Genomic DNA, 57,671 nt, shown 5'->3' on the forward strand with positions numbered 1-57,671 from the left:
CTGAACCGCGACTGCCGCTTGTAGTTGCGATAGCCGAAGTCGTGTCGGTGGCAGGCCGGCAGGAACTTGAAGCCGAAGGGGTTGTCCGGCGAGTACGAGCAGCCGTCGGACGACCAGTCGAGCTGGTCGGCGTAGGGCTGTTGCGCGCGGATTGTGGTGAACTGGCTGAGGGTCTTCGAGAACAGGTAGTCGTCGGTCACCGCGGCGATGTCCACGGCGTGTGCCGGGGCACCCGTGAAGATCAGGGCCAAGGACGCGGCGGCACCCACGAATGCCGAGCGCAGGGTCTTCGACATGGCGAGCTCCTCGGAGTGTGAGCAGGGTCTCGCCAGTTGTAGCGGGTGATCGACTGGCCTAGGTAGACACGATCTGATGAACGTCAGGTGATCAGGTGGCCGCATGCGATCGCTGTGGCCACGCGAAGTTCGCGCGGTAGCCCGAGAGAGTGGAGCATTTCGTTGTCCGCTACTCCACCGAGCAGATAGCCACCCAGCTTCTGCTCCGCCAAACGGAGGCAAATGCTCTGCGCGGCGGCGCCGACCTCGATCAAGCCGAACCTGCCCGCGCGCTCGCCGTACTTCTCGAACGACTCGTTGTCTTTTAACACCAGCACGATCGCCAGTGGCGGCACTTCCGGTGTGCCGAGGATCGAGGCCAGGTCCGCTGGCGCCGGGCCGATGTCCTGCAACGCGTGCCGGGCGATGTCGTACCGAACGGCCCGGCCGTGGTGGAAGGCGTAGCAGCGCAACGGATGAAGCCCACCCGCGGACGGACAGCTGTTGTCGCCCAGCGCGCCGAGCACGTACCCGAGCTGCTTGTCCGTCAACGGTTTCGAAGCGAACTCGCGGGTGCTCCGGCGAGCCTGGAACAGCTTCTGCAGCCGGTCGGAGGGACGAGGTAGCGGCACCGGAGCGGACGGCAGCTCCAGCGGGTCGATCAACGGTGGCGCGGGACGGAAGTCGCGCAGCCGCTCGCCCAGCCGGAGCTGGTGCAGGGGCGAGAACCGGCTGGCGGCCCAGAAGTCGTCGAACAACGCGGTCACCCCAGCGGATGTGGTGCGGGATTGGGGAACACGCCCGGCGAGGCGTGCGGGTAGCGCCACGACAGCTCACGCGCGCGGCCGCCCAGGTGCGGCCAGCGGTGGTCGGAGTGCAGCGGCGCGAGGTCGGGGGACAGGACGCGGACGCAGTGCAGCCCCACGGCCGACAGCTCCGGCGTCGTCAGCTCCCGATACGCGAGCCGGATGCCGTGCGAGTCCAGCGCGTGCACCAGTTCCGTCAGCTCGGCGGCAGTGCCACGACCCGCCGCGTCGGCAGGCGGGTCCGTGGTGATGCCGGAGAACCACGGCAGCGCGTCCCACTCGGCGGCAGGCCGGGTGGCGTAGTAGGCCGCGTGCCTGTCGAAGTCGATGACGTCGACGATCGGCGAGGAGCCGTTGCGCGCCAGCCACACCTCGATGAACACCGTGCCCTGCACCCACTCCTCGTAGGCCTTCCGCAACGCGTCCGCCACGGTCGCCCGGCACGCCAGACCGAGCGTCGGCCGCGGACGACCGGAGATCGGCAGCGAACCGGCGACCGCGATCACCGGATGCGGGCTGTAGGCAGGCGTGAGGTCGAATGCCTGCGCGCCGTGCGGCAGGTCGGCGTCGAACCGTTGCGGTGCAATGGAATGCAACCAGGTCGTGGTGAACGCGTCGCGCTCGACCAGTTCCTGCGTGGCCCTCAGCAACGCGCTCGTGGAAGACGGCCCGGCCGCCAGCCCCGAGGACGTCGCCGGCAGCCCGTGAGACGCGTCGAGACCCACGAGCCCGGCAGGTACCCGGATCGGTTCGTTCCGGGGCAGGGTCCACGCCCGCGTGTACCGGGTGTCGACGTATCCCTTGCGGTAGCGGTAGTCGCCGCGGACGCGTTGCTCGACGGTGTGCAGGCTGAAGTGCTCCAGCGGCCAGCACTCGCCGTCGGTCACGATCTCGAGAGGCGCCCGCGCGGCAGCATGCCGTTCCAGCGCCTCGGCCACGGCCGCAACCCGTGAAGTCCCACCGGAAGTGCCACCGGTGACGAACGGCTCCGGCACCGCGGCCCAGCCCTCGATGTCCACATCGGACAGACTGTGCGGCACGGGATGTAGCTGCGACACCACACCCTGCCGCCACCCGACCGCGCGCTCGATCAGCGCCTCCGCGACGGTCTTCACCGCTTGGCCCGATAACGCCGGAGGAGCCAGTACCCGAAACCCAGCGCCGCGCCGGTGTAGGCCAGCGCCGCCAGTCCCGTGCCCCCGACCATGCCGAACGGCGCGTACATCGGCAGCACGACGAACGGCTCGAGGCACCACAACACGGCCCACCCGAGCAGTCGCCTCGTGCTGGCCCACGGCGTCGGTGACTTCGCCAGGAACCCGGCCGCGACGGCCCAGCCCAGCGCCGCCGCGGCGCCACCGACCCACCAGCCCCAGTGCAGGTCGAAGATCGCGCCCGACGTGACGAGCGGCAGCAGCACGACCAGCAGCGGGAACACCGCGGCCGGGAGCACGAGTGCGCTGCGCGGCTTCTCGAGCCCTTTGGTGTCCTCGTAGAGGGCTGCCGGGATGTGGACCGCCGCGCCGACCGAAGCGATCGCGCAACAGCAACAACAACAGCAACAGGTGGGCGTCGCGGCGTTCGCTGCGGCCGCACCGGGTGAGAACTGGTCAGGTAACCGGACTGCGGTGGTCAAGGTGGTCCCCCCAAGGCAACGCCACGCGCCCGACAGGGAGCGCGGGGCAGATCTCGCAGCCGGCGGCGGGCAGCACGCTCTCGCGGGTCGTCGTGAACTCGTCGAGGTTGACGGTCACGACCGCGTCGAGCAGCGCCAGCGAACCGCTGCGGATGTTCTGGATGGCTTGCAACGCAAGAGAAATCGGGAAATCCGAGGAGACGGCTCCCGGCTGCGGGGGAGGCGGCGGATCCCCCCACCGCCGCCCCGCCCGCACCGCGAGGCACGCCAGGCACGCGCCGGCGCCGGGCACCACGAAGGGCCCGATCGCGGCGGTGTGGTGGTACGCGAGGTCCAGCAACAGGTGCGGGACGGTGGTTTCGCGCGCCACCTCGACCAGGTCGACCAACGTGCCGGTGGTCCGCACAACGAGCACCAGGTCCGGATCGTCGCCCCGCGGCAACCGCTCCACCAGCCCGGCGGGCGCCTCACCGACGAACCGCGTGCCAACCCCCGAAGGCCGCGATGCCGGTGCGGGCAACCCCGCCGGGCGGAGAGCGCCCAGGGTCCTCAGCTGGGCCACGTGCCGGCGCACCGGTTCCCCCAACCGGCTTTCGTCGACCGTTCGAGCCACTCCCCTCAAAACTGGCTCGAACAGTCCCGCCAGCGCCACGGCCACCGCCCTGGGCAGGTCTGGAATCAGGTACGCGAGATCAGCTCCCGCGTACACGACAAGGCCTTCGTCACGAACTTGGGCGTGCCAGGCGGGATCAGCGACCAGACTCATCCTCGTCCCCCCTCGCCAGGAAGCACTCGATCTCCTGCTCGCTCGGCAGGTCGCCGGCCGGGTCGACGAGGTTCTCGGCGATCGGCGGCAACGGCTGCTCTGCCCACGCGGGCTGGAAGTCGGCGCTGGGCAGCAACCCGTGCCGCGACGCGAACTCCTCCGCCGCGTCCCGGATCGACTCGCGCAGCGTCCCCACCACCGCGGTCTCCGCCGTGTAGGTCAGCTCGACGAGCAGCGCCCGCACGTTCTCCAACTGGTTGTCGTCACCGGCCTTGCGCGCGAGCTCCGGCCAGAACTCGCGCTCGAACAACCGCACGAAGTCCGAAGCGATCGCGTCGGTCGCCGTGCGCAGGCGGGTGAAGCTGTCCATGACGTCATCGCTGGGCACCCTGAGGCCGGCGAGCCTGCCGCCCGCTTCGAGTGCCCAGCGACGCGCGTGCGGCCAGCCGTACTTCCACCGCACCAAGCCCAACCGCATAGCCCGGAGGAGGAGTCGCGGTTGGACGTCTCCCATCGGAATCAGGTGCTTGATGTCGCGCACCTTGATCCGAACCCAGTCGTCGGGCCCCTCGGTCTCGCCCATGCCGAGCACCGCGGCGACCGACTCGCCCTTCTCCCGTGCCGTGATCAGCTCGGCGATCGCGGGCAGCGAGAACCCCCGCTGCTGCAACCGCTGCACCAACGTCAACCGCTCGACGTGCGAGGCGTCGTAGAACGCCACGCGCCCCTGCCGTCTCGGCGCGTGCAGCACACCCTTCGTCTGGTACATGCGAATGGTGCTGCTGGGCAGGCCGATCCGGGCGGCGAGCTCGTCGATGGTCAGTGATTCGGGCACGGGTGTGATCCTGGCGTGCCCAGGTTCGTTGAGTCAAGACTCTTCGAGTAATTACTCGAAGAGTTACAGCTCCAGGAGCATCCGGCTGTTGCCGAGCGTGTTCGGCTTCACGTAGCTGAGGTCGAGGAACTCGGCGACGCCCTCGTCGACCGATCGCATGATCTCCTCGTAGACCTCGGGGCTCACCGGCGTGCCCTCGATCTCCACGAACCCGTGCTTGCCGAAGAACCGCGTCTCGAACGTGAGCACGAAGATGCGCTTGAGCTGCAGCTCCTTGGCGACGGCGACGAGCTGGGCCACGATCCGGTGACCGACGCCACGGCCGAGCGCCATGGGGGAGACGGCCACGCTTCGGATCTCGGCCAGGTCCTCCCACATCACGTGCAGGGCCCCGCAGCCGAGCAGCTCACCGTTCTCCTCGGCCACCCAGAACTCCTGGACCGCCTCGTACAACGTGACCAGGGGTTTGGCGAGCAGGACCTTGCCCGCGTACCCGTCGATCAGCGCCCTGATGGCGCGCACGTCACTGGTGCGGGCCCGCCGCACGACTACCCCACTGGTCACGAGGAACAAGTATGGGCCGGGGTCTCGTGAAGGCCGCAGCCAGAGGTCACGGTGGCGCTTCAGGAGTTTCGTCCGGTGCGCGATCGGTGGGCGGCGACTCGGGCAGCGAGAGCTCAGGAGCGTTCAGCAGCAGGCGGAGCATCTCGACACAGTGGTTGCGCTGCTCCTTGGACCGACTGCCGAGAGCGTGGTCGACGACCTTTTTCTCCAGTGCCGCACGGCGTCGGGCCGGAGCCGTACGCACCCAATCGCGAAGCACCAGCGTCAGTTCGACCCACACGCGCCGAGTGAGCAGCGCGGTCACAGCGACGAACACCGGTATCCCGTAACCGGACTTCAACCCCTCAACCAGCAGTTGTCCAAGATCCTGCACGTCTGCTCCCGCCTCAACGGCGCGGGAGCAGCGGTCATCGCCCTGCGGCGAGTGCGAACCTCCTCCCACGAACTGCCGAATCTGAAACCGATCTGTCGGCGAGATGTCCAGAGCAGCCGATCGTGACGCGTTATTCGCCAAGTGCACCCGTTCGCGTCGTCATCGCTATCTCAACGGCGCGATTCCAGCCTGAACACCTGGGCCGGTTACGCTGAGCACCGTGTCTTCTCCCACCACTCCGCGACGCGTGTCGCTGCTGACCCTGGGCTGTGCTCGCAACGAGGTCGACTCCGAGGAACTCGCCGGGCGCCTCGGCGAGGGCGGCTGGGAGCTGGTGGACGAGGGCGCCGACGCGGACGTCGTCGTCGTCAACACCTGCGGGTTCGTCGAGCAGGCCAAGAAGGACTCGGTCGACACGCTGCTCGCGGCGAGCGACACCGGTGCGAAGGTCGTCGCGGTCGGGTGCATGGCCGAGCGGTACGGCAAGGAGCTCGCGGACAGCCTGCCCGAGGCGGCCGCGGTCCTGGGCTTCGACCAGTACAACGACCTGGCCGAGCGCCTCAACGACGTGTTGCACGGCAAGCAGATCGAGTCGCACGTGCCGGTGGACCGCCGCACGCTGCTGCCGATCACGCCGGTCAAGCGCCAGGAGGCCAAGGACGGCGTCCAGGTACCGGGCCACGGCTGGGGTCCCACCAAGGTCCAGCGCAAGCGCCTCGACGACGCCCCGGTGGCCCCGCTGAAGATCGCGAGCGGGTGCGACCGCCGGTGCAGCTTCTGCGCCATCCCGAGCTTCCGCGGCGCGTTCGTGTCGCGGCACCCGGACGAGATCGTCTCCGAGGCCATGTGGCTCGCCGAGAACGGCGTCAAGGAGCTGTTCCTCGTCAGCGAGAACAGCACCAGCTACGGCAAGGACCTGCCGCGCGAGCAGGGCGCCCTGGAGCAGCTGCTGCCGCGGCTCGCGTCCATCCCGAACATCGAGCGCGTGCGCGTGAGCTACCTGCAGCCCGCCGAGACCAAGCCGAGCCTCGTCGCCGCCATCGCGAAGACCGACAAGGTCGCGAACTACTTCGACATGTCGTTCCAGCACTCCAGCGAGAACGTGCTGCGCCGCATGCGCCGGTTCGGTGACACGGACAGCTTCCTCAAGCTCGTGTGGCAGATCCGCGAGCACGCGCCCGAGGCCGGCATCCGCAGCAACTTCATCGTGGGCTTCCCCGGCGAGACCGAGGAGGACCTGAAGGAGCTGGAGCGGTTCCTGACCGAGGCGCGGCTCGACGCGGTCGGCATCTTCGGCTACTCCGACGAGGACGGCACCGAGGCCGAGAACCTCGACGGCAAGCTCGACACGGACACCATCGCGGAACGCGTGCAGCGGATCGGCAACCTCGTCGAGGAGCTGACCAGCCAGCGCGCCGAGGACCGGGTGGGCACCGAGGTCGTCGTGCTGATCGAGCACGAGGAGGACGAGGAGAGCGACTGCGTCGGCCGGGCCGAGCACCAGGCGCCCGAGGTCGACGGCGAGTGCATCGTGCTCGAAGGCGAGGACCTCAAGCGCGGTGACTTCGTGCGCTGCCGCGTCGTGGACTCCGAGGGCGTTGACCTCGTGGTCGAGGTGGTCGAGGTGCTGGGGACATGACAGAGGCCAGGAAGGTCCCGCTGCTCAACGTCGCCAACATCCTCACGATGGCGCGGATGGCACTGGTTCCGGTCTTCCTGCTCTCGTTGTTCGCGGCGGGCGGCTTCGACACCACGTGGCGGCTCATCGCGTTCGGGATCTTCGCCGTCGCGAGCTTCACCGACCACATCGACGGCACGCTCGCCCGCAAGCACGGGCTGATCACCGACTTCGGCAAGATCGCCGACCCGATCGCGGACAAGGCGCTCACCGGGTCCGCGCTGGTCGGGCTGAGCATCCTCGACGTGCTGCCGTGGTGGATCACGATCGTCATCGCCGTGCGCGAGGTGGGCGTGACGCTGCTGCGGTTCTGGGTGATCCGCTACGGCGTCATCCCGGCGAGCCGCGGCGGCAAGGCCAAGACGCTGGCGCAGGTCATCGCCATCGGGCTGTTCCTGCTCCCGCAGAACGACGTGATCGCGATCATCGCCTGGGTGATCATGGCGGCCGCGCTCGTCCTGACGATCGCCACGGGAATCGATTACGTCATCCGCGCGTTCAAGTTGAAAGCCCGCGCGGGTAGGGCGGTGGCGTGACGAACGTCGTCGAACTGCTGAAGGCTCGTGGGCAGACCGTCGCCACCGCCGAGTCGCTGACCGCGGGTCTGCTGTGCGCGACGATCGTCGACACACCGGGGGCGAGTGCCGTGGTCCGCGGTGGGTTGATCGTCTACGCCACGGAGCTCAAGCACGAGCTCGCCGGTGTGGATCAGCGGTTGCTCGACGAGCACGGTGCGGTGCACCCCGACGTTGCGATCCAACTGGCCGAGGGAGCCCGGAACCGGTGCAAATCGGACTGGGGGATCGGACTGACGGGCGTGGCCGGCCCGGATCCGCAGGACGGAGTGGCTCCAGGAACGGTCCACATCGGCTTGAGCGGGCCTGGAGTGTCCACAGTGCGGACTATCACGATGAGTGGCGACCGCACAGCGGTCCGTTCGGTTTCCGTGGAGAAAGCGCTGGTCCTGCTGTCGGAATACCTGCTGATGACCGGGGACGGGAACAAATGATGACTCCGCGTTCGTTCGCCCTTGGCGGACGTGTTCGGAAGTCACTGCCCGTTGTCGGTGTCGATCGGTAACGTAGGGACACGGCCGGCCGGAAGGAGGCGCGCGATGACCGTGCTGCTACGCGAGGCGATCGGTGATCGACTTCGCCATGCCCGCACCAACCAACGCCGCACGCTGCGCGAGGTCTCTCGGACCGCCCGCGTGAGCCTGGGGTACCTGTCCGAGGTGGAGCGCGGCCGCAAAGAGGCGTCCAGCGAGCTCCTCGCGGCCATTTGTGACGCGTTAGAACTGCCCTTGTCCGAGTTGCTGCACCACGTCGCCTCCGACATCGGCGCCGTCTCGCAGACGCCGGACACGGTTCCTGACACCGTCCCGGACGGGCGATCGGATCGCGGGAAGCTGGAGGGCGGCCGCGTGCTGCCGACCACGCTCTCGGACGACCTGTCCGACCTGCGCCTGCAGCCGATGCTCAGTCACAGGCTCACGAGCAAGATCGGCAAGACCCCGAAGGCCGTAGTAGCGGCTTGATCCCATGTCATCCACGGCCCCGCACGCCATCCGGCGAGCGGGGCCGCCTGCATTCACCCGTTCGGGTTGGCACGCGGGGCCCTTGCGTTTGCTCCTGCCGAACGAAAGGTCCCCGCGTGGCGTTGTGGGCCCCGCCACGTGACGGTCTGCAACAAGAGCGGGCGCTCGGACGTTCATCAGGCAACGACGGCAGCGGGCTGAACGCCAGGCAACGGGTTGGCCACAGCACGCTGGGTCACCGCGTCCCAGGACGCGGGTGCGGGCAGGATTGGCGCGTCGGCAGGCGTGTACTCCTAAGTCCCGGGGAGGGTCGGGGTAATCCCGGATATCTCCCCAGGTTGGTGGAACCGCCGACGCACAATTGAGACGATGGATCCAACACCGGCACCGAGAAGGCAGGCGTAGGAGATGGCCAGTCCGTTCGTGAAGTTCTGGAAGTACCTCATGGCTTCGTTCTCGTCGAAGATCGACGAGCACGCTGACCCGAAGGTGCAGATCCAGCAGGCCATCGAGGAGGCGCAGCGTCAGCACCAGGCGCTTTCTCAGCAGGCGGCAGCCGTGATCGGCAACCAGCGGCAGCTGGAGATGAAGCTGAACCGGCAGCTCGGCGACGTCGAGAAGCTGCAGGCCTCCGCTCGTCAGGCGCTCGTGCTGGCCGACGAGGCGCGCTCCAAGGGCGATGAGCAGAAGGCGACGCAGTTCGAGAACGCCGCGCAGGGCTTCGCCACCCAGCTCGTCACCGCCGAGCAGGGCATTGAAGACCTCAAGACGTTGCACGACCAGTCGCTGCAGGCCGCCGCACAGGCCAAGCAGGCCGTCGAGCGCAACTCGATGATGCTGCAGCAGAAGCTCGCCGAGCGCACCAAGCTGCTCAGCCAGCTGGAGCAGGCGAAGATGCAGGAGCAGGTCTCCGCGTCGCTGAACCAGATGAGCGAGCTCGCGGCGCCGGGCAACGTGCCGTCGCTGGAAGAGGTTCGCGACAAGATCGAGAAGCGCTACTCGACCGCGCTCGGATCGGCGGAGCTCGCCCAGAACTCGGTTCAGGGCCGGATGCTCGAGGTGCAGGCCTCGACCACGCAGCTCGCGGGTTCGTCGCGGCTGGAGCAGATCCGCGCGTCCATGCACGGTGGTGCGTCCAGCACGCCGCCGCAGGTCACCGCGGGCAACAGCGCCGCCGCGCAGATCCAGGCCGAGATCGCACAGCGCGTCCAGCAGGAGCAGAAGACCACGCAGCAGCAGGTGCCGCCCGCTCAGCACTGATCGCTGACGGCGTCGCAGGAGGAGTCAGCAGGTGATCATGGAGCCCTGGAGAAACCGTCCCAACAACGAGATCGTCCGCAAGGTCGTCAACGAGTTGGGTGCGTCGCTCCAGGGCCACCCGCTGGCCGAACAGGCGCGCTATCGCCTGCAGAAGTGGAACGACCCGCGTGCCAAGCTGGAACGCAAGCGCAAGCGCACCAACGCCGTGCTCACGTTCTGGCTGGCGCTGATCACGATCTTCGGCACGCTGGCCGTGTTCGGATTCACCGGCGTGCTCGGCACGTGGGCCACCGTCACCGGCACGATCGGTGCCGCGCTGCCCGGCCTGCTCGCCGTCCGCAGCGGGTTCAAGCTGCGTGAGCTCAAGGGCGCGAAGCAACGGCTGGAGCTGACGCCACCGCCGGCCGTCCGGCCGCCGCTGCCCGCGCACATCTCCGCCGCACGCGTCCCGATGGAGAAGCTCCACGGGGCCGAGGACGCGATGCACGAGCTGCTGCGTCAGCTCGACTCGCCGATGCTCACGTCGATGCCGACGGAGTCCGTCCAGCACGCCCGCCAGACGGCCCAGGAGGCCTCTGCGGCCATCCGTTCGGTGTCCGCGCAGCTCCAGGCCGTCGAACGCGCCAGGAACACCGCACCGCCGCTGGAGCGCGCACCGTTGGTCGAGGGCGTGCGCGTGCTCAGGGTCCAACTGGCGGACGGCGTGGACCGCTACTGTTCGCTGGTGGCGGCCGCCGGTCAGGCGCTGGCGGCGAGCACCGCGTTCCAGGATCCGCGCGAGGTGCTCGACGACGCCACCGACCACATGGCCGGTCTCGCGTCTGCGATGCGAGACGTGTCAGGCTATTCAGCGTACTGACTGTGACGTTCTGTGATCGCATGCGCCTATTCGGCGAGTCTCTCTGGAGATCTTTAGGCGAATCGTGTGATTATCAGACCGTTATCTAGCCGTAGCCACTACATGGCGTGGCAGGATTCCGGGGCCGGTCTGCGGGAAGTCCGGCTGGGTTGCCGGGAGGCAGTGCGTTGGCGTTGTGGACCGTGCACGGGGACGGTCGGATCACCGACAGTGAAACCGTCGCGCCAGAAGAACGGGTGAGCTGGCCGCTCACCATCGGGTTCGGAGTGCAGCATCTGGTCGCCATGTTCGGCGCGACGGTGCTCGTGCCCACCGCCACCGGTCTTCCTGTCGCCACGACCCTGCTGTTCTCCGGCCTGGGCACCCTGCTGTTCTTGGTGATCACCAAGAACCGCGTCCCGAGCTACCTGGGCTCGTCCTTCGCCTTCGTGGCGCCGCTCGTCGCCGCTCGGGAACAGGGCACCGCCGCCCAGCTCGGCGGAGTGGTCGCCGCGGGCCTGCTGGTGATCGTTGTCGGCATCGCGGTCAAGGCGCTGGGCGTGCGGCTGCTGGAGTCGGTCATGCCGCCGGTCGTCTCCGGCGCCGTCGTGATCATCATCGGCCTGAACCTCTCGCACCAGGCCACCTCGAACTTCGCCGCGCAGCCCGTGCTGGCCGCCATCACGACCGCGGTGATCCTGCTGGCCGGCGTGCTGGGCAGGGGCCTGCTCTACCGGTTCTCGATCCTGGTGGGCTTCGTGGGCGTCTGGGTGGGCGGCGTGGTGTTCGGCGCCGTCCCGGCGGAGAAGTTCGCGGAACTGCGCGACGCGGCCTGGGTGGGCCTGCCGCAGCTGCACCAGCCCGAGCTGCGGCCGTCCGTCGTGCTGCTGATGCTGCCGGTGGTGATCGTGCTGGTCGCCGAGGTCGTGGGCCACGTGAAGGCCGTGGCGGCGCTGACGGGCCGCAACCTGGACGGCAGCGCCGGTGACGCGATCATCGCGAACGGGCTGTCCACGGCGCTCTCCGGGCTCGGCGGGGGTGTGGGGACGACGACGTACTCCGAGAACATCGGCGTGATGGCCGTGACGCGCGTGTACACCACCGCGGCGTTCGCGTTCGCCGGTGTGTTCGCGGCGGCGCTGGCGTTCTCCCCGAAGGCCATCGCGTTGTTCGGCACCATCCCGCCGGGTGTGCTGGGCGGCTGCACGTTGATCCTCTACGGCCTGATCGTGCTCATCGGCGTGCGGATCTGGATGGACCGCGGTGTCGACCTGACGAACCCGGCGAACGCGATGGTCGGCGGCGCGGCGCTGGTGGCCGGCGTCGGCGACCTGACGATCGAGATCGGCGACCTGTCGATGGGCGGCATGGTGTGGGGCTCGCTGCTCGTCGTGATCCTGCATCCGGTGATGCGCTGGCTCAGGGCTGCACGGCGTAACTAGCCTTTACACCTTTGTGTGGTTTTCGTCCCTCCACTTCGGACCGATCCTGCTTCCGGTCCACGGAGGGAGTTCCGACATGGTTGCCGCGTACTACGTGGTGTTGTTCTTGGCCTGCGCCATAATCGCGGGCAGTCTGCTCGCGTCCCGCATCCTGCTGCTGCGCCACCGCCGATGACTTCGCTGGTGTGGCTCATGGTGCCGCTGGCGATGATCGGCGTGGTGCGGGTGTGCGTCGTTCTGGTGGCGGCCGACCTCTACGACCTGTCGTTGCACCGCTCGCGCCCGTTGCCCTACGCGCCAACGGTGTGGGTGGTCATTCCGGCCTACAACGAAGAGCTGTGCGTCGCTCGTGCGGTTCAGTCCGTTTTGGACAGTTCGTACGATGATGTTCGGGTGATCGTCGTCGACGACGGTTCGACTGACCGCACCGTCGAGGTGCTCGCCGGGTTCGGGCCGCGTGTTCGTGTTGTCTCACAACCGAACGCGGGCAAGGCGGCGGCGATCAACACGGGCATGCGGTTGGTCGGCGACGGGCTCGTGATGGTGCTGGACGCCGACTCGACGTTGTCGGTGTCCGCGGTTTCCCGGATGGTCGCGCACTTCGCGGACCCGTTGGTGCTCGCGGCCGCGGCGAACGTGAAGATCTGCGGGCAGCGCGGTGTGCTGGGGTGGGTGCAGCGGCTGGAGTACGCGGTGGTGCACCGGCTGAAGCAGGGCTACACGGTGTTCAACTGCGAGTACGTGATCGGCGGGGTCGGTTCGATGTTCCGCACCTCGATCGTGCGCGCGTGCGGGTACTTCGACACCGACACGATGACCGAGGACATCGACTTCTCGATGAAGATCCTCTCCCTGCGCGGCAACTTCGACTGGCGCATCATCTTCGCCGCCGACGCCATCGCGTACACCCAGGCCGTGCCGTCGTTCCGCGGTCTGCTGCGCCAGCGGTTCCGGTGGAAATTCGGCCGCCTGCAAGCGTTCTACAAGCACCGCTCGCTGTTCTTCGGCACTTCCTGCTCGCGCCTTCTCTCGTGGCTGCACTTGCCATACACGGCTGCAGGGGAGGTTCTCGTGCTGTTCGAGCCCCTCTTCGTGTACGTCGTCGTCAGCGCAACGTTCCAGACGGGGTGGTTCACCGGCATCCTGCTGCTGTGTGCGGTGTACACGGGCGTCGCGTTCTTCACGATTGTGGGCGACCTGACCGAGCCGTGGCCGTCCAAGCTCCGGTTGCTGTCGTTGGCGCCGTTCGCATACCCGCTGCTGATGGTGATCGTGTTCGTCGACTTCGTCGCCGTGCTGCGCTCGTTGCTGACCGTGCTGCGCGGCTACCGTCCGGTCGGCCGCTGGGAGCATGTCGAGCGCACACTCACTTCAGTGCCCGGTTGATCTGGCTGACGAGCCCCGGTCCTTCGTAGATGAACCCGGTGTAGATCTGCACGAGGCTCGCGCCGGCGTCGATCATGCGCTTGGCGTCGTCGGCGGTCGCGATGCCGCCGACGCCGATCACGGGCAGCTCGCTGTTCTTCGTGATGAACCGGACCACGTCGTTCGCGCGCTGGGTGAGTGGTTTGCCGCTGAGGCCGCCGGTCTCGGTCTTGTGGGCGCTGGTGAGGCCCTCACGGCTGAGGGTGGTGTTCGTGGCGATGAGGCCCTTGATGCCGTTGTCCAGGCACACCTGGATGACCTCTTCGATCGCGTCGTCGGCGAGGTCCGGCGCGATCTTGACCAGCATCGGCTTGTCGGTGGCTCGCGTCAGTTCTTGGACGAGCTCGGTGAGGGCGCCCTTGTCCTGGAGACTGCGCAGGCCGGGCGTGTTGGGCGAACTGACGTTGATCGCGTAGTAGTCGCCGTGATCCTTGAGCGCGTTCAGCGAGTTCAGGTAGTCCTGGACGGCTTCGGTCACGGGCGTGATCTTGGACTTGCCGAGGCTGATGCCGAGCGGGGCCTTCAGCGTGGTCTTGTCGAGCTTCTGGGCGAGCGCCTGCGCACCGGCGTTGTTGAAGCCCATCCGGTTGATGATCGCCTCGTCCTCGCGGAGCCGGAAGAGGCGCGGCTTCGGGTTGCCCGGCTGCGCGTGCCACGTGACCGTGCCGACCTCGACGAACCCGAACCCGAGCGCGGCCCACGCGGGCAGCGCTCGGCCGTCCTTGTCGAGCCCGGCAGCGAGCCCGACGGGGTTGGGGAACCGGATGCCGAACACGGTGCGCGGGTTGTTCTGGTTGCGCGCGAACCTCGCCAACGGGCTCAGCTTCGCCATGACGTCGAGCGTGGTCTCGTGGACCCGCTCCGCGTCGCCGCCGTGCATCCCGAACAACGCCCTGCGAACCACCTGCTTGTAGACCACGCGCCCACCCTATAACGGCAGCTCAGGGTGGACGCGCGGTGTGTCGGTGCATGGCCACCGGTTCGAGCTCGAGTACCGCGGCTAGAGCGGCTTCGGCACCTTGATCGTCGCCTGCTCGTCCAGCGGCATCGCCGGCTTCGTCCGGAACGTCACCGGCAGCCCCCTCAGCCCGCGACTGCCCAGCGACACCCGCCACTCCAGCGGCCGCGAGGCGTCCAGCGCCAGCCCCGAGCAGCGGCCCAGCAGCGTCCGGAACGCCACCTCGCCCTCCAGCCGGGCGAGCGGTGCGCCGAGGCAGAAGTGGATGCCGTGCCCAAACGCCAGGTGCTGCCGGTCCGCCCGCTCGATGTTGAGCTGGTCGGCGCGGGGGTAGCGGGCGCTGTCGTGCTCGGCCGAGGCCAGCGACAGCAGCACGACCTCGCCGGCCGGGATCTGTACGCCGCCGATCGTCACCGGCTGGGCGGCGAACCGCAGCAGGTGCGACGTCGGGCCGTCGAAGCGCAGGAACTCCTCGATGGCGCCGGGCAGGAGTGAGGACGAGCGCTGCAGGAGCTCCAGTTGCTCTGGGTGGCGCAGCAGTGCCAGCACGCCGTTGCCGACCAGGTCGACGGCGGTGGTGTAGCCCGCGACCAGCAGCAGGAACGCCAGCGAGGCGAGCTCGCTGTCGGTCAGCGCGGACGAGCCGGTGGCGCGGGCGAGGGCGCCGATCAGGTCGTCGTCGCCGGATGTTCGCTTGTGCGCCACGAGATCGCCCAGGTAGCCGGACGTCTCCTCGCGCGCCGAAGCCGCGTCGCCGTCGGCCAGGCCGGTCACGACGTCCGCCCAGTACCGGAAGTTCTCCTGGTCGACGGCCGGCACGCCGAGCAGCTCCATCAGCACGGTGATGGGCAGCGGTGCCGCGAAGTCCGCGATCAGGTCGCAGCCGCCGTCCGCGAACGAGTCGGCCAGCGATGCCGCCAGCACCTCGATCCGCGGGCGCAACGACGCGATGCGGCGTGGCGTCAGCTGGCTCGACAGCGCGGCTCGCAGGCGGGTGTGGTCGGGGCCGTCGGCGTTCATCATGTGCTCGGACAGGTCGCCGAACCACCACGACGCGAAGTGCGGATGACCGCGCAACGGCTCGGCGAGCGCGGAGCCGTGCGAGGACAGCTGCGGGTTGTCCAACGCGGCGCGCACGTCGGGGTAGCGGGTCACGAGCCACATCGGCACGCCGAGGGTCTCGACCCGGTGCACGGGACCGGCTTCGCGCAGGCCCTTCAGCACCGAGTACGGGTCGTCGGTGTAGCCCGGGCGCAGCGCATCCAGATTTACCGCCATGTCGGAGGACACGGGCGGGAGAGCGTCTCGGTTCAACCGGACTGGCATTTTGGGCAGAAGTACACAAATCTGGTCTCGAACTCGCCCGATCGGACCCTTGTGCCGCAACGCAAACAGGGTTTACCGGTGCGCTCGAAAACCCAGTTCTTGACTCGCCGATCAGATGTCGTGATCTGCTCGGGGCGCCACTGGTTCGCCTGCAACAGCTTCCGCGACAAAGCAACCGCACGTGAGGCGTCCACAGATGACACAGGTGCCGTCGGCAGAACGCCCAACAGGAAACAAACTTCCGCGCGGTAGAGATTGCCGACGCCGGCCATGATCCGTTGATCCAACAATGCCGAACCGACAGGCCGCGAAAGGTCTGAGGTCAACCGCTGAACGGCCTCAGCGGCGTCGAAGTCAGGAGAAAGCAAGTCGGGACCGAGATGCGAAATCAGTTCGTCTTCGCGGGACGTCGGCACGAACTCCAGGTCGTGCAACGCGAACCCGATCGCCTGCCGGTCGTCCACTTCGAGCACCGCGCGGGCCTGGTGCGCGGGACGACGCCAGCGCTCGCCCGGCCGGTAGAGGTGCCACGCGCCGTCCATGCGGAAGTGGCTGCGCAGGCTGTTGCCGTCGGAGAAGTGCGTGAACATGTGCTTGCCGTACGTGCGCACACCCAGCACGTCCAGCCCCGCCAGGTCCAGTGTGGACAGCCGAGGGTGGCGCAGCTCGCCGCGCCGCAGCGTCTTCCCGGCCAGCGCCTCGTGCATCCGATGGCCGGCCAGGAAGACGGTGTCGCCCTCAGGCATCCACCGCTTCCTGGATCTCGTCGTCGTCGAAGTCGTGGTGCACCGCGCGGCGCCGGCTGCGGGAGATCCGCTGGATGCGGGCCAGCAGCAGGTTGAACGCCAGCGCCACCTCGCGCGCGCCCGGCGTGCCCCACTCGTGGATCGGCATGCACGCGCCCTGTGCCTGCTGCACGGCCAGACGGTCCGGCAACGCGACCGGCATGACCAACGGCCCGAAGATGTCGCGCAGCTCCTCGATGCGGAACTGGTGCTCGTGCGACCGCGGCCGCACCCGGTTCACCACCACGCCCAACGGCTGCAGGTCCGGGTTGTTCAGCTCGCGCTCGTTCTGCACCGCCTCGAACGCCCGCTGCACGCCCGCGACGGCGAACATCGTCGGCTCGGTGACCAGCAGCGCCCGGTCCGCGGCCACCAGTGCCGAGCGGGTCAGCTGGCCCAGCGACGGCGGGCAGTCGAGCAGCACCAGGTCGTACGGGAACTCCTCGTACATGTCCCGCAGCGTGCGCAGCGCGTCTTTCAGCCGGTGCAGCTTCGACTCGTTCGGATCCGGGTGGTTGAGCAGTTCCGCGTCCTCGGACCCGGACAGCACGTCGATGCCGTCGCCCCACTTGCTCGGGCGGATCGCCTGCTCGAGGTTCTCCTCGGACGGGTCCTGCAGGACGTCGAAGATGCTCGCCTTGGACTCCTCGGGCTCCAGCGTCGACGTGGCGTTGCACTGCGGATCGAGATCGATCACCAGCGTGCGAACGCCACGACGGAGAGCGGCCGAGGCGAGGCCGAGCACCACCGTCGTCTTGCCGACGCCTCCCTTGAGGCTGAGCACGGACACCGTATGCACAGACCTACTCTAGGGTCTCCTACTCTGTGTGCCATGCGACCGGACGCCGTACACAGGGTGCTCGACGCCGAATTGGCCGCCGCACGCACGCGCCGGGGTGGCGAACCCCCGCGCGTCCTCGACGTGGGCGGTGGCAGCGGTGTCTGGGCCGTGCCCCTCGCCGCGGCGGGTTGCGCGGTCACGGTCGTCGAGCCGTCGCCCAACGCGCTGGCCACGTTGAACACCCGTGCGCGCGAGGCCGGGGTCACGATCAACGCGGTCCAGGGCGACACCGACCACCTCGGTGTTCCCGCTGGTGAGGCTGATCTGGTGCTCGCGCACGGCGTGCTGGAGTTCGTGGACGACGCGGCTTCCTCGCTGTCGTCGCTGGCTGCCGCGGTCGCTCCGGGCGGGGCGGTGTCGGTGCTGGTGGCGAACCGTTTCGCGGCGATCCTGCACCGTGCGATCGCCGGCCGGATCGTGGACGCGCGGCGGTTGCTGGACGACGAGGCGGGTCAGCTTGCGGGGACGCGTGATCCGTTGCAACGCAGGTTCGACGTTCCAGGGCTTGAGAAGCTGGTCCTGGAGGCGGGGCTTTCTGTCGAGCTCCTGCAAGGTCATGGCATCGTTTCGGACCTGGTGCCCGGCGTCGTGCTGGACGCGAATCCGGGTGCCGCCGACGCGCTCGCCGAGCTGGAATTGGCTGCTGCTACCAGATCTCCGCTCAGAGACGTGGCAGCTCGTCTGCACGTCCTCGCCCGCCGAACCGCCTGAAATCGTTTGCAGTCGGGACTTTTATGGTCCCGCTGACTGGTCCCAAACGACTTCGTGGCGAAAGATTGTGGCTCCGCTGCCAAAGTAGGGACCAACGCCATGGAGAGTTCCGACCTGCTGGCCTCGCTCGTCAACGAGGCCGTCGCGGGTGATCGGCGTGCCGTCGAACGGCTGCTGGCCTCCGTCCGGCCGCTCGTGTCGCGGTACTGCCGTGCGCGCGTCGGCCGCAACGAGCGCGCGTACGCGTCGGCTGACGACGTGGCGCAGGAGGTCTGTCTAGCGGTGCTCACGGCGTTGCCCACCTACCGCGACCAGGGACGACCGTTCCTCGCGTTCGTGTACGGGATCGCCGCGCACAAGGTCGCGGACGCGCACCGGGTGTCAGCGCGCAACCGGTCCGAGCCGGTCGCCGAGGTGCCGGACGGGCCGTCGCTGACGGTCGACCCGGAGGAGAACGCGCTGCTCGGGTCGCTCTCGAAGCGGCTGGGCAAGTTGCTGGAGGGGCTGCCGGACAAGCAGCGCGAGATCCTGCTGTTGCGCGTCGTGGTCGGTTTGACGGCGGAGGAGACGGCTGAGGCTGTCGGGTCGACGCCGGGCGCGGTCCGGGTCGCTCAGCACCGGGCGCTGGCGAAGCTGCGGTCGTCCGTGGGGGTCGAGGAGCTGATTTGACCGGGGCGTTCTACGACGGGCTGGCCGGGTCGTACGACCTGATGTTCCCGGACTGGGACGCGTCGATGGCCCGTCAGGCCTCGCAGCTCTCGGAGTTCATTCCACCTGGCGCGCGCGTTCTGGACTGTGCGTGCGGCATCGGCACGCAGGCGATCGGTCTGGCTCGGCGCGGCTACTCCGTCGTCGGCGCGGATCTGAGCCCCGTGGCGGCTTCTCGGGCCGTTGTTGAGGCCTCTGCGCGTGGGGTGTCGTTGCCTGCTTTCGCGGCGGACATGCGTGCGTTGCCGTTCGCAGATGACTCGTTCGACGTCGTGCTCGCCGCGGACAACGCGCTGCCGCACCTGCTGACCGCCGACGACGTCCTCGCGGCGCTGCGAGAGATGCGGCGGGTGTTGCGACCCGGTGGGCGGCTCATTCTCTCGACGCGCGACTACGACGAGATCCTGCGTGAACGGCCGTTGTCGACGCCACCGCTCGTCGGGCCCGGTCGTGTCGTGTGGTTCCAGCTGTGGCACTGGGACGGCGACCAGTACGAGCTGGAGATGTTCCAGCTGCACGAAGCCGACTCGTGGCGTGTTGTGGTGGGCAAGACACGATATTGGGCGATTACCCGTCACGAAATCACTGAATTGGTGGAACGCGCCGGTTTCGGTTACGTGGAGTGGTCGCTCCATGCCTATTACCAACCGCTGATGGTTGCTCCGAACGGGTGACGTTTGAAGTTTCTCCCTACTTTCCGCATAAGGAGTGACGTGTCGCACGTCTCCTCCACGGGATGTCGAAGAGGGGAAGCTTCGGATGGAGAGTTCGGCTTTATCCGCGGAACTGGTCAACCTGGCCGTGCACGGCGACGGCAGGGCCACTGACCAGCTACTTCGCTACCTGCGCCCGCTGGTGGTGAAGTACTGTCGCGCACGCGTGGGGCGTTCCGCGACAACCGCGGACGACGTCGCGCAGGACGTCTGTCTGGCCGTGCTGACGGCTCTCCCGAACTACCGGGAGCAGGGCAGGCCCTTCCTCGCCTTCGTCTACGGCATCGCCGCGCACAAAGTCGCCGACGCGCACCGTGCGCTCGCTCGTAACCGTGCGGAACCGATGGCCGACGTTCCGGACCAGCCTTCGCGTGGCACCGGGCCCGAGGATTTCGCCCTCCAGGTCGAGCTGAACGGAGCGATGGGCGAGCTGCTGCGGGTGCTGCCGGAAAAGCAGCGTGAAATCCTCGTGCTGCGCGTTGTGGTGGGTCTCTCCGCCGAGGAGACCGCGGAGGCCGTGGGCTCGACGCCGGGTGCCGTCCGCGTGGCCCAGCACCGCGCACTAGGACGTCTGCGGAAGGAAATAGCCGCAGCCAGTGTGCCGATCGGGTGAATCTCGGCTGGGCGCGTGGGCTAAATGAATCCAAACGACATACCTAAGGGCATGAGGGGTTCTGACTCAGCGCTCGCCGCCGAACGGCTGCGCGTCGACGGGGTGCTCGTGCAGCACTTCCGCCAGTCGGGACTCACGGGGTCGCGCTGGGACCAGTTCCATCGCCAGCTTCTCGGACACGCGCTCACGATCGTTACAAAGCTCGTGCGGTCGGGCGCGATGTTCTCCCGCTGCGGACGACATGGCCGTTACCTGCATCAACAGGCCATTCCGCTGGACGAGGCCGAGGAACTGGCGAGCGACGCCGTCTACGAGGGTTTCGTGATCTTCTGCGAGCGGGGCCTGCTCGGCAAGGAGTGGTCGGTCGAGCGCGGGCAGCCGTTGAACGAGTACTTCGTCAACGCGTGCGTGCTGGCGTTCCCGAACGTGTACCGGCGTTGGCAGACGCGCATGAACAGCTGGCGCGACGTCGACCTGCTGGACTCGTTCGCCTCTCTTGAGCAGGTCGTGGCCGAGGGAACGCCCGAGGACGTGGTCGTGGAGCAGCAGGCGGCCGACGCGGCGTTCGCGGCGTTGAGCGAGGACAACCGCCGGTTGCTGCTCCTGCACGACGAGGGCTACTCGCACGCCGAGATCGCGGAGCTCACCCGCCTCACCCCGCGGGCCGTCGAGGGCAGGATCCGGCGCGCCCGGCTCACCGCACGCCAGCAAACGGACGAGGAACGGTGATCCGCGTGGACTTCACACCCGGTCTGCATCGCAAGGTCCCCGTGGAGGCCGTTCAGCAGTCCTCCGTCGGCGGGGCGATCGAGGTGTCGCCGCGCGCCCTGGACTCGTTGGTGGAGCGGACCGCTCGTGTGGGCGGAAAGGAGCCGGTCGATCCGCCCGCGCCGTCGTACTACTCGAACAAGCCCGAGGCGGCTGACAGCCATGTGGCGCTGGCCGTGGCGGGGGATCGGTCGGCGATCAACAGGCTGCTGGGGACCATCAGGCCGTTGGTCGTGCGGTACTGCCGTGCGCGCGTCGGGTCGTTCGCCTCAGCCGACGACGTTGCGCAGGACGTGTGTCTCGCGGTGCTGACCGCGCTGCCGTCGTATCGGGATCAGGGCCGGCCGTTCCTGGCCTTCGTGTACGGGATCGCGGCGCACAAGGTCGCCGATTCGTACCGCAGCCACACCAGGAACCGCGCGGAGCCCGTGCCCGAGGTGCCCGAGTCCGTTGACGACGAGGCCGGGCCGGAGCAGCGTGCGATGCAGGGGGAGATGTCCTCGCAGATGGCTGCTCTTCTGCGCGTGTTGCCCGACAAACAGCGCGAGATCGTGGTGCTGCGCGTGGTGGTGGGGCTGTCGGCGGAGGAGACGGCCGAGGCTGTCGGCTCCACGCCCGGCGCCGTGCGGGTGGCTCAGCACCGGGCGTTGACCCGGTTGCGTCGAGAGATCAGTGGCGCCAGCGGGTGATGTTGGCGATTCCCTGCGGGCTGGCGTCCTTGTAGCGCTCCATCTCGCCGCGCCGGACGTCCGCGATCGTGCCCGCGAGCTCCTTGCCGAACGCCTCGGTGAGCACGGCGTCCTTCTCGAACTCGTCGACGGCTTCCTTGAGGGACGTGGGCAGCCGCTGGGTGCCGTCCAGGAGCGCCGGGTCGACGTTGAGGCCCTCGGGAAGCGCGGCCTGAGTGGCGATGCCGTCGAGTCCGGCCGCGATCACGCCCGCCACGACCAGGTACGGGTTCGCGGTGAGGTCGAAGCACTTGATTTCGAGGTTGTCCCGGATGAGCCTGAGAGCCGTCTCGCGGTTCTCCTCGCCCCACGCCACGAACGGTGCTGACCACGTGTGCGGCACGAGCCTGAGGTAGCTCGCGAGAGAGGGGCAGCCGACGGCGCACAACGCGCGGATGTGGCTGAGGACCCCCGCGGTGAACTGCTTCGCCTCGTCGTGGAAGTCCTTGAAGAGGTTCGTGCCGTCGCGCCAGATGCTGAAGTGCAGATGGCCGCCGTTGCCGACACCGCCGTTGACCACCTTGGGGGAGAACGACGGGCGCATGCCGTGGCGCATCGTGATGGCGCGGATGGTCTCTTTGACGAGTACGGCGGTGTCTGCCGCTGCGACGGGGTCTTCCGGGGCTGTGGAGATCTCGAACTGGCCGGGGGCGTACTCGGGGTGGAACTGGAGGACCTCGACGTCCTGCTGGTCCAACGCGGTGAGGATGTCCACGCAGTAGTCGGAGAGCTCCACCTGCCGTGCGTGCCCATAGGCCGAACCGCTCGTGGCGGGGACGTAGTCGTCGGTGTCGGACTTGCCGACACACCACTCGATCTCGAACCCTGCCTGGGCGGTGAAGCCTTGGGCTTCGAGGTTCTGGACGGCTTTGCGCGCCTGGAGACGCTGGTCCAGCGGGTACGGGACGCCGCTCTGGTAGTGGCGGTCGGCGGGTGCCCAGGCCCAGCCGGGCTGGCCCGCGAGCACGGTGAGGCGGTCGAGGTCGGGGTGCAGGCGCAGGTCGCCGACCGGGCCGCCGGCGAACCGGCCCTGGATGATCCAGTCGTCGAACAGGAATACGTCGAACACCGGTGATGCGCCGACGCCGTGTGCTGCCGCGTGCGCCAGCCTGCGCAGAGGCACGGACTTGGTGCGTGTGATGCCGCTGTTGTCGACCCAGGTGAGTGCCACGACGCGCACGTCCCTGGCGTTCAGGCCGTCGAAGAGTTCCGTCGCCCGGTCGAACCGCTGGTCCCGTTCCGCAGAGTCCACGATCCTAAGGTTATGGGCATCTTGCCGTTCGTCGCCGAACTCGGGCTGATAGATCACCACTGCCACGGTGTGTTGCGCGTTGACAGCACGCGCTCGGAGTTCGAGTCGCTGTTGCTGGAGGCTGATGCGGTCTCCGAGCTCGGCGGGTCGTTCTTCGACTCGGCGCTGGGGTTCGCGGTCCGGCGGTGGTGCGCGCCGTTGCTGGACCTGCCCCGGCACGCTTCGCCCGCGGCGTACCTCGAACGGAGGAACTCGCTGCACATCACCGAGGTCTCGCGGACGTTCCTGATGGCGTCCGGGATCCACACGTTCCTGGTGGACGGTGGGTTCCAGCCCGAACGGCTGTTGCCGGGTGCGGAGCTCGCGTCGCTGGCCGGGGCGGTGTCGCTGGACATCGTCCGGCTGGAGCACCTGGCCGAGTCGCTGCGGCCTGCTGTGTCGGCGGCGTCGTTCGTCGACGCTGTTCGTGCCGCGCTTGCTTCTGGTGGGGCTGTTGGGGCGAAATCCGTTGCGGCGTATCGGGTTGGGCTTTCGTTGCCCGGTGATCGGCCTTCGGACTCCTCGGTTCTCGCCGCGGTCGAGGCGTGGTCCGGCGGGCGGCTGGCCGATCCGGTGGTGATCGCCTGGCTGGCGTGGGAGGCGTTGGACGCCGGGCTGCCGTTGCAGTTCCACGTGGGCTACGGCGACTCGGACATCGATCTGCACCGTTGCGATCCGTCGTTGTTGACGCCGTTCTTGCGCGCGACGGCTTCTCTCGGGGTGCCGGTGTTGTTGTTGCACAACTACCCGTTCCACCGGCAGGCCGGGTATCTCGCGCAGGTGTTCCCGCACGTGTTCTGCGACCTCGGGCTCGCGACCCACGGGCTGGGGCATCAGGCGTCGCGGGTGTTGGCGGAGGCGTTGGAGATCGTGCCCTACGGCAAGTTCCTGTTCTCCTCTGACGCGTTCGGTCTGCCCGAGCTGTACTACCTCGGCGCGTTGCTGTTCCGGCAGGCGTTGTCCGACTTCCTGGCCGACGGGCTTCGTCGGGACGCGTTCACCGAGGAGGACGCGCACCGGATCGCGCGACTCATCGCGTCGGAGAACGCGGCGCGCGTGTACAAACTGTAGGATTCCCTCGAACTGACGTTCGAGGGGGTGTTCATGGGTCGCAGTGCGAGCCTGCCACGCGGCCTGCGTGATCGGTTCCGCGCGCGTGATGGCGTCTGGCCCGACGACACGGGCTGCCGGATGCTGCATGTCGACATGGACGCCTTCTACGCGTCGGTGGAGATCCGCGAACGTCCTGAGCTGGCCGCTGTGCCGGTCGTGGTCGGCGGTGTCAGTGGGCGTGGCGTCGTCTGCTCGGCCAACTACCTGGCTCGCGAGTACGGCGTGCGGTCCGCGATGCCCACCGCGCATGCTCGCCGGCTGGCCCCTCACGCCGTGTACCTGCCGCCGCAGTTCGACCTCTACCAGGAGGTGTCGCGCGGGGTCATGGCGATCTTCCGCGACATCACGCCGCTTGTTGAGCCGCTGTCGCTGGACGAGGCGTTCTTGGACGTGGGCGGTGCGCTGCGCCGGTTGGGGCTGACTCCTGGTGGTGTGGGGGAGTTGATCCGTGCGCGCGTGTTCGCTGATTTCGGTGTGACCTGTTCGGTGGGTGTCGCTTCGACGAAGTTCCTCGCCAAGCTCTCGTCCGGCATGTGCAAGCCCGACGGCATGATGGTCGTTCCGGCTTCGGCTTCCTTGGAGTTCCTGCACCCGTTGCCGGTCTCGGCGTTGTGGGGTGTGGGCGCGAAAACCGCTGCGCGCCTTGAGGAAAAGGGTCTGGAGACGGTCGCCGACGTGGCTGCCACTCCGTTGCCCCGGTTGCGCCGCATGATCGGTGTGGCGATGGCGGAGCACCTGTTCGCGCTGGCCGCCGGTGTCGACGAGCGGGACGTCGTGCCGGTGTCGCGCGAGAAGTCGATCGGTGCCGAGGAGACCTTCGAGGTCGACCACCTCGACCGCGCGGTGCTGCGCCTGGAGCTGCTGCGCCTGTCCGAGCGTTCGGCGGGTTCGTTGCGTGCCAAGGGTTTGCGCGGCCGCACCGTGTCGATCAAGGTCCGCTTCTCCGACTTCACCACGATCACCCGCTCGCGCACCCTGTCCGTCGCGACCGACGTGACCCAGGAGATCTACCGCACCGCCGTGGAGCTGCTGGACAGTCAGGTCCCGCCCGGCGCGGTCCGCCTGATCGGCGTCCGAATAGAGGGTCTTGACAACGCCGACTCCGCCCAGCAACTGATCTTCGACGCGCCCGAACGCGGCTGGCGCGAAGCCGAGCAAGCCGCTGACCAGGCCCGTTCCCGCTTCGGCTCGCTGGCCGTCCGCCCAGCCTCACTCCTCGGCAACAGTCCGGAAAGGACAGCCGAGTTCGAACCGAAGCCCGAGTGATCGCGATTTGTCCACAACCCCCGAGTTGTCCACAGCTTCCCGCTGACCCGGATTTCCCGCGAGCCGTCCGGCGCAAGATGAACCCATGCGCCACCCCATCGACCTGGAAGCCCTGGGCACCCTCTTCGACCACCGGGTAGCCCCCGTCACCGCGCTGCTCCACATAGGACTGACTCCCTCGCTGATGGAGCAACGCTGCCGTCCCGGCGGCCCCTGGCAACGCCTGCTACCCGGTGTGTTGCTGTTGAGCCGAGCAGGCCCCAGCCGCACCCAGCTGGTCCACGCGGCCCTCATGTACGCGGGCGAAGGCGCCATGCTCACGGCCTTCGACGCCCTGTGCCTGCACGGCATGAAGTCCGCCATCCCACTGCTGGGCCCGATCCACGTCCTCGCCCCACGCCGCTCCAGAGCCATGGGCTACGGCGCCCTCCGCGTGGAACGCACCGACAGCCTCCCCAAACCAGTCCTCCGCCGCGGCTTCCACATGGCTCCGCTGGAACGCGCGGCGATCGACGCGGTCCGCCGCACCAAGTCGATCCCGGACACCAAGGCCATCCTGGCCGAGGTGAGTCATTTCGTCGGCGTTCAAGCACTCCGGAATGAGTTGGCCATGGTGCCGGCTCGGGGTACCGCGCTGGCCCGCAAACTGTTGGGCGAGTCGCCGGCCCGTCAGCTGGAACGCGCGGTGATGGAGCGCGGTGTTCCGGTGCCTGTGCCGGCCGCTCGTGTGCCTGCGGCGGTCGGGTAACTGTTGTCCGCCAACGGTTCGGTGGTCATGTGCCGGCTGGGAGTGTGTGCGGGCGTGCTGAGGGTGGGCGCTGACGTGCCGTGGGGTGGTCGGCTTGCTTTGGCTGGCCGGGTTCCAGCGGAGGGGTCGCCAATGCGCTCGTGTCAGCTTGCGTGGGTGGGCGCGCAGGTCGCACACGAGCGTTGGCACCGTCGGCGTCAGTCATCACCTCTGCTGCTGGTCGTCAGCCCGCGTTCGGGCTCGCTTCGCGTGCGCCCGCCCCCCAACCGCGCCCGTTCCGGGCGTTCTGGGCGGGTGCGCAGTCCAGTTGGGTATCGCCGACCTGTCACGACTCCCTGCTCGGCGCGCCCTTGGCGGGTGCTCGCGCACCGACCGGCCTGAATCTGCGGTCAGCCAAGCCGTTCGCCAAGCCACGGCCCGACGAAGCTCGTCCCTGCAGGCCGGTACCCGTTGCCGCGCAAGAGGAATCGTGAGCGATGACCGTTTCGGACGGTGAGCCTGAGCCTTCGGTTCAAGAAAGTCTGCAAGGTCGATTTGCGAGGTTGCTCCCGAACAGTCAACTTCACCGATCCAAGGAGCAATGGTGCGCACATCGACGGCGTTGAAGGTGTTCGGCGTGGTGGCAGCGCTGATTCTCGGCGTGTTCGCCGCCCCGGCGGCGAGTGCCGACACCAGGCAGTACTTCAAGAGCACGTCGGGCCGGTTCTGTCTGTTCGGTGGCAACCTGTCCGGCGAGACCGGGCTGGTGGCGACCAGGGCGTGTGCGGCGTCGAACAGCATGGTGTGGAACTGGAACGGCAACGTGGGCAAGGGGCACTGGCACCGGATCACGGGGGTGGCGCAGGGCAGTTGCCTCGACTCCGACGCCCGAGGGTCGGTGTACGTGCATCGGTGCCTGAGCAACAGCAACAACCAGTTCTGGCAGGTCTACAAGAACGATGAGCGGGGCTGGCTGATGATCGAGAACCTGCAGACGCAGCTCTGCCTCACCCACCTGTCCGACGGTGGCGGGGTCAGCGCTCACGGGTGCCGGACCGGTGACAGCACGCAGTGGTGGCGTGCTGCCAACCGGCCCTGACCCGCTGTTCAAGAAAACTTGCAAGGTCCGCCTGGGAGGTTTCGCCCCGAAACGATTTCCAAGAAGGGGGATGATCATGCGCGCATCGATCTTCGTAGTGCTGGGGGCGCTGATCCTCGGCGTGTTCACCGCCCCGGCGGCGAACGCGGCCGATCTCAGGCAGTACGTCAAGATCCCGGGGGGCCGGTACTGCCTGTACGGCGGTGGCCTCACCGGCGAGACCGGTCTGGTCGCCACCAGGGGGTGTGCCGCCGCCAGCACGATGGTCTGGACCTGGGACGGGCACGTGGGCAAGGGGCACTGGGCCAAGTTCAAGTCGAACGACAACTGCCTCGACTCGAACGCCCAGGGTTCGGTCTACATGCACCGGTGCCAGGCCAACAGCCCGAACCAGTTGTGGCAGGTCTACAAGAACGACGAGCGGGGCTGGCTGATGATCGAGAACATGTCGACGAAGAAGTGCCTCACCCACCTGTCGGCCGGCGGCGGCGCCACCGCCCACGGGTGCAGCACCGGTGACAGCACGCAGTGGTGGGCCGTGGCCAACCGGCCCTGAGCCCCAGGCGGGTGAAGACTCCGGCTCCTAGCGAGCCGGGGCCTTCGCTCCCTTGCCCCGAGCCATCGCCTTGACCGCAACGCCGCGCAGGCTCAGGAACGAGAGCCGAGGGTCCTCGTAGTAGTCCCAAGGCCCGGCGTCGGCCATCGCGCCCAAGGCCCGGAACTGCCCGACCGCTTCCTCGAACCGGTGCAGCTGGATCAGGGCGAACGCGGCGTACCCGCGGTCGTCCCGGACCGAGTACGTGTCCGCGCCCTGGTCGTCCAGCCGGGCCAGCAGCGCGTCCAGGGAGGCGACCACGGCGGGTGCCTTCCACATGTCCGGATCAGTGCTCTGCGCTTCGTAGGCGGCGTGCAGCGGCCAGGCCAGGAACTTCGGCGACTTGGCGGCGGCTTCCAGCGCGAACTCCAAGGCCAGTTCGTCCGACCCGTGCCACTTGCGGCACCAGTACTGCAGGGCCTGCTGGTGTCCGTTGTGGTGCAACGGATCCCGCGAGACCAGCTCGGCCCAGATCGCCTGGAACTCCTCGTGCGACACCTGCAGGCCGCGCGCGAGGGTCAGCATCGTGTTCCACGGTGTCGGGTCGGCGGGCAGCACGGTGGCTGCTGCCGCGGCGGCCTCGCGGGCTTCGGACAGGACGCGGTGGAAGCCCTCGAACTGTTCGCGGGTGGTGGAGGAGGCGGTGCCGCTGCCGCGAATGTCCCAGGCCAGGGACACCAGCGACATCGCGTGCACCACGGCCCAATGCGGGTCGCCTGGGCGGCCGGTCTGCCAGGCCGACATCCAGGCGTCGTCCTTGGCGGCCAGGTCGGCCAGCGCCCACACCACTCGCTGGCGGCGGTCCCAGTCGCCGAGGGTGGCGGCCACCAGGTCGGCGGCGTTCTCCCAGTTGCCGGCTCGGACGTCGTCCTTCACCGCGGCCAGGGCCAGGTCCTCCAGCGGCGTGGTCGAGGTGACCTCGGCGTCGGGGACCAGGCCGTAGCGCTCCGGGTGGGTCTTGGGCAGGACGTGGGCCGCCACCACGTCGGACGGGAGTTCGTCGATCTCGACGCCGAGGCGCTTGGCCTCGCGCATCAGGCGGATGACGGTGATGAGTTCCTTGGGCTTGAACAGAAGTGAGAGCACCACGAGAGATCTCCAGACGAAGAAAAGTCAGCGCGCGGGGCGGTAGTCGAGGGCCACGCCGGCGATGGTCAGCGCGTCGCGCAGGGGCGTGGTGTTGCCGGTGACCGCCGCGTCCAAGTGGTCGGCCAGGTCGAAGTCGGTGGAGGAGGTGACGAACGTGGTCCGTCCCAGCCAGTCCAGCTCCCAGTGAGCGAGGCCCGCGTCGGAGAAAGCCAGGGCGACCAGAGCCGAGAGCTCCGGCAGCACCTCGCCGCGGGCCATCTCGCGGCGGGCTCGCGTGCCGGCGTCCTTGTTGCCCGGTACCGCGGAACCCAAGTCGGCCAGGCGATCCCCGTCCAGGGCGTCGAGGACGGTCGTCAGTGACGGAGGCCGGTCCATCGCCGTGGCGGCGGCCTGCAGCAGGCGGTCGGTTCCGGCCACCACGCGGGCACGCGCGCCGATGTGACCGAGCGTGGCCCAGTCGACGCGGTCCTTCGCAGCCGCCTCGGCCGAGAGCGAGTTCAGCACCGCGGAGTCGAGCAGTGGCGTCGGGTCGGTGAGCAGTTCGAGCGCCGGACGGTCGCCCCAGCCGGACTCGGGTTCCAGGGCCAGGGCGTCGATCGCGGCGATGCGGTCCAGCAGCGGCGGGTGCGAGTCGTACGGGCCGCGGTCCCGGTCGGCCGGGTGCTGGCGGATCTCCTCCAGCTCCTCGTGCAGCTCGGGAGCGGTCCGCAGGCGGGCGAAGCCGTCGAAGAACGTCGTCGGGAGGTAACCGAGCGACCAGGCCACGGTCAGGTGGCGGTCGGTGAAGAGGTCCCACGCGGCGTCGATCACCGGCAGCTCGCGCAGTGCGGACGAGGCGGCCGACGAACCGGCCAGCAGGGCCGAGACGCGGTCGGCGGCGAACTCCTGGCGCCGGCTGATGGCCTGGGAGACGCGGAGGTACAGCTTGGCGTAACCCTGGAACAGCTTGGCGATCATGCGCTGGAACCAGTGCTCGGTGTCCATGTGGGAGCCGGCCCGCAGCATGGCGTCACGGCCGGAGACCACGACACCGGCGAGGTGCGTGTCCTTGTTGGCGTAGTGCGCGAGCTCGTGGGCGAGCACGGCGATGAGCTGTTTCTCGGTCAACGACGTGAGCAGCGGAGCGCCGATGAACATCCTGCGCTTCAACACCCGCAGGCCCAGGAAGCGGGTGTCCTCGGCGACGCCGGCGTTCACCGCGGCGAGGATCCGGATCTCGTCCGGCGGGCGGGTGCCGACGTCGGCGGCCAGGCGGTGCACGAGGTCCCAGAGCGCGGGCTGCTCCGCGGGCGTGACGAGCGTGCCGGGCGCCTCCTCCTGAGCGCGGCGCTCCAGCGAGATCAGGCCCTTGACCAGCGCGAACACCACCGGCACGACGAACAGGGCCAACTTGATGCCGACGAACGGCCGGTTGATCAGGGCGTACGCCTCCAAGGCGAGGAGTCCGCCGATCAGCCCGAAGGCGAGCACGTAGAAACCGACGAGCAGCGCTACGGCGATGGCAGCGCGCAACGAAACACGCATGAGTAGAGCGACCTTCCCCCAGTGCCGCGCGCAGATGGCGGCAGCACGCAGTGTGCATGATGGACGGTCACGACTCAATCCCGAAAAGACGGCGAAAACGGATCAACGACGCGATTGTCAACCGGTCGATCGGCTACTCCGCGTACCCCCGCGGGTGGAGATCTGTGACCGCACCTCCGGCCTCCAGAAGGAGGTGAGGTGACGCTCGGTGTCCCTACGGTCACCGAAGCAACACCTCATCGAGCACTGGAGGTACCCAGTGAGATCAGGACAGCGAGGTGCCCGTCGGGGGATCACCGCGCTCGCACTGTCAGCAGGCCTTGTCACCACGGTGACAGCGGCTGTCGCACACGCGGACGAGCCGGCGCCGGGAGAGCGCGGCCAGAGCGTCACGCTGATCACCGGCGACCGGGTGGAGCTGAGCGGAAACCGGGTCGTGCGGTACGTGCCGGGGCCAGATCGCGGGCACTTGGCCGTGCGCACGTTTCTGCAGAACGGGCATCAGCACGTCGTGCCCGCCGATGCGGTTGCGTTGGTGGCCAACGGAAAGCTCGACTCGCGGTTGTTCGACGTGACGTCGTTGCTGGAGTTCGGCTACGACGACGCACACCGCAGCTCGGTCCCGGTGATCGTGCGGCCGGCGGCGGGCGCACGATCGGGCGTCAACGCGTTGAGCGCCAAGGGATCCGTGGCCGATCTGGTGCTGGGCGCGGCGGAGAAGTCGGGCAGTGCCTGGGAGTCGCTGCGCGCCGGGTCGGTCGAAAAGGTGTGGCTCGACGGCGTCCGCAAGGTGGCGCTCGACCGCAGCACCAAGCAGATCGGCGCACCCGAGGCGTGGCAGGCGGGCATCACCGGCAAGGGCGTGAAGGTCGCCGTGATCGACACCGGTGTCGACGAGAAGCACCCGGATCTGCAGGGCAGGCAGATCGCCGAGAAGAACTTCACCGACGCGCCGGACAACACCGACGAGGTCGGCCACGGCACGCACGTCGCGTCGACGATCGCCAGCAAGGGCGACAAGTACCGCGGTGTCGCGCCGGACGCCGAGATCCTCGACGGCAAGGTCTGCCGGCCGGGCGGCTGCACCGAGTCGGCCATTCTCGCCGGCATGCAGTGGGCCGCCGAGCAGGGCGCGCAGGTCATCAACATGAGCCTGGGAGGTGGTGACACCCCGGAGATCGACCCGCTGGAGGAGGCGGTCAACCGGATCTCCGCGCAAACCGGTGCGTTGTTCGTGATCGCGGCGGGCAACTCCGGACGTCCCGAGACCATCGGGTCACCCGGCAGCGCCGAGTCCGCGCTGACCGTCGGCGCGGTGGACCGCAACGACGGCATCGCGCCGTTCTCCAGCCGTGGCCCGGCCGCGGACGGTGCGGTGAAGCCGGACGTGACCGCGCCCGGCGTCGACATCGTGGCGGCCGAGGCCGGCACACAGGGCCACGTCGCGATGTCCGGCACGTCGATGGCCACCCCGCACGTCGCGGGTGTCGTCGCGCTGCTCAAACAACAGCACCCGGACTGGAGCGGGCCGCGCCTCAAAGCGACGATCATGGCTTCCGCCAAGGCGAATCCGGCGCTGAAGACGTTCGACCAGGGCGCCGGCCGGGTCGACGTGCCGAAGATGCTGGCGCAGCAGGTGGTCTCCGAGCCCGCCAACATCAACTTCGGGGTTCAGCAGTGGCCGCACGACGACGACCAGAAGGTCGTCCGCGAGGTCACCTACCGCAACGCGGGCAAGGACCCGCTCACGCTCGACCTGACCGTGGACGCCACCGGACCGGACGGCAAGCCCTCGCCCGCCGGTCTGTTCGCGGTGTCCCCGGCCAAGATCATCGTCCCCGCGGGTGGCGAGGCGAAGGCCACGATCACCGCTGACACCAAGGGGAACGCGGCCGACGGCGCCTACAGCGGCGCGGTCGTGGCGTCGAACGGCCAGCGCACGCTGATCAGCGTCAACCGCGAGGTCGAGAGCTACGACGTCGGCGTCTCGGTGCTGGGCGTCGACGGCAACCCGACGACCGAGCACGGCACGTCGTTCGTCAACACCAAGACCGGCAAGGGTTACTCGGCCCAGGCCAAGAACATCCGGCTGCCCAAGGGCGAGTACCTCGTGGACAGCCCGGTCTTCACGCCGGACCGCAAGGTCGTGCTCCTGGTGCAGCCCAAGTTCCAGGTGACCGGCAAGACCACGCTCACGGTCGACGCGCGCAAGGCCAAACCGGTCGCGCTCAAGACCCCGGACCCGGCGGCCGAGGGCATCATCGGCACCGTCTCGTACACCACGAAGGTGGCGGGCAAGCCCTTCGGCTCGGGCTGGGCGTTCTTCGACGGCCTCGCGGGCAAGGTCCTCACCGGTCAGCTCGGCGACGACGCCGCGGGCCTCACGACGACGGTGGCCGAACAGTTCCAGGGCACGCCCCGGGACGAGAAGACCCCGGTGAGCTACCGCCTGAGCTGGACCGAGCTCGGCCTGCCCACGGGCTACGAACGCACGGCCAAGCCGAACGAGCTCGCCGAGATGACGAGCACCTTCCGCCCGGCGGGCGAGGGTTATCGCCACGGCGTCGCGGCCATGCCCCATCCGGCCGACGGCAGCGGCGGCTTCGCCTGGTACACCCCGGTCGCGGACAACGGCAAGGCCGTCGACTACGTCAGCACCACGGGCGGCAAGTGGAGCTGGATCTACGACCGCACCGCCCAGGACAACACCCGCGAGTACTTCACCGAGACGCGGTCGAAGTCCTTCAAGGGCGGCAAGAAGTACACGCAGGCGTTCGGCCGGGCGGTCCTGGGCCCGTCCGTTCCGGAGGCACCGGGCTTCGGCCTCGCGCGGCTGGAGGACCAGATCGCCGTCCGGGTCCCGCTCTTCACCGACAGCAACGGCGGCGAGGGCAGCGCCGGCACCGGAACCGCGAAGACCACGCTGTTCCACAACGGCACCAAGCTCGGCGAGCAGCCGAGGCCGGGCGCGATCTTCGACGTCCCGGCGCGGGAAGGCGCTTACCGGGCGGAGATCGAGCACAGCCGCACGGCCGAGCTGTCCACGAAGGTCAGCGGCGCCTGGACCTTCACGGCCAAGCACACCACGGACGTGACGCAGCTGCCGCTCACCGTGGTCCGCTTCCTGCCCGCGCTGGACGACAACGACACGGCGCACAGCCGCGTCCTCGTCCTCCCGCTGAAGATCGAGCAGCAGCAGAACACGCCGAAGGTCAAGCGCGTCACCGTCGAGGTCTCCTTCGACGACGGCGCGACCTGGCGGCAGGTCCCGGTGGCCGGTGACAAGGCGATCGTCACGCACCCCGGCGGCGCGAAGTTCGCCTCGCTGAGGGCCAGGACCGCGGACGCCGCGGGCAACACCGGTGAGGTGACCATCATCCGCGCCTACAAGATCGGAGCCTGACCGCAGTTCCGAACAGTACGCGGGGACCTTTCGTACTCTCAGACAGTACGAAAGGTCCCCGCGTACTCGAACTGAGACGGGTGGCGTGGGGATGTCACGCTCTGTCGCCGGGCGGTGAGGGGCGTCTTGCCAGTGCCGAAACGTGTGAAAGCTGGGCCGCAAGGGCCGAGCGGAGGCCTCACGAAGGCCCCACCGCTGCCCTAGAAGGATGATGGTGACAGAACCGACCGTATGAGAAGGCCGACTGGGTAGTCGCCGGGCCGCGCGGATCGTATCCTGGAGGATGACGTCCCCAGGGTGGGTCGTCCGCCGGGTTCGGCGGAAACCGAAAACACCCGGCGCCCGCGACCGCTGTGCCGGAGGAGGAACGATGCCACTCTCCGAGCACGAGCAGCGACTGCTCGACCAGATCGAGCGCGCGCTCTACGCCGAAGACCCGAAGTTCGCATCCACCGTACGAGGCGCCAAGTTGCGGCGGCCGTCCAAGCGGCGCCGTGTACAGGGCATCGTGCTGTTCGTCGTGGGCGTGGCGGCGCTCGTCGCCGGCGTGAGCTTCCTGTCGAAACTCGCCGTCGTCGGGATCCCCGTCGTGAGCGTCTTCGGCTTCCTGCTCATGTTCTTCGGCGTGCTCATCACCCTGACGACACTGCGTCGCGGCGACCAGGTCGCCGAGGGCACGCAGGAAGACGGCAAGCCGGCCCGCGGCCGCAGCTCGTTCTCCGAACGCATGGAAGAGCGCTTCCGCCGGCGTTTCGACGACGAGCAGTAAGCCTTCAGAAGCAAGCGAAGGGCCCGCCCCACCAGGGAGCGGGCCCTTTCGCTTCGCACGCTCAGACCGAGGCGGGTTCCCGCTCGGGCGTCTCGGCCACCGGCACGGGCGTCGGCTTGAGCACCGACTTCGGGAACAGCCTCGCCCGCAACGACAGCGGCGCGTTCTGTCGCAACGACTGTCGCACCGCAGCCAGCGCTGCGGGCAACGACGGGTCGGCGGCCGGGTTCGCGCTGTACCAGGACCGCTCGATCGTCCCGACCACCGTGCGCAGGCCGTCCTTGCCCGCGTCGTCCAGGTTGTGCTCGCGGGCGAGCCGGCGCGCGGCCGTCCGGATCGTCTCGGACGACGGCACGGGCGCGCCGCGGTCGATCGACTCCGCCATGAGCTCGGCCCACGCCGCCGTCGCCGCACCAGGGCCCAGCCGGGAGACCTCGTGCAGCCGTTTGCGCCGTCGCAGCGCACGCATCGCCGCAGGTGTGGCCGCAACGAGCAGCACCAGCACGACCGCCATCAGGACGTACGACAGCCATGCCACCGCGATCAACACCACGAGGCCCCACAGCGCCGCGGCGACCAGCCCGGTGAACCGCCTGCCCTCAGTCCTGAACAGGCGCATCAGCTGGAAGGCCAGCGCGAGTGCGAAGGCGACGATGATCCCGTACGGGACCCAGTCCTTCGAGGTGTCGTCCTGCTCGTCCTGCTGCTGGCCGGGGGTGTCCTCGGTGCCGTCGGCCTTCGCGGACGTCGAAGCCGACCCGGTCGCGGACGGGGCCACCGTCTCGGTCTTCGTCTCGGCCGTCGGCTGCTCGTCCTGCCCCTGCGAGGTCTCCCGCAGGTACGGCGGCACGATGCCGCGGCCGTCGTCGATCGGGGTCGGGTCGAAGGTCATCCAGCCGTGGTTCGGGAAGAAGATCTCGACCCACGCGTGCGCGTCCTCGGTGCTGATCACGCGGTAGGACTTGTCCGCGGACTCGACACCGGCGGTGAAGCCGATCGCCACCCGTGACGGCAGGCCGACGACGCGGGCCATCACGGCCATCGCGGACGCGAACTGCTCGCAGTAGCCGACCTTGCCCTTGGTCACGAAGTCGGTCAGCGCGTCCTTGGTGACGTCGCCCTGGGTCTTGATGTCGTACTTGAACCCGTTGGCCGTGCCGAAGTACGCCGTCAGCGCCGCGGCTTTGTCGAAGTTGTTGGTGGCACCCTCGACGATCTTGTTCGCGAGGTCGACGACCTGCTTCTCGACACCGTCGAACTTGTAGTACTCGGCGTCGACCACGTTCTTCGAGTCCGGCGTCACGCGCAGCGCCTGCTTCGTGGGCGTCGAGAGCACCGTGTCGAGCGTGTAGGGCTCCGGCTCGCGCTCCCGCTGGCTGAAGATCACGCCCTTCTTCACGTCGAACCGGTAGTCGTCGTCCGGCGTCTCGATGCGACGCACAGCGCCGTAAGTCGGCAGCCAGAAGCTCCGCCAGTCCTTCGGCTCGATGTCCATCCGGGTCGTCTTGCCCTCGCCGCGGTCACCGGCCTGCGGCGGCAGTTCGCCGCGCGCGGGCTGGCCGCCGGGGTCCGTGCCACGTTCCCAGCCCTTGTCCGGCACGTACTTGGCCAGCGTGGTCGCGCGCATGTAGATCGTCTCCGACGGCATGCCGCGCACGTAGAACACCTCGGTCGGCTTGCCGCGGTTGAGCATGCCGCGCAACGACGTCATCTCGCTCAGCCCGATGCCGCCCTTGCCACCGCCACTGCCGCCCATCGGCAGCCGCCCGACCGTGCCGACGAACGTGAAGCCCGCGCCGACGATCAGCGCGATCACCATCGCGATGGCCGCCACCGAGGTCGCCGAGCTGCCGGAGCCGCTCGCCGAGCCCGAGCCGAGCCGGCCGCGCCACGCCTCGTGCCGGTGCTGGCCGTCGACCGCGAGCAGCATCGCGAACGCCGCGGCGCCCAGGATGAACGTCCAGAACGGCAGCATCTCGTCGGCCAGCGACGCGGGCACCGCGAACACGCACAGCAGCACCAGCCCGGACGCCGCAGGGGCCGCCGCGGCGACCGCGAGCGTGTCCACCAGCACCGCGACCAGGCCGATCGCCAGCACCACGAGCGCCTGGATCGCCGGCGTCGCGTGTACCGGCGGCACCCCGGTCTGCACCTGCGCGACCGACTCCGCGAGCACGTCGCCGAGCTCGCCCAGCGCCTCGGGGCCGGGGATGAACAGGAAGATGCCCGACCGCGTGTGCAACGCCGTGAGCAGGCACAACAGCACGAAGACCTGGGCGATCGCGACCAGCGGCGGGGTCAGCCGGGTCGCCCGCAGGAACGCGCCGGTCACGGTGATCGCGACGATCACCACGCCGATGCGCACCAGCCACAGGTCACCCTCGATGACACCCGACAACGCGGTCGACGCGCACAGCACGGCCAGCGCGGCGATCCACGGCGTGGCGGAGGTGAACCACTCGGGTTCGGTCGCCTTCGCGGGTGCGGAACGAGAGCCCATCTCAGCCCACCTCCGAGCGCATGGACGGTCCCCGGTGGCTGGCCGATGCGCACAACTCCTGCCACACCTGCTGCATCGACGTGGACGGCCGCGCGATCGCCAGGCCCCAGCCCGCGCTGGCGAGCAACCGCCGCGCGTCCTCGGGATCCGGCGCGGTGGCGTCCGAGCCGCCGGCCCACGCGTTCACGTCCAGCAGCACGGCCAGGCTGCGCATGCCGCGCGGCCGGTACCGGATCAGCTCCTCGACCGACGCGGGCGACACCCCGCCGAGCACCGCGATGACCTCCTGGCCCGCGCCGGGGTCGATGCCGCCGCTCAGCTCACGGCGGTGCGAGCCCTGCAGCGCGGCCAGCGAGTCCAGCACCACGTGGTCGCTGTGCCCGCCGTCGGACGACCCGCCCGCGAGCACCCGCCCGTCCTCGGAGACCAGACGGATCTGGTGACCGAAGTGGTGCAGGTGCAGGCAGATCGACGCCACGAACGAGATCGCCCACTCCAGCGAGGCCGTGGGCCCGCTGCCCCGGTGCGCGTACACCCGGTGGTCCAGCAGCACCGTCGTGCCGCCGCGCCACGGACGTTCCTCGACGCGCACCATCAGCTCGTCGCGCCGGGCGGTCGAGCGCCAGTGGACCTTCCGCAGGTCGTCACCGTGCCGGTACTGGCGCACCACCGCGTCGTCCTCGCCCTGACCGGCCCGCAGCCGGATCGAGCCGTCGTCGCCCGCGCCCATGCCGGAACCGCCGGGCAGACCCGACAGCCGCACGACCCTGGGCACCACGACCAGGCGCGACCGCCCGGCCAGTTCGCGGTCGAACTCCGCGAGCCCGAACGGGTCGGTGATGCGCGCCATCAGCGGGCCGACCTGCTGGATGCCGCGCATGACCGGCTTGAGCGGGTAGCGCAGCGTCGTGGGCGTGTTGCGCGGCAGCCGTTCCACCAGGAACCGCGGCCGCGCGCCCAGCGCGTACGGGACGGTGTCCTCCAGCATCAGCCCACCGGTCGGCAACCGGCCGGTGCTGCGCAGGTCGAGCTTCACCTCGGACGCGGCCCCGACCGGCACGCGGCTCGGCGCGAGGAACCGGGCGGCGTGCAGGCCGACCCGAGCCCTCGTCGCGAGCCACGCGGCCAGCAGCGGCAGCGCGATCACGAACGCCGCGACCCGGAGCAGGTCGCGTTCGTTCAGCACCGCGGCGCACACTCCGGCAGCGAACCCCGCGGCCAGCAAGCATCTTCCGCGCGTGGTCAGACCGGAGAGTGCGGTTCGCATCGTCAGCGTGGCGTCCCTGCGTTGTTGTTGATGCTGCGGACAAACGCCGCGCTCGGGTCGAGTGCCGCCGTCGGCACCGGCACCCGCTGCAGCAGCGCCCTGATCAGCTCGGCGGGCGACCGTCGGGCGGCCTGGGCCTCCGCGGTCAGCACGAGCCGGTGCGCGAGCACGGGGATCGCGATCGCGTGGATGTCGTCCGGCACCACGAAGTCACGGCCCGCCAGCGCCGCCTGCGCGCGTGCGGCGCGCACGAGGTGCAACGTGGACCGAGGCGACGCGCCCAGCCGCAGCTCCGGCAGCCGGCGCGTGGCCGACACCAGCTCGACGGCGTACCGGCGGACCTCGGGGGAGAGGTGCACCCGGCGCACGGTCTCGATCAGCCGCAGCACCTGGGCCGCGTCCGACACGGGCCGCAGGTCGTCGAGCGGGTTGTGGCCCGCGTGCTCGTCGACCATGGCCAGCTCGGCCGCCGGGTCCGGGTACCCGATCGACACGCGCGCGGTGAACCTGTCGCGCTGCGCCTCGGGCAGGGCGTAGGTGCCCTCCATCTCGATCGGGTTCTGCGTCGCGATCACCATGAACGGCGAGCCCAGCGGGTACGTGTGACCGTCGACCGTGACCTGGTGCTCCTCCATGCACTCCAGCAGCGCGGACTGCGTCTTGGGGGAGGCGCGGTTGATCTCGTCGCCGACCACGATGTTCGCGAAGATCGGGCCGGGCCGGAACTCGAAGTCGTTCTCCTGCCGGTTGTAGATGGACGAGCCGGTGATGTCGCTCGGCAACAGGTCCGGCGTGAACTGCACGCGGCTCACCGTGCAGTCGATGGATCGGGCAAGCGCTTTCGCCAGGGACGTCTTGCCGACGCCCGGCACGTCCTCCACGAGCAGGTGCCCCTCGGCGAGCAGGGTCACGAGGGCGAGGCGGACCACGTCGGGTTTGCCGACGAGCACCCGTTCCACGTTGGCGGCGATCCGCTGTACGGCGCCGTGCAACTCACCCAGGACCTGATCTACCGGCGCGTGGCTGTTCGCGCTTGGGCTTCCCGGTGTCACTAAACCTCCAGCAGCCGTGTCCGGAACACGGACGTGTGAGCGTTTCACGCAGTGTGTCAAACCACGGCTAAGTGCCGTTACCTACCGGCCAGATCGGGTTCGCACCAGTACTTTCCACCTTCCCCCACCAACGCGTCTCAGCCGCATGTTTTGGCGGAAATTTCTAGGCCGTTCGAGTGCTGAACCGGGCCTGAACCCTCACTCGGCAAGGTGGTGACTGAGCAGGTCCCCCACCCTCCCCCCACGCTGCCCCACGGCATCTACCTGGGAAAACGGGTCACGAGTTGGTGTGTAAACACCTGTTTCAGCGTTGACTGTGGTGAAAAGTGGGGTACTGTGGCGGCCGGTGGGGCAGACGGGGGCTCCACTGCCGGTCTCGTCGCCCGGCAAGGGAGGTGGCTGCCGTGTTCCTCGGCACTCACTACCCGCGCCTGGACGACAAAGGTCGGCTGACACTGCCTGCGAAGTTCCGGGACGAACTGGCGGGAGGTCTCATGGTCACCAAGGGCCAGGACCACTGCCTGTACGTGTTCCCCCGGGCTGAGTTCGAGCAGATGGCGAGGAAAGTCGCCGAGGCGCCGTTCACCAACGACGCCGTACGCGCCTATCAGCGGTATCTGTTCGCGGGTACGGACGAGCAGCGTCCGGACGGTCAGGGCCGCGTTCTGATCGCACCGGAACTGCGCCGGTATGCCGGGTTGACCAAGGAGTGCGTGGTCGTCGGCGCGTTCACCAGGATGGAGATCTGGGACGCGACCGCCTGGCAGACCTATCTCGAAGAGCACGAGGACGGCTACGCCACGGCTCGCGAGGAGGTCATTCCGGGCGTCTTCTGATGGCGGTCAGCCGAGCAACAGGCCGGATGTTCAACCGCGATTCGGGTGCCGTGAGGCCTCGGTCCGCTCGACTATCGGCCCTGGCGCACCTTCCCCGGCGCCAGGTTCGACGGGCGGGCGGGGACCTGACGTCACCCGAACGCGCATCAGGGGAGTAGAGGGACGATGGATCAGCCGCGGCACGTACCGGTGCTGCTGGACCGCGTCCTGGAACTCTTCGCTCCGGCGCTCGAAGGCAAGCCCGCTGTCGTCGTCGACACGACGCTCGGCATGGGCGGCCACTCCGACGCGCTGTTGAGCGCTCACCCCGAACTCACGCTGATCGGGCTCGACCGCGACCCGCAGGCCATCGAGATGGCCGGGAAGCGGCTGGCGCGGCACGGCGACCGCGTGCAGCTCGTCAACGTCACCTACGACCACATCGACGAGGCCGTCGAGGACCTCGGCTACTCGCATGTGGACGGTGTGCTGATGGACCTCGGAGTGTCCTCGTTGCAGCTGGACGAGGAGGAACGCGGGTTCGCGTACTCCAAGGACGCCCCGCTCGACATGCGGATGTCCAAGGGCACCGGCATGACGGCGGCGGACGTGCTCAACACGTACTCGCACGGCGACCTCGCGCGGATCCTCTCCACCTACGGCGAGGAGCGGTTCGCGGGCAAGATCGCGTCCGCGGTGCTCAAGGAGCGCGAGAAGGAGCCGTTCACCAACTCCGGGCGGCTCGTCGAGCTGCTGTACAACGTCGTCCCCGCGGCGTCCCGGCGCACCGGCGGACATCCGGCCAAGCGCACGTTCCAGGCGTTGCGGATCGAGGTCAACGGCGAGCTGGAGTCGTTGCGGCTGGCCCTTCCCGCGGCTTTGCGCGTGCTGGGCATCGGCGGGCGGATCGTCGTGGAGTCGTACCAGTCCCTAGAGGACCGGATGGTGAAGCAGGCGCTCGCGGAGCTGGCGAAGTCGAAGACGCCGCCGGGGCTGCCGGTCGAGCTGCCGGGCCACGGGCCCGAGATCAAGTTGCTCACGAAGGGCGCGGAACTCGCGTCGGAGCAGGAAATCGAGGACAACCCGCGTGCGGCGCCGGTGCGGCTGCGCGCGGCGGAACGGATCGGAGAACCGCGATGACGGCGGCACCCGCGAGGGTCGGTGGGCCGTCCCCCCGCGACCCGGCCAGGACAAAGGTCGAGGAGAACGACAAGGCGCGGCGGCGAACCGCCGGCGCCGAGCGCGCCTACGCCCGTCGTGCCCAGCGCGCCCAGAACCTGCGGGGCGGCACTGCCGCGCCGCAGCAGAAGGCCGCGTCCAAGGCTCCGTTCGTCGTGCTCGTGATGCTCGTGCTGGGCGCGGGCGTCGCCGGGATCATGTACTTCTCGACCCAGGCCGCCGCGGACACGTACCGCCTGCAGGAGGCGCGGTCCGAGGCGGAGAAGCTGACGTTGCGGATGGAGCAGCTGCGCCGTGAGGTGGCGCTGCTCGAGTCGCCGACGGACCTCGCGCGCCGGGCGAACGAGATGGGCCTCGTGGAGCCGTCGAACCCGGCTCGGCTGCGGCAGAACCCGGACGGCTCGATCGAGCAGTTCGGCAAGCCGAGCGCGCCGACCAAGTCGACGCCGCCGCCCCCGCCGTCCTCGGAGACCCCCGCGCCGCCGGCGGGTCAGCAGACTCCGCCCGCTGGTCAGACTCCGCCCGCTGGTCAGACTCCGCCCGCTGGTCAGACTCCGCCCGCTGGGCAGAACCCGCCCGCGGGCAACCAGACTCCTCCGGCGGGTGGCTGATGCCCGGTCCTGCACAACGGGGGCCGCGCCGTCCGTTGTCGGTGCGCTCCCGCCCGGCCGCGCGCACGGGTGGCAACAGCAGGGTGCGCATCGCGGTCGGCCGCATCCTGCTGATCGGCGCGCTGCTGATCGCGGGCGTCAAGCTCGTGCAGGTGCAGGGACTGCAGGCCGGTGAGCTGTCGCTGCAGGCGCAGAAGCAGCGCACCACGCGGCTGAACATCCCGGCCGAGCGCGGTTCGATCCTCGACCGCAACGGCAACCAGCTCGCGTTCTCGATCGAGGTCCGCGCGCTCTACATCCTGCCGCAACGCGCCCGCAAGCAGTGGGACGAGGCGCGCGCGAAGGATCCCGAGCAGTACCCGTTGAGCTACGACGACCACGCGCGCGAGGTCGCCAAGTTCATCTCCTCGACGCTCGGTCCCGAGGTCAACGGCGAGAAGACCGACGAGGAAACCGTCTACGGGCAGCTCGTCAAGGACATCAGCTACGAGGTCCTGGTCAGCGAGGCCGAGCCGGCCAAGGCGGCGAAGATCGTCGCGAAGTACCCGGCCGAGATCGGCTCCGAGTACCGCTCGAAGCGCATCTACCCCAACGGCGAGCTGGCGTCGAACATCATCGGCGCGGCGAACTGGCGCCAGGACGAGAAGCCGCCGACCACGCTCGGCATCCTCGGCCTGGAGAGCGCGCAGAACAACGTGCTGGCCGGTCGCATGGGCCGCCGCGTGGTGGACACGATGTCCGGTGACGACACCCTGATCATCCCGAACACCGAACGCGAGCTCGTCCAGCCGCAGCCCGGCAAGAGCCTCGAGCTGACGATCGACATCGACACCCAGTACGCCGTGCAGCGGATGGTCACCGACTACGCGAAGAAGTCGGGCGCCGGGACCGCGTCGGCCGTCGTGCTGGACAGCCGCACCGGCGAGATCGTCGCGATGGCCAACGACAAGACGTTCGACCCGACCGACTTCGGCAAGGCGGGCGAGGACCAGAAGCGCAACGCGGCGGTCTCGTCCAGCTTCGAGCCCGGCTCGGTGAACAAGATCGTCACGGCGGCCGCGGCCATCGAGTACGGGCTGTTCAAGCCCACCGACGTGCTGGAGGTGCCGGGCTCGATCAAGGTCGCCGACCGCACGATCAAGGACGCGTGGGGCCACGGCACGGTCGGGATGTCGTTCACCGGCGTCTTCGCCAAGTCCTCCAACGTCGGCACGCTGATGGCGGCGCAGGAGGTCGGCAAGGAGCGCTACGCCGAGATGCTGCAGAAGTTCGGTCTCGGCAAGCGCACCCAGTCCGGTGTGCCCGCCGAGGAGTCCGGTGTCGTGCCGCCGCTCAACCAGTGGTCCGGCTCGACCTTCGGCAACCTGCCGATCGGCCAGGGCCTCTCGATGACGTTGCTGCAGATGACCGGCATGTACCAGGCCATCGCGAACGACGGCATGCGCATCCCGCCGCGGCTCATCCGCGCCGAGATCGGCGAGGAGGGCGCGCGCAACGAGAAGCAGCGCCCGGAAGGCGTCCGCGTCGTCTCGGCGGAGACCGCGAAGACGGTCCGCGAGATGTTCAGCCACGTCGCCCAGGTCGACCCGCGCGACGCGAACCAGAACGGCACCGGCCCCAAGGCGGCGTTGCCTGGCTACCAGATCTCGGGCAAGACCGGTACGGCCCAGCAGATCGACCAGAACTGCAAGTGCTACTCGCAGTCGCAGTACTGGATCACGTTCGGCGGCATCCTGCCGGCCGACAACCCGCGCTACGTCGTCGGCATCATGCTCGACAACCCGCACGGCACCCAGTTCAGCGGGACTGCCGCGCCGTTGTTCCACGACATCGCGACCTACCTGACGCAGCGCTTCCAGGTGCCGATGTCGGCGGAGCAGACGCCGTTCGTGCAGCTGCAGATGTAGCTCAGCGCGACCAGTCGATTTCTCGTGGTCACGGACGTGGATTCTTAATGACACCTGCCGTTTTGGCAAGTGATTTGAGACACGCCCACGCGTGGCAATGACGCATTTCATTGTTTGACAGTGAAAAGAACCACGAAACTTTTTCGTAATGAGACGCATTTCATCACGTCTAATACTTCGAAACCGGAGTGCAAGGCGAGATGGGGTTTGGCGTGCGTTCCCTGTGCTATTCGATCTTGGTTGCCGCCCTGGCGGTGACGGTTGTTCCCGCAGCTCAGGCTGAAGAGGAAGGCGGCACCGCGCAGTCGTACTGGCTGCACATGAACAGCACGCCGACCACCGAGAAAATGATCAACACCGAGGCTTCCCGCCGTGACTACGTCGTGCTGAACGCGTGGGAGACCGATCTTGCCGCCGAGTTGCACGAAGCGAATCCGAAGATCCAGGTCTTCGTCTACAAGGACCTCTCCTCGACCCGCAGCTACGCGTGTCAGAACGGGGTGGACGACGCCGATCTCCCGACCGGTGTCGGCTATTGCGAGGCGGATCCGTCGTGGTTCCTGCGCGGCGAGAACGGCGAGCGGTTGGAGTACGACGGTTACGAGGGCCACTGGCAGATGGACGTCGGCAATCCCGACTACCAGAACGCTTGGGCTGACAACGTTGTCGAGTCGTCGCGCGGGGTGTTCGACGGCGTGTTCATGGACAACGCGCTGTTCGCCTGCGACACCTACCACGACGGCGTCTGCCCGGACGCGTACCGGACCGACGAGGCGATGCGCGACGCCTACCGCTCGATGTTCGCGAACACCCGGCAGAAGTTCGTCGACGCGGGCCTGAAGACCGTCGCGAACATGTCCAACGCCCGCCTGCACGAAGGCGCGTGGGACAGCTATGTCGAGTACCTCGACGGCGGCTTCGACGAGTGGTGGCTGACCTTCGGCGACAAGGACCTGCTCTCCGAGTACCCGGAGGGCTGGAGCCGTCAGGTCGCCCAGATCACCGCGAACGAGGCCAAGGGCAAGATCACCTGGGTGCAGCCGCACCACAGCGGCGCCGAGCAGCCGTTCCGCTACGCCTTCGCGAGCTACCTGCTGGCGGCGGGCTCGCACGCGGCGATCTCCGAGATCCAGGAGACCGACCGCTACGACAACGCCGCGCCGTGGCGACCCGAGTACGACTGGGACCTGGGTGAGCCGGCGGCCGAGTACTACCAGGTGGCCACCAACGTGTTCCGGCGCGACTTCAAGTGCGGCACGGTGCTCGTCAACGCGAACAAGACCGGCAGCTCCGCGGTCACCGTCCGGCTCCCCGAGGCGCAGACGAACGAGAAGGGCGCGTCCGTCCGTTCGGTCTCGCTGCCCGGCACGACGGGTTCGGTGCTGCGCAAGGCCTGCTAGTCCCAGCGGGGATGCCGTCCGGTGATGCCCCACACCAGCTGCTCGATCGGGTCCGGGTCGGCCGTGCGCATGTCCACGGTCGACCAGACCCGCAGGAAACCGGGCAGCTCCGGGTCGTCCTCGGTGCCGTCGAGGATCACCGGGATCACCTTGCGGCTCTTGTTGCGCGCTGACCACTCGTTGATGAGCTCCATCTCGGCCTCGTGCCACGGCCCCGGCCCGGCGGGACCGATCAGCACGGCGGCCGAGCGGCTCCTCTCGATGCCCTTCGCCATCTCCTGCTGCCACCGCGTACCCGGCTGGATGTCGTGCACGTCGAGCCACGGCAGGATGCCGCGGTCCTCAAGGGCCGCGGCGATCTTGAGCACCTGCGGCTTGTCCTTGACGTTGTGGGACAGGAAGACGTCGTAGTCCCCGGCCTCGCGCTTGCCCTTGAGGGTGGTCGCGGCGACGTCCTGGTCCCGTTGCGCGTTGGCGTTGGAGTTCATCTCCGCCACCACCGGCCGCACGTCCACCCCGTCCGGCTCGTCCACCAGCGCGATCACGAAGTCGTCGCACTGCGGGCACGTCATCTTGTGCTTGCCGCGGCTGATCCGGCCGCGCACCAGGTCGTCCGGAATCGTGTAACCGCAGCCCTGGCACGCCCGCACCCGCCGCGTCACGACCTCACCGGCCCGCTGTTCCAGGTGCTCCACCACGTAGGCCTCGAACTGCTTGCGCACCAGCGGCGGGACCTGCTCGTCGTAGAACACCGCCAGCTCGCCCTTGCCCTCCTCGACCTCGCGGATCGCGATGCCGCACCTGCCCGCGTCCGCCTGGTAGGTCGCGGAGTTGTGCCACATCTCGTCCTTCTCGAAGAACCGCGAGTGCGACAGCCGCACCGCCAGCGTCGAGTAGATCGAGTACAGGTGCCCGTCGAACGTGAACACCACGTCCTGGCCCGGCAGCTGCGGCGCGTCCGGCCTCTCCCGGGTGAACTGCGACGGGAAGATCAGGTCGACTTCCCGGTCGGTGACCTCCTTCAGCGCGATCTCCCGCCTCAGGAGCTCCTGCACGACGGCGTTGAGCAGGATCCGTTCCTGCTGCGGGTTCGTGAGCCTCTCGTCCTTGGGGATCCGGAAGTTGCCTTCGAGCGCGTCGTCCTCTTTGACGAACCCCAGCCCGTCCGGCTCGTCCCGCGCCGCCTGCACCAACGACGACGCGTAGGAGTCGAGCAGTTCCGGGCGTAAGAGGACGTAGTCGCCGTATGACATCCGCCGCACCACACCGACGCTCTCCAGCCGCCCGAGGCACGCCGCGAACCGTTCGTTCAGCTCCTCGACCGGCGGCGCGTCCAGCTGAGCCCGCCGGAAGCTGTGCACGAGGTCGTCCACAGTGGACAGAATCCGGCCCTGCTGCTTCTCCTCGATCACGAAGTCCTTGATGGTCTCGAACAACTCGTTGGAGCTGACCACCGGCAGCGCGTCCCAGTCGATGCCGTCGCGCACCGCGCGGACGAGGTCGTCGACACCCCAGCCCTCCTTGGCGCTGGTCTCCAGGTACCCGTCGAACCCGAACGCCTTGGTGGTCTCCAGAATCCGTTCCCGGCTCACGGCCGCCGTGCCGCGGTCTGCTCGTGCCGCGACGAGGTACACGCGCATTCGCACGGCGTTCGCCCCGTCGAGCCGCCGTGCCTGCTTGAGCGCCCGGCTCCAGTACTGCACGCCGGCGAACGGGTCGGTCTCGCTGCGCGCGTCGAACACCACCAGCGCGACGGCGACTTCGTTGAGGTGCAACTGATGCACCATGCGGTAGCCGGGCTGGCCCGCGAGGTCCCAGAGCAGGGTTTCCCTCGTCTGCACGTCGCTGGACGGCAGGGTCGCGTAGGTCTTCTCGAAGGTCCAGACGTTGCGGCCGTGCGTCGACTCGGTCGGGGCGAACGGCTTTCCGCTCAGCACGAGCCCGAGGCCGGACTTGCCCACACCGGTGTCGCCGACGAGCACGACCTTCGCGTTGGTGTAGCGGCGGGCGGTCCTGGCAGGGCCGATGTCGTCAAGCACCCGGTGGTCGAGTCGCACGACGTCGATCTTGTTGCCGTCCTTGACGGCGAGCAACGGCTTGGTGGGGTGGAAGGCCAGCCCGCCGCGGCGCTGGACGTCCTCGCGGTCGACGGTGGCGACGCACTGCCAGTCGCGGCACCGCCAGATCTTCATCGTGTTGTCCTTCGACAACGTGGCGAGGAAGGACCTCTGCGGCGAGAACTTGGCGCTGACGACCGGACCCGAGTGCTCGCTCAGCAACACGACCGCCTGATCGGTGACGAGGTCGCGGATCTCGATGAGCGAGCTGTCGGGAGCCGTGAACACACCCACGGCGTGCGTCTCGTCGGACACGAAGATCTCCAGTGCCTCGAGCCTGAGTCGCCGACGCCAGATCCGGGTCATGTCCGAGCGGCGGAGCAGGTGCGTGGTCCGCCGGTGCACCGCGACGACGTGCTGCCCGTCGCGGGTCCAGCGCGGCTTGGGCACGTACGCCCCGAACTGGCCGGGGGCGCCGCCGAACTGGTGCCGGCGCAGCCTGCGGCCGCTGATGACGTCGATGATCCGCAGCTCGTAGGAGTCGAGCAGCGCGAGCACCGCGCCGTCGGGTGACCAGCTGACCCGGCTACCTCCACGCGCCACGCAGAGCCGGCTGCTGTTCATCCCGTCGGTGAACCCGACGAGCACGACCTCGTGGTCGTTGAGCGGTGACTCGCCCCGTTCGTCGGGGTACGACCTGCGCCGCACGATCGCGGCGATCGGCTGCGTCGGGTGCCATGCGACGTCCGTGGCGTCCGCGCGAGATGTCGTCTCTCGCGGTGGCGTGTCGTCGGCGGTCTTCCAGAACCTGATGCGGCGGCCGGAGTTGACGGTCAGCAGCTGCCCGTCGGCGGACCAGGTGATCTGCCCGATCGGCTTCGAGCCGACGATCCGCGCGCGGTGGACGAACTCGACGCCGCTCCCGGCGTCGTCCGGCTGCGCGACACCGCCACCGGGCTTGAGGATCACGCCGAGGAGGGTCAGGTTCGCGAGGTAGACCTCGTTGCCACTTCGGCCGGAGATCCGGACCAACGTCTCCCAGGCGTGTGTTGTCCACTGCGGGTTCTGCGTACTCCTCAACCGCACGACGTCGGCAATCATCGTCGAGATCGACGGCCGGGTGGCCAGCGGCTGCTGGGAAAGCAGCGTGAACAGCCGGTCGTCGTCCGCCTCGATCAACAGATCCAGCACCGTGGAAGCGATCTGGTAGTCGGCGAGCGGACCGGATCGAAGCGGGTACACCGGGGAATCGGGGATCTCGTAGCCGAGCGCGGTGAGGTCGGCGTGGAACTCGTGCTCGGAGAGCCACCCCCGGCCGCGGTTGAACATGCCCAGCGCCGCGACGCCGAGCTGTCGAGTCTCCATGCCCACGCGCAGTGCGCGGAGGTCGTTCAACCACTGGAGGAGCGCGGGGGTGGTGAGGTCGGCTGCCGCCTCCGGCACCGACGGGTCGGTGACGTACCTGGCCGTCAGGAACAGCAACTGCGGCTGGCGTGCCAGCACCGCGTGATCGAGCACGGTGTCCGCCGGCAGCGGGCGGCGCGGGGTGTCCGCCGTCGCCTGGTTCCACTGGGCGACCCAGGCGCGGGTCTGCGTCTCGTCGAACTGCTCCAGCCGCACCACGGGGACGCCGTCCGGGATGAGCACCTGGCTCAGAGCGGCCACCCGGGAGGTGACCACGACGGCCACCGGGCGGTCGCGGGAAGCCTCCTGCCGCTGGAACCTGACGACCTCGGACAGGTAGTTGGTGTTCGGCACCGGCGACAGCAGTTCGTCCAAGCCGTCGAGCACGACGACGGAAACGTGGCTGGCGAGGTCGTCCCACGTGACGCCGCCACTGGTGAGGTGCCGCAGGGCGTGCTCGACCTGCTCGGCGACCGGCACGTCCGGGTTCGCCCGTCCCAGGGGCACGCGGACGACGGCGGGGTCACCGGCGGGCGGGAAGGCGGCCAGCATCCTCGCCACCGTCGACTTGCCGGCGGCGGCCTCGCCGATGAGCAGCATCGGGGCCTTGGTGGCCAGCGGGCTGTTGAGGTGGCCTGCCAGCATCAGGTCGAGGTTCTGCCGCAGCGGGACTTCCGAGGACCACCAGGCGTCGTCGGCCAGTCTCGCCGAAGGACCCGCCTCGGCGGTGCGGAAGCTGGGGCTGACGTACAGCTGGTCGATGGTCGGCAGGTGCAGCTCGTCCGCCAGGGGTTGGTTCAGCACGGCCTGGTTGGCGTTGCGCAGTTGTTGCAGCGGACCGTCCGCGGGTTCCCGGTAGTACTTGCCGGACAACCACTTGACGGCTCTGGAGGTCAGGTCCGCGTCCGAGGTGTCCGCCCACACCACGAACTCCGGCACGAGCGCCGCGGAGGAGGAGAAGGCGCCCGCGTACCTGGCCGTCGTCTCGTGGGCGAACTCGGGGTCCAGCAGCGCGGCGCCGTCGTCCGGGTTCGCGCCGTGCAGTGCGCGGTGGACCCGTTCGCCTCGGTCAGCCGCCCACCGCGTCACGTCCGCGAGGTGGGCTTCGAACGTTCGTGCGGCCGAGGGCACGGGCAGGTCGTCCGAGTACAGGTAGGAGACGAAGGAATGGTCTTCCTGGTGCCACTCGTCCGCCGAGGGGATCTGCATGCCCGGCATCGTCGCCAGGACGCCGCGGATCTCGTCGAAGAAGGCGAGCGCCACCGTCGTCGTGTGCACGGCGGTGACCAGGTCGAGCCGGGTGCGGCTGAAGTCGACCGAGGACAGCATCTCGATGGCGATCTGCCGCGCCTTGCGCACGATCTGCGGCAGCGTGCTGTTCGGGTGGATCCAGCCGAAGACGCCGTGCATCGACCTGCTGGAGTCGGTGCCGGTCAGGACGTTGCCGAGCTTCCGATCGACCTTCTCCAGCCACTGGGGGTCGTGCTGGCCGAAGACCAGCAGTGCGCCTCGGAGAGTGGTCGCGGCAGGCGGCATCACCACATGCTAGATAGCTCGTGCGCGGCCGAATGACCTTTTGCTACGGCACCACCCGATCGTCGTGCAGAGGCTCCGGCCGAGCCACCATGACCGGGCACGACGAGTGGTACAAAGCGGCCCGCGTGATCAGGCCGACGCCGTCGTGCTGCCCGCCGCGGCCCACGACCACGAGATCGGAGTCCAGGGCGGCCAGTGCCTCGTGCGGGTGCCGCGACTCCACCACGACTTCAGGGGTCAGCTCAGGAGCGGTGGTGCGCAAGAACAACACGGCACGCCGGACCGCTGCCTCGTCGCGCGGCACGACCACGCCGCCCTGCGCCGGTGGGTGGACGTGGAGGAGCCGTAGCGACGCTCGGCGGGTGCGGCAGAGCTCGACCGCGCGCCGCAGCACGACCGGGTCCTCGCACCCGCCGACGGCCGCGGTGATCCAGCCGTACTCGCCACGGATCGCCGGGGGTCGTCCGCGCACCACTACGACGCCGCACCGCGCGCGGCGCAACACCGGGAGGACGAGGGAGCCCAGACCCAGGCTGCGGTGCTGTTCGCCCTTGCACCCCAAGACCAAGGTCGCGCTGGAGTCCGACGCCCTCACCAGTGCGGCCACCGGGTCGTCACCGCTCGGGCGGAAGTGGGCGGTGAGCATGGGGAGTCGTTCGAGAACCCGCTGGACCGTCGTGTCACCGGGGTCCGCCAGGTACACCTGAAGATCTGTGCGCAGCGTCCACGCGTGGCGCGCCGCCCACTCGAAAGCGTGATACGCGGTCTCGGACGTGTCGACCCCGACCGTCACGGAACGACTGAAATCCGGTGCCCAGAAAGAAAATCTCCTGGGTTCCACCGCCGTGGTTGTTCTCATCGCCGCCTCCTGCCGCTCTCTACCTCACCGTGAGCGCACTAGTGGTCACAGGGCCCAAAGTCACAAAGGGGGCAGGAACTTGTTCGGCCGTCCGGGCTCACTCCTGAAGCCCAGTCGTGAGTGCCACTCAAATGGCTCATCACGCCCGATCATCACCCGAACGCCAACGCGCCGCTCGGCCACTCTTCGCACGCCGGTAGCCTCTTGCCCGTGCCTGCCAAGCTCGAGGGCAAGGTCGCGACCGCCCCGCCCCGCCCCAACGCCATCCGCCCCGCTTCCGCGGCTGCTCTCGCCGCGGTCGCCGACGTGCACCTGACCAGGCCAGCGCATGCCGACGTCCAGGTGACGGGGGTGACGCTGCGTGCTCAGCACGTGGTCCCCGGCGACCTCTACGCCGCGCTGCCCGGTGCCCACGTGCACGGGGCCGACTTCGCCGAGACGGCGATCGCCAACGGTGCCGTCGCCGTGCTCACGGACGAGGCCGGCGCCGCGCGTGAGGCCCTCAAGGACGTGCCCGTGCTGATCCACCCGCGCCCGCGCGAGGTGGTCGGTCTGCTCGCCGCGCACGTCTACGGGCAGCCGTCGGCGAAGATCAGGCTGTGGGGCGTCACCGGCACGTCCGGCAAGACCACGACCACGTACATGATCGAGTCCGCGCTCAAGGCCGCGGGCAGGACGACCGGTCTCATCGGCACGGTCGGCACCCGCATCGGCACCGAGCAGCTCGGCAGCTCGCACACCACGCCCGAGGCCCCTGACCTGCAGGCGCTGTTCGCGGTGATGGCCGAGCGCGGGGTCACCGACGTGGCGATGGAGGTGTCGAGCCACGCGCTGCACCTAGGCCGCGTCGCCGCCACCGAGTTCGAGATCGGCGCGTTCACCAACCTCAGCCAGGACCACCTCGACTTCCACGCGGACATGGAGGAGTACTTCCAGGTCAAGGCGCAGCTGTTCGACGGCCGCGCGCGCAAGGAGGTCGTCTGCGTCGACGGCGAGTGGGGCCCCAGGCTGGTCAAGGACACGACGATCACCGTCGCCACGACCAAGCCCGCCACCTGGACCGCGAGCAACGTCCAGGTCAGCAAGACCGGTGAGCAGACGTTCACCGCGCACGGCCCGGACGGCGACATCGAGATCCACCTGCAGCTCGCGGGCAGCTTCAACATCGCGAACGCCCTGCTCGCGATCGCCTGCCTGCACGCGGAGGGCATCCCGGCCGAGGCCATCGCGCAGGGCCTGAGCACCGTCCAGGTCCCCGGCCGCATGCAGCGCGTCGACGAGGGCCAGGCGTTCACCGCGGTCGTCGACTACTCGCACAAGCCCGCCGCCGTCGCGCTCGCGCTGGACGCGGTCAGGGCCAAGACCGACGGCCGGGTGATCATCGTGCTCGGCTGCGGCGGTGACCGCGACCGGGCCAAGCGGCCCCTCATGGGCGAGGCCGCCGCGCAACGAGCCGACGTGTTGATCATCACCGATGACAACCCGAGGAGCGAAGACGCGTCCTCCATTCGGGCCGCCATGCTCGAAGGGGCCCTCGCCGCCGAGAACAGGGGCGAGGTGCTGGAAATCGGTGACCGGAAGCTCGCGATCGAGAAAGCCGTCGAGCTGGCACATCCGGGCGATGTCGTCGTCGTGGCGGGCAAGGGACACGAGACGGGACAGGAGATCGCCGGCGTGATCCACCCGTTCTCGGACGTCGAGACGCTGACCGCCGCGATCAGAGAGGCGCACCGTTGATCGCACTCACGCTCGCCGAGATCGCAGAGATCGTCGGCGGACGCTTGCACGCAACCGACGGCTCCCCGGTGGTCACGGGATCCATCGAGTTCGACACCCGCGAGGTCACCGAGGGCGGCCTCTTCCTGGCCCTTCCCGGTGAGCGCGTGGACGGCCACGACTTCGCCGCCCAGGCGGTCGCGAGTGGTGCCGCCGGCGTGCTGGCCGGACGCGAGGTCGACGCTCCCGCGGTGATCGCGCCGCCGGTGGAGACCAAGCACGCCAACGCGTACGTGCTCGCGGGCGACAAGAACGGCGAAGGCGCCGCGGTGCTCGAAGCACTCGCCAAGCTCGCCCGGTACGTCACGGACCAGCTCAAGGACCTGACGATCGTCGGCATCACCGGCTCGGCGGGCAAGACGTCCACGAAGGACCTCATCGCCCAGGTGCTTCGGCCCACCGGCGAGGTCGTCGCGCCGCCCGGTTCGTTCAACAACGAGCTGGGCCACCCGTGGACCGCGCTCAGGGCCACCGAGGACACGAAGTTCCTCGTGCTGGAGCTGTCCGCGCGCGGCATCGGGCACATCGAGAACCTCTGCCGGATCGCTCCACCGCGCTTCGGCGCCGTCCTCAACGTCGGCACCGCCCACCTCAGCGAGTTCGGTTCCCGCGAGGGCATCGCGCAGGGCAAGGGCGAGCTCATCGAGGCGCTGCCTGAAGACGGTGTCGCGATCCTCAACGCGGACGACCCGCTGGTGGCGGGCATGGCGAGCCGCACGAAGGCCAAGGTGGTCCTCGTCGGCGAGAACCCGAACGCGCACGTCCGCGCCGAGAACATCGAGCTGGACGAGCAGGCCCGCGCGAGCTTCACGCTGAAGACCGCGCAGGGCGACGCCAGGGTCAAGCTCTCGCTGAGCGGCCCGCACCAGGTCGGCAACGCGCTGGTCGCGGCGGCCATCGCACTGGAGCTGGGCGCGACGCCGGAGGAAGTCGCCGAACGACTCGGCGCGGCGGAACGGGTTTCCGCGCACCGCATGGTGATCACCGACCGGGAGGACGGCGTCACCGTCATCGACGACGCGTACAACGCGAACCCGGACTCGGTGCGGGCGGCGTTGAAGGCGCTCGCGACGATCTCGCGCGCCACCACGCCCGCCCGCCGCAGCTGGGCCGTGCTCGGACCGATGGCCGAGCTGGGCGACGACGCGGTGCGCGAGCACGACGAGATCGGCCGTCTGGTGGTGCGCCTCGACATCAGCAAGCTGGTCGTCATCGGTGAAGCGGCCCGCGCGATGCACCAGGGTGCGCACCTGGAAGGATCTTGGGGAGACGAATCAGTCAGGGTGCCGGACGCGGACGCGGCGATCGCGTTGCTCAGGGGCGAAGTCCGGCCCGGTGACGTTGTGCTGGTCAAGGCATCCAACGCCTATCGCCTGTGGCGCATTGCCGAGGCCCTGCTGGAGGCAGGAACCAAGTGAAGAGCATCCTGATCGCGGCAGCGATCGCACTCGCGGTGTCGATCCTGCTGACGCCTTACCTGATCAAGGTCTTCTCCCGGCAGGGCTTCGGCCAGGAGATCCGCGAGGACGGTCCGCAGCACCACAAGACCAAGCGCGGCACGCCGACCATGGGTGGCCTCGCCATCCTGGTCGCGATGTGGGCCGGCTACCTCGGCACGCACCTGGTGAACTCGATGTCGTTGTCGGCGTCCGGGCAGACCCCGTCGGCGTCCGGCCTGCTGGTGCTGATGCTGACGACGTCGCTGGGCCTCGTGGGCTTCCTCGACGACTTCATCAAGATCCGCAAGGCGCGCAACCTCGGCCTGAACAAGACGGCGAAGCTGGTCGGCCAGTTCATCGCGACGATCACGTTCGCGATCCTGGTGATGCAGTTCCCGAACAAGGACGGCCTGACGCCCGCGTCGGTCAACCTCTCGTTCGTCCGCGACATCACCGTGGTCTCGTTCGGCGTCGTCGGGTTCATCGTCTTCTGCTACGGCATGGTCGCCGCGTGGTCGAACGCCGTGAACCTCACCGACGGCCTCGACGGCCTGGCCGGTGGCTCGTCCGCGATGGTCTTCGGCACCTACGTGGTGATCTCGTTCTGGCAGTTCCGCTACAACTGCTCCAGCTACGCGGTGGCCGGCTGCTACGACGTGCGCGACCCGCTGGACCTCGCGGTGATCGCCGCGGCCGCGATGGCGGGCTGCATCGGCTTCCTCTGGTGGAACGCCGCGCCGGCCAAGATCTTCATGGGTGACACCGGTTCGCTCGCGCTGGGTGGCCTGGTCGCCGGTCTCGCGATCGCGACCCGCACCGAGCTGCTGATGATCGTCATCGGTGGCCTGTTCGTGGTCGAGGCCCTGTCGGTTGCGCTGCAGGTCGCGGTCTTCCGCACCTCACGACGGCGACTGTTCCGAATGGCGCCGTTCCACCACCACTTCGAGCTAGCCGGCTGGGCGGAGACCACGGTCATCATCCGGTTCTGGCTGATGGCCGGAATCTGCTGCATGTTCGGTCTTGGCGTGTTCTACAGCGAGTGGCTGACGGGCGGGTTCTAGACATGACGAAGCTGGCCGGTTCACGGGTACTGGTCGCCGGTGCCGGGGTGACCGGCCGGTCCGCCGCCGAGGCGTTGCTCGCCGCGGGGGCGGAGGTCGTGGTGACGGACTCGTCGCCGGAACGACTGATGGCGCTGGAGACGCTGCTGGACGGCGTCGAGCTCGTACCGGGCTTGACGGAACCGCCGGTCGGCACGTCCCTGGTGGTCACGAGCCCGGGCTGGCAGCCGTCCAGCCCGTTGCTCGCGGCCGCGACGTCGGCGGGCATCGAGGTGATCGGCGAGGTCGAGCTGGCCTGGCGGATGGCCTCGGAGCTGGCCGACCCGCCGGTGTGGCTGGCGGTGACGGGCACGAACGGCAAAACCACGACGGTCGGCATGCTGGAGTCGATCCTGCACGCGGCCGGTGCGGACGCGGTGGCCTGCGGAAACGTCGGTCTGCCGGTCGTCGACGCGCTGCTGGCCGGCCGCCGGGTGCTCGCGGTGGAGCTGTCGAGCTTCCAGCTGCACTGGGCGCCGTCGGTGCGGCCGCAGGCGGGCGCGCTGCTCAACCTCGCCGAGGACCACCTCGACTGGCACGGCGGTATGGACGCCTACGCGCAGGCCAAGGCCCAGATCCTCACCGGTGAGGTGGCGATCGGCTGGCTGGACGACGACCTGGTCGTCGACCTGCTGGAGGCCTCGCCCGCTCGCGACCGGATCGGATTCACCCTGGACGAGCCCGCGGACGGCCAGCTCGGCGTGCGGGACGGCTGGCTGGTCGACCGCGCGTTCGCCGACGACGAGCCGTTGATCGAGGTCTCGAAGATCCGCCCGGCCGGCCCTCCCGGCATCGCGGACGCGCTGGCCGCCACGGCTCTGGCGCGCGCGTACGGAGTGCCGTCGGAGGCTGTGCGCGAGGGCCTGGAGGCGTTCGAACCGGCTGCTCACCGCGCGGTGCTCGTGACGGTCGCCTCGGATGTCCGCTACGTCAACGACTCCAAAGCGACGAACCCGCACGCCGCGGTGGCGTCGCTGCGGGCGTACGAGAGCGTCGTCTGGATCGCCGGCGGGTTGCTGAAGGGCGCGTCGGTCGACGAGATGGTGCGCACCGAGGCCCGCCGGCTGCGCGGCGTGGTGCTGATCGGCCAGGATCGGCAGGTCATCGCGGACGCGCTCGCGCGACACGCGCCGGATGTCCCCGTTCGTGTGCTTGACACAGGGGACGATGACCCCATGACCGTCGCGGTACGGGCTGCTCAGGAACTCGCGAGGCCGGGAGACACCGTGCTGCTCGCGCCGGCGGCGGCCTCCATGGACATGTTCACCGACTACGCCCATCGCGGGCAGGCTTTCACGGCCGCGGTGCAGGAGCTCATCGGCCGATGAGCGTCGTCGCGGAGAAGACGAGTCCGAAGCGGAAGGTGCGGCCCGCGGGTCGCGTCTCGTCGTTGCGCGGTGGTCTGACGGCGTGGCTGAGCCGCCCGCTCGCGGACTTCCACCTGTTGCTCGCGATCTTCGGCATGCTCACCGTGCTCGGTCTGGTGATGGTGCTGTCGGCGTCGGCGCCGGGGCAGGTCGCCTCGGGTGTGTCGGCGTACAGCGTGTTCCAGAAGCAGCTGATCTACGTGTGCATCGGCGCGGTGCTGTTCTGGCTGGTGCTGCGGTTCCCGTTGCGGCGGCTGCGGCACATGTCGACGGCCGCGATGGGCGTCGGCGTGCTGCTGCTGGCGCTGGTGCTGACGCCGTTGGGCGATGTCCGCAGTGGCGCCCAGTCGTGGTTCACCGTCGGGCCGATCTCGTTCCAGCCGATCGAGGCCGTGAAGCTCGCGCTGGCGTTGTGGGGCGCGCACGTCCTGGTCACCAAGCGGGCGTTGCTGGGGCAGTACCGGCACCTGCTGGTGCCCGTCGTGCCGGTCGCGATGCTGGTGTTCGCGCTGGTCATGCTGCAGCCCGACCTCGGCGGCACGATCACGCTCGGCGTGGTGCTGATCAGCCTGCTGTGGTTCGTGGGCGCGCCGATGCGGCTGTTCGGCGTAATCGCCGGTGGTGCGGTGGCCGGTGCCGTCGTGCTCGCGATCGGGGCCGCGTACCGGCTGCAGCGCGTGACGTCGTTCCTCGACCCCAACGCCGACCCGCAGGGCGCGGGTCTGCAGGCGCGGCAGGCGATGTTCGCGCTGGCCGAGGGCGGGTTCTTCGGCAAGGGACTCGCGCAGGGCAGCTCGCAGTGGCGGTACCTGCCCAACGTCGAGTCGGACTTCATCTTCGCGGTCATCGGCGAGGAGCTCGGGTTCGTCGGGTGCGCGCTGGTGCTGGCGCTGTTCGGCGGCCTGGCGTGGGTCGGGCTGCGGGTCGCCTCGCGCAACAC

The 57,671-nt window shown here is 69.0% G+C and carries 51 protein-coding genes (1 of these 51 running past the window's edge); 31 read left to right on the top strand and 20 right to left on the bottom strand.

Going from position 1 to position 57,671, the window contains the following annotated elements; all coding sequences use genetic code 11:
• From ABZX92_RS14750 to ABZX92_RS14785, 8 genes are all read right to left on the bottom strand, one after another.
• Positions 1-296: phospholipase A2 (locus ABZX92_RS14750; protein WP_355558471.1), on the bottom strand; the 296-nt coding region annotated here is incomplete at its 3' end.
• A gap of 83 nt (positions 297-379) precedes the next feature.
• A complete protein-coding gene (locus ABZX92_RS14755; protein WP_355558474.1) occupies positions 380-1,042 on the bottom strand; it encodes a nitroreductase family protein in 663 nt (220 codons plus the stop codon).
• A complete protein-coding gene (locus ABZX92_RS14760; RefSeq protein ID WP_355558477.1) occupies positions 1,039-2,196 on the bottom strand; it encodes a YcaO-like family protein in 1,158 nt (385 codons plus the stop codon). The genes ABZX92_RS14755 and ABZX92_RS14760 overlap by 4 nt, the downstream gene beginning before the upstream one ends.
• Positions 2,193-2,717, bottom strand: coding sequence for a hypothetical protein (locus ABZX92_RS14765; protein WP_355558479.1), 525 nt, complete (start codon positions 2,715-2,717; stop codon positions 2,193-2,195). Before ABZX92_RS14765 ends, ABZX92_RS14760 begins: the two co-directional genes overlap by 4 nt.
• Positions 2,692-3,483, bottom strand: a complete 792-nt coding sequence (locus ABZX92_RS14770; protein WP_355558482.1) for a hypothetical protein — start codon at positions 3,481-3,483, stop codon at positions 2,692-2,694. The genes ABZX92_RS14765 and ABZX92_RS14770 overlap by 26 nt, the downstream gene beginning before the upstream one ends.
• Positions 3,467-4,318 carry a MerR family transcriptional regulator gene (locus ABZX92_RS14775; RefSeq protein WP_355558485.1) on the bottom strand — a complete coding sequence of 284 codons (852 nt, stop codon included), beginning with the start codon at positions 4,316-4,318 and terminating at the stop codon, positions 3,467-3,469. The genes ABZX92_RS14770 and ABZX92_RS14775 overlap by 17 nt, the downstream gene beginning before the upstream one ends.
• A 63-nt stretch (positions 4,319-4,381) precedes the next feature.
• Positions 4,382-4,882 carry an amino-acid N-acetyltransferase gene (locus ABZX92_RS14780; protein WP_355558488.1) on the bottom strand — a complete coding sequence of 167 codons (501 nt, stop codon included), beginning with the start codon at positions 4,880-4,882 and terminating at the stop codon, positions 4,382-4,384.
• Between the two features lie 46 nt (positions 4,883-4,928).
• Positions 4,929-5,255, bottom strand: a complete 327-nt coding sequence (locus tag ABZX92_RS14785) for a hypothetical protein (RefSeq protein WP_355558491.1) — start codon at positions 5,253-5,255, stop codon at positions 4,929-4,931.
• Between the two features lie 220 nt (positions 5,256-5,475).
• Between ABZX92_RS14785 and rimO the strand changes: the two genes are divergently transcribed.
• The 8 genes from rimO (at position 5,476) to ABZX92_RS14825 (ending at position 13,396) form a co-directional block, all read left to right on the top strand.
• The gene (gene rimO, locus ABZX92_RS14790; RefSeq protein ID WP_355558494.1) at positions 5,476-6,894 is read left to right on the top strand and encodes a 30S ribosomal protein S12 methylthiotransferase RimO; all 1,419 of its coding nucleotides are present in this window, start codon (positions 5,476-5,478) and stop codon (positions 6,892-6,894) included.
• Positions 6,891-7,469, top strand: coding sequence for a CDP-diacylglycerol--glycerol-3-phosphate 3-phosphatidyltransferase (gene pgsA, locus ABZX92_RS14795; RefSeq protein ID WP_355558497.1), 579 nt, complete (start codon positions 6,891-6,893; stop codon positions 7,467-7,469). Before rimO ends, pgsA begins: the two co-directional genes overlap by 4 nt.
• Complete coding sequence (locus ABZX92_RS14800; protein ID WP_355558500.1) at positions 7,466-7,942, top strand: CinA family protein; 477 nt, start codon at positions 7,466-7,468, stop codon at positions 7,940-7,942. The genes pgsA and ABZX92_RS14800 overlap by 4 nt, the downstream gene beginning before the upstream one ends.
• A gap of 105 nt (positions 7,943-8,047) precedes the next feature.
• The gene (locus tag ABZX92_RS14805; RefSeq protein ID WP_355558503.1) at positions 8,048-8,470 is read left to right on the top strand and encodes a helix-turn-helix transcriptional regulator; all 423 of its coding nucleotides are present in this window, start codon (positions 8,048-8,050) and stop codon (positions 8,468-8,470) included.
• Between the two features lie 408 nt (positions 8,471-8,878).
• On the top strand, positions 8,879-9,730 hold the full coding sequence (locus tag ABZX92_RS14810; RefSeq protein WP_355558506.1) for a PspA/IM30 family protein: 852 nt from the start codon (positions 8,879-8,881) through the stop codon (positions 9,728-9,730).
• A 37-nt stretch (positions 9,731-9,767) separates the two neighbouring features.
• The gene (locus ABZX92_RS14815) at positions 9,768-10,589 is read left to right on the top strand and encodes a hypothetical protein (protein WP_355558509.1); all 822 of its coding nucleotides are present in this window, start codon (positions 9,768-9,770) and stop codon (positions 10,587-10,589) included.
• A 236-nt stretch (positions 10,590-10,825) separates the two neighbouring features.
• The gene (locus ABZX92_RS14820) at positions 10,826-12,010 is read left to right on the top strand and encodes a solute carrier family 23 protein (protein WP_355558512.1); all 1,185 of its coding nucleotides are present in this window, start codon (positions 10,826-10,828) and stop codon (positions 12,008-12,010) included.
• Positions 12,011-12,181: 171 nt separating this feature from the next.
• Positions 12,182-13,396: a glycosyltransferase gene (locus ABZX92_RS14825; RefSeq protein WP_355558515.1), complete on the top strand. Its 1,215-nt coding sequence runs from the start codon at positions 12,182-12,184 to the stop codon at positions 13,394-13,396.
• Here ABZX92_RS14825 and ABZX92_RS14830 read toward each other — a convergent pair.
• From ABZX92_RS14830 to ABZX92_RS14845, 4 genes are all read right to left on the bottom strand, one after another.
• Entirely contained in the window at positions 13,377-14,354 is a 978-nt protein-coding gene (locus ABZX92_RS14830; RefSeq protein ID WP_355558518.1) for a quinone-dependent dihydroorotate dehydrogenase, read from the bottom strand. The two genes, ABZX92_RS14825 and ABZX92_RS14830, sit on opposite strands and share 20 nt — an antisense overlap.
• An 81-nt stretch (positions 14,355-14,435) precedes the next feature.
• Entirely contained in the window at positions 14,436-15,683 is a 1,248-nt protein-coding gene (locus ABZX92_RS14835; RefSeq protein ID WP_355558521.1) for a cytochrome P450, read from the bottom strand.
• A 20-nt stretch (positions 15,684-15,703) separates the two neighbouring features.
• Entirely contained in the window at positions 15,704-16,465 is a 762-nt protein-coding gene (locus ABZX92_RS14840) for a DNA-formamidopyrimidine glycosylase family protein (RefSeq protein WP_355558524.1), read from the bottom strand.
• On the bottom strand, positions 16,458-17,303 hold the full coding sequence (locus ABZX92_RS14845) for a ParA family protein (RefSeq protein ID WP_355558527.1): 846 nt from the start codon (positions 17,301-17,303) through the stop codon (positions 16,458-16,460). The genes ABZX92_RS14840 and ABZX92_RS14845 overlap by 8 nt, the downstream gene beginning before the upstream one ends.
• 33 nt (positions 17,304-17,336) lie before the next feature.
• Here ABZX92_RS14845 and ABZX92_RS14850 point away from each other — a divergent pair, with 33 nt between their 5' ends.
• The 6 genes from ABZX92_RS14850 to ABZX92_RS14875 all read left to right on the top strand — a co-directional run bounded on the left by ABZX92_RS14850 (position 17,337) and on the right by ABZX92_RS14875 (position 21,547).
• Positions 17,337-18,056, top strand: a complete 720-nt coding sequence (locus tag ABZX92_RS14850; RefSeq protein WP_355558530.1) for a class I SAM-dependent methyltransferase — start codon at positions 17,337-17,339, stop codon at positions 18,054-18,056.
• Between the two features lie 99 nt (positions 18,057-18,155).
• Positions 18,156-18,725, top strand: coding sequence for a sigma-70 family RNA polymerase sigma factor (locus tag ABZX92_RS14855; RefSeq protein ID WP_355558533.1), 570 nt, complete (start codon positions 18,156-18,158; stop codon positions 18,723-18,725).
• Positions 18,722-19,438 (top strand): class I SAM-dependent methyltransferase, encoded by a 717-nt coding sequence (locus ABZX92_RS14860; RefSeq protein WP_355558535.1) that lies wholly within the window; start codon positions 18,722-18,724, stop codon positions 19,436-19,438. Before ABZX92_RS14855 ends, ABZX92_RS14860 begins: the two co-directional genes overlap by 4 nt.
• Before the next feature lie 85 nt (positions 19,439-19,523).
• Entirely contained in the window at positions 19,524-20,090 is a 567-nt protein-coding gene (locus ABZX92_RS14865; RefSeq protein ID WP_355558536.1) for a sigma-70 family RNA polymerase sigma factor, read from the top strand.
• A 51-nt stretch (positions 20,091-20,141) separates the two neighbouring features.
• Complete coding sequence (locus ABZX92_RS14870; RefSeq protein ID WP_355558537.1) at positions 20,142-20,819, top strand: sigma factor-like helix-turn-helix DNA-binding protein; 678 nt, start codon at positions 20,142-20,144, stop codon at positions 20,817-20,819.
• A gap of 203 nt (positions 20,820-21,022) precedes the next feature.
• Positions 21,023-21,547 (top strand): sigma-70 family RNA polymerase sigma factor, encoded by a 525-nt coding sequence (locus ABZX92_RS14875; protein ID WP_355558638.1) that lies wholly within the window; start codon positions 21,023-21,025, stop codon positions 21,545-21,547.
• Here the strand turns inward: ABZX92_RS14875 and ABZX92_RS14880 are convergent.
• On the bottom strand, positions 21,528-22,838 hold the full coding sequence (locus ABZX92_RS14880; protein WP_355558540.1) for a glutamine synthetase: 1,311 nt from the start codon (positions 22,836-22,838) through the stop codon (positions 21,528-21,530). The two genes, ABZX92_RS14875 and ABZX92_RS14880, sit on opposite strands and share 20 nt — an antisense overlap.
• A gap of 12 nt (positions 22,839-22,850) precedes the next feature.
• On the opposite strand from ABZX92_RS14880, the gene ABZX92_RS14885 reads away from it, so the two are divergent.
• The 5 genes from ABZX92_RS14885 to ABZX92_RS14905 all read left to right on the top strand — a co-directional run bounded on the left by ABZX92_RS14885 (position 22,851) and on the right by ABZX92_RS14905 (position 27,638).
• Positions 22,851-23,948 (top strand): amidohydrolase family protein, encoded by a 1,098-nt coding sequence (locus ABZX92_RS14885; RefSeq protein WP_355558543.1) that lies wholly within the window; start codon positions 22,851-22,853, stop codon positions 23,946-23,948.
• Between the two features lie 33 nt (positions 23,949-23,981).
• The gene (gene dinB, locus ABZX92_RS14890; RefSeq protein ID WP_355558545.1) at positions 23,982-25,256 is read left to right on the top strand and encodes a DNA polymerase IV; all 1,275 of its coding nucleotides are present in this window, start codon (positions 23,982-23,984) and stop codon (positions 25,254-25,256) included.
• A gap of 85 nt (positions 25,257-25,341) precedes the next feature.
• Positions 25,342-26,004, top strand: coding sequence for a hypothetical protein (locus ABZX92_RS14895; protein ID WP_355558548.1), 663 nt, complete (start codon positions 25,342-25,344; stop codon positions 26,002-26,004).
• A gap of 583 nt (positions 26,005-26,587) precedes the next feature.
• Entirely contained in the window at positions 26,588-27,082 is a 495-nt protein-coding gene (locus tag ABZX92_RS14900) for a ricin-type beta-trefoil lectin domain protein (RefSeq protein WP_355558551.1), read from the top strand.
• Positions 27,083-27,158: 76 nt separating this feature from the next.
• The gene (locus ABZX92_RS14905; protein WP_355558554.1) at positions 27,159-27,638 is read left to right on the top strand and encodes a ricin-type beta-trefoil lectin domain protein; all 480 of its coding nucleotides are present in this window, start codon (positions 27,159-27,161) and stop codon (positions 27,636-27,638) included.
• Positions 27,639-27,665: 27 nt separating this feature from the next.
• On the opposite strand, the gene ABZX92_RS14910 is transcribed toward ABZX92_RS14905, so the two are convergent.
• Both ABZX92_RS14910 and ABZX92_RS14915 read right to left on the bottom strand, forming a co-directional pair.
• Positions 27,666-28,766 (bottom strand): DUF4034 domain-containing protein, encoded by a 1,101-nt coding sequence (locus ABZX92_RS14910; protein ID WP_355558557.1) that lies wholly within the window; start codon positions 28,764-28,766, stop codon positions 27,666-27,668.
• 24 nt (positions 28,767-28,790) lie between these two features.
• Positions 28,791-30,290, bottom strand: coding sequence for a M48 family metalloprotease (locus tag ABZX92_RS14915; protein WP_355558560.1), 1,500 nt, complete (start codon positions 30,288-30,290; stop codon positions 28,791-28,793).
• A gap of 331 nt (positions 30,291-30,621) precedes the next feature.
• Between ABZX92_RS14915 and ABZX92_RS14920 the strand changes: the two genes are divergently transcribed.
• Together ABZX92_RS14920 and ABZX92_RS14925 are read left to right on the top strand one after the other, a co-directional pair.
• Positions 30,622-33,693 (top strand): S8 family serine peptidase, encoded by a 3,072-nt coding sequence (locus ABZX92_RS14920; protein WP_355558563.1) that lies wholly within the window; start codon positions 30,622-30,624, stop codon positions 33,691-33,693.
• Positions 33,694-34,063: 370 nt separating this feature from the next.
• Positions 34,064-34,462: a DUF3040 domain-containing protein gene (locus ABZX92_RS14925; protein ID WP_355558566.1), complete on the top strand. Its 399-nt coding sequence runs from the start codon at positions 34,064-34,066 to the stop codon at positions 34,460-34,462.
• A gap of 61 nt (positions 34,463-34,523) precedes the next feature.
• Here the strand turns inward: ABZX92_RS14925 and ABZX92_RS14930 are convergent, their stop codons facing one another.
• The 3 genes from ABZX92_RS14930 to ABZX92_RS14940 are packed head-to-tail and all read right to left on the bottom strand — an operon-like array spanning position 34,524 to position 39,230.
• Positions 34,524-36,962 carry a DUF3488 and transglutaminase-like domain-containing protein gene (locus tag ABZX92_RS14930; RefSeq protein WP_355558568.1) on the bottom strand — a complete coding sequence of 813 codons (2,439 nt, stop codon included), beginning with the start codon at positions 36,960-36,962 and terminating at the stop codon, positions 34,524-34,526.
• 1 nt (position 36,963) lies between these two features.
• Positions 36,964-38,229, bottom strand: a complete 1,266-nt coding sequence (locus tag ABZX92_RS14935) for a DUF58 domain-containing protein (RefSeq protein ID WP_355558571.1) — start codon at positions 38,227-38,229, stop codon at positions 36,964-36,966.
• 2 nt (positions 38,230-38,231) lie between these two features.
• On the bottom strand, positions 38,232-39,230 hold the full coding sequence (locus ABZX92_RS14940) for a MoxR family ATPase (protein WP_355558641.1): 999 nt from the start codon (positions 39,228-39,230) through the stop codon (positions 38,232-38,234).
• Positions 39,231-39,685: 455 nt separating this feature from the next.
• Here ABZX92_RS14940 and mraZ point away from each other — a divergent pair, with 455 nt between their 5' ends.
• The 5 genes from mraZ to ABZX92_RS14965 all read left to right on the top strand — a co-directional run bounded on the left by mraZ (position 39,686) and on the right by ABZX92_RS14965 (position 45,193).
• Entirely contained in the window at positions 39,686-40,117 is a 432-nt protein-coding gene (gene mraZ / locus ABZX92_RS14945; RefSeq protein WP_112273234.1) for a division/cell wall cluster transcriptional repressor MraZ, read from the top strand.
• Positions 40,118-40,282: 165 nt separating this feature from the next.
• Positions 40,283-41,236, top strand: coding sequence for a 16S rRNA (cytosine(1402)-N(4))-methyltransferase RsmH (gene rsmH, locus ABZX92_RS14950; RefSeq protein ID WP_355558574.1), 954 nt, complete (start codon positions 40,283-40,285; stop codon positions 41,234-41,236).
• Positions 41,233-41,886 carry a hypothetical protein gene (locus ABZX92_RS14955; protein WP_355558577.1) on the top strand — a complete coding sequence of 218 codons (654 nt, stop codon included), beginning with the start codon at positions 41,233-41,235 and terminating at the stop codon, positions 41,884-41,886. Before rsmH ends, ABZX92_RS14955 begins: the two co-directional genes overlap by 4 nt.
• Positions 41,886-43,793: a penicillin-binding protein 2 gene (locus tag ABZX92_RS14960; RefSeq protein ID WP_355558580.1), complete on the top strand. Its 1,908-nt coding sequence runs from the start codon at positions 41,886-41,888 to the stop codon at positions 43,791-43,793. The genes ABZX92_RS14955 and ABZX92_RS14960 overlap by 1 nt, the downstream gene beginning before the upstream one ends.
• 236 nt (positions 43,794-44,029) lie before the next feature.
• Positions 44,030-45,193 (top strand): putative glycoside hydrolase, encoded by a 1,164-nt coding sequence (locus tag ABZX92_RS14965; RefSeq protein WP_355558583.1) that lies wholly within the window; start codon positions 44,030-44,032, stop codon positions 45,191-45,193.
• Here the strand turns inward: ABZX92_RS14965 and ABZX92_RS14970 are convergent.
• Together ABZX92_RS14970 and ABZX92_RS14975 are read right to left on the bottom strand one after the other, a co-directional pair.
• A complete protein-coding gene (locus ABZX92_RS14970) occupies positions 45,190-50,190 on the bottom strand; it encodes a TIR domain-containing protein (RefSeq protein ID WP_355558586.1) in 5,001 nt (1,666 codons plus the stop codon). The genes ABZX92_RS14965 and ABZX92_RS14970 overlap by 4 nt on opposite strands.
• A 43-nt stretch (positions 50,191-50,233) precedes the next feature.
• Complete coding sequence (locus tag ABZX92_RS14975; protein WP_355558589.1) at positions 50,234-50,983, bottom strand: universal stress protein; 750 nt, start codon at positions 50,981-50,983, stop codon at positions 50,234-50,236.
• Between the two features lie 276 nt (positions 50,984-51,259).
• Between ABZX92_RS14975 and ABZX92_RS14980 the strand changes: the two genes are divergently transcribed.
• The 5 genes in view from ABZX92_RS14980 to ftsW are tightly spaced (at most 2 nt apart) and all read left to right on the top strand, a layout consistent with a single transcriptional unit that may run on beyond the window.
• The gene (locus tag ABZX92_RS14980; RefSeq protein WP_355558592.1) at positions 51,260-52,786 is read left to right on the top strand and encodes a UDP-N-acetylmuramoyl-L-alanyl-D-glutamate--2,6-diaminopimelate ligase; all 1,527 of its coding nucleotides are present in this window, start codon (positions 51,260-51,262) and stop codon (positions 52,784-52,786) included.
• Entirely contained in the window at positions 52,783-54,243 is a 1,461-nt protein-coding gene (murF, locus tag ABZX92_RS14985) for a UDP-N-acetylmuramoyl-tripeptide--D-alanyl-D-alanine ligase (protein WP_355558594.1), read from the top strand. Before ABZX92_RS14980 ends, murF begins: the two co-directional genes overlap by 4 nt.
• The gene (mraY, locus tag ABZX92_RS14990; RefSeq protein ID WP_355558597.1) at positions 54,240-55,325 is read left to right on the top strand and encodes a phospho-N-acetylmuramoyl-pentapeptide-transferase; all 1,086 of its coding nucleotides are present in this window, start codon (positions 54,240-54,242) and stop codon (positions 55,323-55,325) included. The genes murF and mraY overlap by 4 nt, the downstream gene beginning before the upstream one ends.
• Before the next feature lie 2 nt (positions 55,326-55,327).
• Positions 55,328-56,692, top strand: a complete 1,365-nt coding sequence (gene murD / locus ABZX92_RS14995) for a UDP-N-acetylmuramoyl-L-alanine--D-glutamate ligase (protein ID WP_355558600.1) — start codon at positions 55,328-55,330, stop codon at positions 56,690-56,692.
• Positions 56,689-57,671: the 5' portion of a putative lipid II flippase FtsW gene (gene ftsW, locus ABZX92_RS15000; protein WP_355558603.1), read on the top strand. The gene runs 484 nt beyond the window's last position; 983 of the gene's 1,467 nt are visible here — the first part of the coding sequence; the start codon lies at positions 56,689-56,691; its stop codon lies beyond the right edge, outside the window. The genes murD and ftsW overlap by 4 nt, the downstream gene beginning before the upstream one ends.

This window comes from Lentzea sp. NPDC006480 (assembly GCF_040611995.1).
Lineage (GTDB): Bacteria > Actinomycetota > Actinomycetes > Mycobacteriales > Pseudonocardiaceae > Lentzea.

What these genes read in the sequence shown, in the direction of transcription:
- ABZX92_RS14770 (WP_355558482.1), bottom strand. Translation starts at nt 3,483, where the DNA reads ATGAGTCTGGTCGCTGATCCCGCCTGGCACGCCCAAGTTCGTGACGAA.
- pgsA (WP_355558497.1), top strand. Translation starts at nt 6,891, where the DNA reads ATGACAGAGGCCAGGAAGGTCCCGCTGCTCAACGTCGCCAACATCCTC.
- ABZX92_RS14805 (WP_355558503.1), top strand. Translation starts at nt 8,048, where the DNA reads ATGACCGTGCTGCTACGCGAGGCGATCGGTGATCGACTTCGCCATGCC.
- ABZX92_RS14810 (WP_355558506.1), top strand. Translation starts at nt 8,879, where the DNA reads ATGGCCAGTCCGTTCGTGAAGTTCTGGAAGTACCTCATGGCTTCGTTC.
- ABZX92_RS14815 (WP_355558509.1), top strand. Translation starts at nt 9,768, where the DNA reads ATGGAGCCCTGGAGAAACCGTCCCAACAACGAGATCGTCCGCAAGGTC.
- ABZX92_RS14825 (WP_355558515.1), top strand. Translation starts at nt 12,182, where the DNA reads ATGACTTCGCTGGTGTGGCTCATGGTGCCGCTGGCGATGATCGGCGTG.
- ABZX92_RS14840 (WP_355558524.1), bottom strand. Translation starts at nt 16,465, where the DNA reads ATGCCTGAGGGCGACACCGTCTTCCTGGCCGGCCATCGGATGCACGAG.
- ABZX92_RS14850 (WP_355558530.1), top strand. Translation starts at nt 17,337, where the DNA reads ATGCGACCGGACGCCGTACACAGGGTGCTCGACGCCGAATTGGCCGCC.
- ABZX92_RS14855 (WP_355558533.1), top strand. Translation starts at nt 18,156, where the DNA reads ATGGAGAGTTCCGACCTGCTGGCCTCGCTCGTCAACGAGGCCGTCGCG.
- ABZX92_RS14865 (WP_355558536.1), top strand. Translation starts at nt 19,524, where the DNA reads ATGGAGAGTTCGGCTTTATCCGCGGAACTGGTCAACCTGGCCGTGCAC.
- ABZX92_RS14870 (WP_355558537.1), top strand. Translation starts at nt 20,142, where the DNA reads ATGAGGGGTTCTGACTCAGCGCTCGCCGCCGAACGGCTGCGCGTCGAC.
- ABZX92_RS14885 (WP_355558543.1), top strand. Translation starts at nt 22,851, where the DNA reads ATGGGCATCTTGCCGTTCGTCGCCGAACTCGGGCTGATAGATCACCAC.
- dinB (WP_355558545.1), top strand. Translation starts at nt 23,982, where the DNA reads ATGGGTCGCAGTGCGAGCCTGCCACGCGGCCTGCGTGATCGGTTCCGC.
- ABZX92_RS14895 (WP_355558548.1), top strand. Translation starts at nt 25,342, where the DNA reads ATGCGCCACCCCATCGACCTGGAAGCCCTGGGCACCCTCTTCGACCAC.
- ABZX92_RS14905 (WP_355558554.1), top strand. Translation starts at nt 27,159, where the DNA reads ATGCGCGCATCGATCTTCGTAGTGCTGGGGGCGCTGATCCTCGGCGTG.
- ABZX92_RS14915 (WP_355558560.1), bottom strand. Translation starts at nt 30,290, where the DNA reads ATGCGTGTTTCGTTGCGCGCTGCCATCGCCGTAGCGCTGCTCGTCGGT.
- ABZX92_RS14925 (WP_355558566.1), top strand. Translation starts at nt 34,064, where the DNA reads ATGCCACTCTCCGAGCACGAGCAGCGACTGCTCGACCAGATCGAGCGC.
- ABZX92_RS14930 (WP_355558568.1), bottom strand. Translation starts at nt 36,962, where the DNA reads ATGGGCTCTCGTTCCGCACCCGCGAAGGCGACCGAACCCGAGTGGTTC.
- ABZX92_RS14935 (WP_355558571.1), bottom strand. Translation starts at nt 38,229, where the DNA reads ATGCGAACCGCACTCTCCGGTCTGACCACGCGCGGAAGATGCTTGCTG.
- rsmH (WP_355558574.1), top strand. Translation starts at nt 40,283, where the DNA reads ATGGATCAGCCGCGGCACGTACCGGTGCTGCTGGACCGCGTCCTGGAA.
- ABZX92_RS14955 (WP_355558577.1), top strand. Translation starts at nt 41,233, where the DNA reads ATGACGGCGGCACCCGCGAGGGTCGGTGGGCCGTCCCCCCGCGACCCG.
- ABZX92_RS14960 (WP_355558580.1), top strand. Translation starts at nt 41,886, where the DNA reads ATGCCCGGTCCTGCACAACGGGGGCCGCGCCGTCCGTTGTCGGTGCGC.
- ABZX92_RS14970 (WP_355558586.1), bottom strand. Translation starts at nt 50,190, where the DNA reads ATGCCGCCTGCCGCGACCACTCTCCGAGGCGCACTGCTGGTCTTCGGC.
- murD (WP_355558600.1), top strand. Translation starts at nt 55,328, where the DNA reads ATGACGAAGCTGGCCGGTTCACGGGTACTGGTCGCCGGTGCCGGGGTG.